This window comes from Roseateles sp. FW301-B2 (genome assembly GCF_058788955.1).
In genome coordinates this window covers 1-45,945 of the sequence record NZ_JBYTBE010000041.1, presented here as the reverse complement: position 1 = coordinate 45,945, position 45,945 = coordinate 1, and the positions used below count along the sequence as shown (strand labels likewise).

The following is a 45,945-nucleotide window of genomic DNA, read 5'->3' as shown; positions in this document are numbered from 1 at the left end:
GACTGGGTGGGCGGGCGCTACTCGCTGTGGTCGGTGATCGGTCTGCCGATCGCGATCGCCATCGGCGCCGAGCACTTCCGCGCCATGCTGGCCGGCGCCTGGGCCATGGATGAGCATTTCCGTGCCGCGCCGCTGCGCCAGAACCTGCCGGTGCTGCTGGGCCTGCTCGACATCTGGTATCGCAACTTCCATGGTTTCACGAGCCGCAGCGTGGCGCCTTACCACCAGGGCCTGAAGCGCCTGCCCGCCTATCTGCAGCAGCTCGAGATGGAGAGCAACGGCAAGGGCGTGGACCGCGAGGGTCAGGCCTTGCCCTATGGCACCAGCCCGGTGGTCTGGGGCGAGGCCGGCACCAATGGCCAGCATGCCTACTTCCAGATGCTGCACCAGGGCACGGACGTCATCCCGGTCGAGTTCATCGCGGTGAAGACGCCCACGCATGGCCCGCAGGTGACGGGCGAGCTGGCCGAGCGTCTGGCCGACCAGCATGTCAAGCTGCTGGCCAACTGCCTGGCGCAGTCGCAGGCGCTGATGCAGGGCAAGTCGGTCGAGGAGGCGCTGCACGAGCGCGCGCCCACGGCGTCCAAGTCACTCGGCGTGCTGACGGTGGCGCGCCATCGCAGCTTCCCAGGCAACCGGCCCAGCACGACCTTGCTGCTGGAGACACTCAACCCGCGCTCGCTGGGCGCGCTGATCGCGCTCTACGAGCACCGCGTGTTCGTGAGCGGCGCGCTGTGGGGCATCAACAGCTTCGACCAATGGGGCGTCGAGTTGGGCAAGGCCCTGTGCAGCAGCCTGTTGCCGCGTCTGGGCAGCGGTGATGTGGCGGGCCTGGATGCCTCGACCGCGGGGCTGCTGCAGAAGTTGCGCGCATGAACATCGTGTTCGACTTTGGCGGTGTGGTGTTCCGCTGGCACCCGCCCAGCTTCCTGGCGCGTGTCTGGCCGCATCGCGTGCCCGACCTGGCCGCTGCCGAGGCCGCTGCAGCGGCCTTCTTCGAGAACTACGGCGGCGACTGGGGCGCCTTCGACCAGGGGCTGATCGATGCGCCGACGGTGGTGCGGCGCATTGCGGCGCGCACCGGCTGGCCCGAGGCCGAGGTGGCCGCGGTGGTGGCGGCGGTGCCCGATGAATTGCAGGCCTTGCCCGGCACGGTGGCGCTGATCCAGGAACTCAAGGCCGCCGGTCATCGGCTCTTCTATCTCTCCAACATGCCCGAGCCCTATGCCGAGCACCTGGAACGCGCGCATCCGCTGTGGCAGTGGTTCGAGGGCGGCGTGTTCTCGGGGCGGGTGAAGCATTCCAAGCCGCGCGAGGAAATCTATCGCATCGCCGAGCAACGCTTCGGCGTGGCGCCGCAGAGCCTGCTGTTCCTGGACGATCACCCCGCCAACATCACGGCCGCGAAGGCGCGCGGCTGGCAGGCGCTGTTGTTCAGCAACGCCGAGGCGCTGCGGCCGGAGTTGCGCGCGCTGAAGCTGCTCTAGCCCCCGGGCTAGTGAGGGAGGTCCTGGTCCTCGGTGGGCGGCGCCGCCTGCACGCGGAAGGATTCGCTGGCCCAGGCACCCAGGTCATGCTCGCGGCAGCGCTCGCTGCAGAAGGGGCGCCAGCGGTTGCTGGGCGCAAAGACGCTGTCGCCGCCGCAGCTGGGGCAGGGCACGATGCGCGGCTTGTCGCTCTTCGGTTCCATCACGCTGCTCCTCAGGCGCACAGGGTCAGCTCGAAGCTGGCATCCTGCTGGGCGAGCTTGAGGCGGCCCTCCTCGTCCTGACGCATCAGCCGGATCGAGATCATCAGGCGGTGGCCGCTGATCTCGGGGATCAGGCCCAGGCTGGGGTCGAGGCGCATGCGTAGCAGGTGGTAGCTGCGCCCCTGGGGCAGGCTTTGCTGGAACTGGCCGGCTTGCGCCGCCACCTTGTGCGGGGCACCGGAATCGCGCAGCAGGCCCAGCAGCACCTGCAGGGCCTCGGCCAGCGGCATCAGGGACTGCGTCCATTGCATCAGATCGTTGCGGCGACGCGCCGGCAGGAACTGCTGCCAGGTGTAGTAGGCCGGCAGATCGAACTCGCAGGTGCCGCCGGGGATGCTGATGCGGCTGCGTATGCTCATCAGCCACTCGTTGGTGGTGAGGGCATGGCCGGCCTTGCCGGAGAGCTGGTTCAGATTGGCGAAGGCGCGGTCGATGCGGGCGATCACCTCGTCGAGCACGCTTTCAGCGATCGCCGGGTTGCCGCGGTAGCCGTTGAGCTGGGCCTTGTGCCGCTCCAATTCCTTGAGCAGGTCGGACTTCAGGTCGGCGCGCGAGGCCACGTCCATGATCTCGAAGATCGTGACCAGGGCGAAGTGATGGTCCAGTGCCGTTTCGCGCGAGATCAACTTCCCCAGGCGATCGAACAGATGTTCCAGACGCAGCATCGTGCGGATGCTTTCGTTGAACGGGTATTCGTATAAGACCAAGGCGGCCATTCCTCGTCGATCAGCGTTGTGGCAAGAGGCACCCATTGCGCCTCTTGGCCCGATGGGTCGATTGTTTCACAGCCAGGCGCGCGAGCCCCAAGAAAACGCTAGGGGCTAGCCCCGGCGCCAATGCGCGGCGAGGCTCAATACATGTGCACGCAGCGCTTCCGCGCTGATGCCGTCGTTGTAGAGCACCGCGTCGGCGACGGCGCGGCGGGCGGTGCGGCTGGCCTGCTGCGCGATCACCGCCAGCACCGCCTCGCGCTGCCAGCCCGAGCGCTGCATGACGCGTTCGACCTGCGTTTGCTCCTCGCAATCCACCACCAGCACGCGCTGCACGCGTGACCGCCAGCGGCCCGACTCGACTAGCAGCGGTACGTCGAAGACCAGCAACTCGGCCGCGCTGGCCTCGGCCCGGCGCGTGGTCTCGGCGCTGATCATGGGGTGGAGGATGGCTTCGAGCCGGCGCTTGGCTTGCTCATCCCGGAAGGCCAGGGCGCGCATGTGGTTACGGTCGAGTGCGCCGTCCGGGCCGGCAGCTTGGGCACCGAAGGCCTGCACGATGGCCGGCATGGCGGCACCGCCCGCCGCCGTCAAGGCGCGCGAGATGGCATCGGTGTCGATGACGTCGGCGCCCGCCTCGGCCCAGGCGCTCGCCACCGTGCTCTTGCCGCTGCCGATGCCACCGGTCAGGCCGATGCGCAACGCGCGCCCGGCCATCAGGCCCAGCCCAGCCACCCCAGCACGCGTGCCTGGCCGGCGAACAGCACCACCAGGCCGGCGCCCGCGAGGAAGGGGCCGAAGGGCACATAGCGACCCTCGCGCAGTTTGGCATTCAGCTTCATGGCGATGCCGACCGCTGCGCCGATCACCGACGCGCCCAGCACGATGGGCAGGATCATCTGCCAGCCCAGCCAGGCACCCAGCGCTGCCAGCAGCTTGAAGTCCCCGTAGCCCATGCCTTCCTTGCCGGTGGTGAGCTTGAACAGCCAGTAGACCGACCAGAGCGACAGATAACCCACCAGGGCGCCGGTCAGCGCGGCCTGCAGGGGAATGGTCCAGCCCAGCAAGGCCACCAGCAGGCCAGCCCAGAGCAGGGGCTGGTTGATGGTATCGGGCAGCAGGGTGGTGTCCCAGTCGATCGCTGCCAATGCCAGCAGGGCGGCAGCGAAGGCGCACCAGAGCAGGGTGCTGGGCTCGGGGCCGAGATGCCACGACAGTCCGGCAAACATCAGCCCGGTAAGCAGCTCGATGAAGGGGTAGCGCGCCGAGATCGGCGCGAGGCAGGCCGAGCAGCGCCCGCGCAGCATGGCGTAACCCAACAGCGGGATGTTCTCGTGCCACTTCAGTTGGTGCCCGCAGTGAGGGCAGCGCGAGCGCGGCATGGCGATGCCCAGTGCGGGGAGCTGCTCAAGCTTGGTGGCCAGTGCAGCGCTGGCCTTGGCCAGTGCGCCGGCCTCGGCCTTGCCCAGTTGCGCGCCCTGCAGCAGCGCCTCCTCATCGCTCAATTGAGCGGCCGCGTCAGTGAGCCATTGGCGCTCCATCATGCGGGGCAGGCGGTGCACCACGACGTTGAGAAAGCTGCCGATGCACAGGCCCAGCACGCCCAGGACCCAGGGTGACAGCAGCCATTGGAGTTCCGTTGTTGCCGCCATTCCTCAGACCACCTGACCCAGCTTGAAGATGGGCAGATACATCGCGACCACGATGCCGCCAATGACCGTGCCGAGAAACACGATGATGAATGGTTCCATCAGGCTGGAGAGCGCCTTCACGGCCTCGTCCACCTCGTCCTCGTAGAACTCCGCCGCCTTGCTCAGCATGTGATCCAGCGAGCCCGATTCCTCGCCGATGGCAGCCATTTGCAGCACCATGCTCGGGAAGATCCCGGTGGTCTGCATCGAGGTGGTGAGCGCCGAGCCGGTGGACACGTCGCGCTGGATCTTCTCGGTGGCCTCGACGAACACCGCATTGCCCGAGGCGCCTCCCACCGAATCCAGCGCCTCGACCAGCGGAACGCCGGCGGCGAACATGGTTGCCAACGTGCGCGTCCAGCGTGCGATGGCGGACTTGTAAAGCAGATCCCCGAACACGGGGATCTTGAGCAGCAGTCGATCCATGGTCTTCTGCATCTTCTCGGAGCGTTTCCACGATTGGATGAAGAAGTAGATGCCGCCACCAAGCCCGCCAAAGACGGCCCACCAATACGCCACGAAGAACTCCGACATGGCAATCACCACGAGGGTCGGTCCAGGCAGGTCGGCACCGAAGGACTTGAAGACGTCCTTGAACGCCGGCACCACAAAGATCATGATCACGGCGGTGACCACAAAGGCCACCACCATCACTGCGATCGGGTAGGTCAGCGCCGACTTGATCTTGTTCTTCAGCGCGACGGTCTTTTCCTGGTAAATCGCCAGGCGATCGAGCAGGGCTTCCAGGATGCCGCCGGTTTCGCCCGCTTCCACCAGATTGCAGTACAGGGCGTCGAAGTACATCGGATGCTTGCGAAACGAGGCGGACAGGCTGGTACCGGTCTCCACGTCCTGCTTGATGTCGGTGAGCAAGCGCGTCAGTTTGGGGTTGGGGCTGCCCCGCGCCACGATCTCGAAAGACTGCAGCAGCGGCACGCCAGCGCGCATCATGGTGGCGAGCTGGCGCGTGAATACGGCGATGTCCTTCTGCTTGATATTGCTGCCGCCCGCGGTACGGCGCTTCTTGACCTTGCTGACCAGAATGCCTTGACGACGTAGGGTGGCGCTGACCATGGCCTCGCCCCCGGCGCGCAACTCGCCGCGCACGACCTTGCCGTTCCTGTCTTTGCCTTCCCACTCGTAGATGGCCTCATTGGCCGGCTTGGCGCTGGAATTGGTCGCCATAACACCTCCTGGGATTGCACCCACAGTTTTTGTCGGGGCCCGATGGGCCCTTATTCATTGGTCGCCGCCAACACCTCTTCGAGCGTCGTGACGCCGGCACGCACCTTCACGAGGCCGGACTGGCGCAGGTCGCGCACGCCCTCGGATTGCGCCTGCGCGGCGATGTCCATGGAGGTGCCTTCCGAGAGAATGATGCGCTGAATGGCCTCGGTGATGGGCATCACCTGGTAGAGGCCGACGCGGCCGCGGTAGCCGTTGTTGCAACTCGAGCAGCCCACCGCGCGATAGGGCTTCCAGCTGCCATCCAGATCGGTCTCGGCATAGCCGGCACGCAGCAGTGCCTCGCGCGGAAACTCCGCCAAGGTCTTGCAGTTCTCGCACAAGCGCCTGGCCAGACGCTGTGCGGTGATGAGCAGCACGCTGGAGGCGATGTTGAAGGGTGCCACACCCATATTGAGCAAGCGTGTGAGCGTGGTCGGCGCGTCGTTGGTGTGCAGGGTGGACATCACCATGTGGCCCGTTTGCGCCGCCTTGATGGCAATGTCGGCGGTCTCGAGATCGCGGATCTCACCCACCATGATGATGTCGGGATCCTGGCGCAAGAAGGACTTCAGCGCTGCGGCGAAGGTCAGTCCGGCCTTATCGTTCACGTTCACCTGGTTGATGCCGGGCAGGTTGATTTCGGCAGGATCTTCGACCGTCGAGATGTTCACGCCCGGTTGGTTCAGGATGTTTAGGCAGGTGTAGAGCGAGACCGTCTTGCCCGAACCCGTCGGGCCGGTGACCAGCACCATGCCATAGGGGCGCGAGATGCAGGCCAGCAGCCGATCCTTCTCGATCTTCTCGTAACCCAGCGCCTCGATACCCAACTTGGCCGAGGACGGATCCAGAATCCGGATCACGATCTTCTCGCCGAACAAGGTGGGCAGCGTGCTGATGCGGAAGTCGATCGCCTTGGCGCCGAACTTCAGCTTCATGCGCCCGTCTTGCGGCACGCGGCGCTCGGCAATGTCCAGCCTCGACAGCACCTTGATGCGCGAGGCCAGCTTGTCCTTGATCGCAATGGGCGGCTGCGTGATCTCGCGCAATTCACCGTCCACGCGGAACCGCACCCGGTAGTGGTACTCGTAGGGCTCGAAGTGCAAGTCCGAGGCGCGCAGATTGATGGCATCCACCAGCATCTTCTGCAGGAAGCGCACCACCGGTGCGTCCTCCACGTCGGCCATGTCCTGCGCTTCTTGCTGCGTCGGCCCTTCCTCTTCGGCAATGTCGAAGTCGAAATCCCCGCCGGCAATGCTCTCCAGGGCCTCCGCGGCGCTGGTCGCCGAGCCTTGCAGAATCTTGGTGATCTTGTCGTACTCGACGATCACCCACTCGGGCGACAGCTGGGTGGCGAACTTGATGCGTTCGACGACTTCGGGCTCGGTCGGGTCGGCACCGCCGATGAAAAGGCGGTTGCCGCGGCGGCCGAGCACGAGAACCTGGTATTGCTGAGCCAGCTTGTTGTCGATGATGTTCTGCGGCAGGCGCTGGGCATCTACCGCGTTCAAGTCCATCAGTGGCACAGCCAGCGCCGTCGCCAGCGTATGCGCCAAGTCGGCCGAGGAGATCGCGCCCGACGCGATCACGGCGCTCACGAAGCTGGTCTTCTTCTCCTTGGATTGCCGTACCAGATCCTCTGCGGCCTTGGCCTGCAGCTTGCCCACGTGCACCAACACGCGAGCAACGCCCGAGAGGGCGGAATGGGGCGGGTCAGCCAGGGTTGTATCCACGTGCCGTGATTCGCTGTGCTCGGTAGTCGGAGGCGAGAGGCGCACCGGGTGCGCGCTTACTCAGCAATGGCCACACTGTATACCCACCATGCAAGGGGGCAATCGGTGGAAATGTGTGTAAGCGCACGGAATGCGCGCACGGCCTTTGCCAGTGATGCTGATTTGCATCATGGCGCCAAGGCTGGGAATGGAAATTGAGAAGATCTGGTCGGGGTGAGAGGATTCGAACCTCCGGCCTCTACGTCCCGAACGTAGCGCTCTACCAGGCTAAGCTACACCCCGATTTGTTCCGACTGCTCCGCTGCTGCGGAGTGTCGTCACTGTCTTCTTGATCGCTCAGAACGAGCGGTCGATTGACTGAACGGCGAATTCTAGCAGAGCTTCTCGCCATTTGTTAAGTGGTAATGCATTTAAGCATTGTTGCGCGAGTGCTGCCTCGGCACGCGCCGCGTCGCGCGTGGCGTCAAGGGCGCCGGTGCGTCGCACGATGGCCACGATGTCGGCCAGGCGTGCGACCTCGCCCTGCTCGATGGCATGGCGTATCAGATCACGTTCCTCGGCACTGCTGCGGTTCATGGCGATCAGCAGCGGCAGCGTGGGTTTGCCTTCACGCAGGTCGTCGCCAATGTTTTTGCCCAGCGCCTGGGTGTCGCCCTCGTAGTCGAGTACGTCGTCGATGAGCTGGAAGGCAGTGCCGAGTGCACGGCCATAGCCGGCGCATGCGTCTTCGATCTCCGGCGTGCTGTTGGCCAGCACGGCGCCCAAGCGCGCACTTGCTTCGAACAGCTTGGCGGTCTTGAAGCGGATGACGCGCAGATAACTCTCGACACTGATGTCCGGGTCGTGCATGTTCATCAATTGCAGGACCTCGCCCTCGGCGATCACATTGGTCGCGTCTGCGAGCACCTCCAGCACGCGCAGGCTGTTGGCCGAGACCATCATCTGGAAGGCGCGCGAATACAGGAAGTCCCCCACCAGCACGCTGGCGGCATTGCCGAACAGGGCGTTGGCCGTCTGCTTGCCGCGCCGCAACGACGACTCGTCGACGACGTCGTCGTGCAGCAGGGTCGCGGTGTGGATGAACTCCACCACGGCGGCAAGTTCAAAGCGCTCGTGCTGGGTATAGCCAAGCGCGTTGGCGAATAGCAGTACCAGCTTTGGCCGCATGCGCTTGCCGCCGGCATGCACGATGTAGCCGGCAATCTGATTGATCAGGGCGACATCGGAGGTGAGGCGGCGCGCAATCACGGCATCCACCTCGCGCATTTCCGCGTTCAGCGCGGCCAGAACCTCAGCAACAGGGGACGAGGCAGACAGGTCTTGCACTCTCAGCTCACTTTGGGGCGAAGCTGTCATTATAGGAAGCTCGTGGGAGGCCCAAGTTCGCTGCGGCCGCGCGGCGCGGCGCGCCTCAGACAAGCCGGTAATGCCGCTTGATTCAGGGTTAACGCTTGTGCTACACTCGCGGGCTCTGCGCTCAGGTCATGGGCGTAGTCAAGGCTTGCCGTCAATCATTGGCGGCGAGTGGTTTCACTGAAAGGGCTGATATGTACGCGGTCATAAAAACCGGCGGCAAGCAATACAAAGTTGCTGCTGGCGAAAAGATCAAGGTAGAACAGATTGCTGCGGATGTTGGCCAAGAGATTGTGATCGACCAGGTTCTGGCCGTCGGAAACGGCGCTGAACTCAAGGTTGGCACTCCCTTGGTTGCTGGCGCAAGCGTCAAGGCCACTGTTGTGGCACAGGGCAAGCACGACAAGGTGCGCATCTTCAAGCTGCGTCGTCGCAAGCACTACAAGAAGAGCCAGGGCCATCGCCAAACGTATACCGAGCTGGAAATCAGCGCGGTGAATGGCTAATCCGGCTTTCGCCAACAGTTCAAGGAGTTAATCCATGGCACAGAAAAAGGGCGGCGGTTCCACACGAAACGGCCGCGATTCCAAACCGAAGATGCTGGGTGTGAAGGTCTATGGCGGCCAGACCATCTCTGCAGGTTCCATCATCGTGCGTCAGCGCGGTACCAAGTTCCACGCCGGCACGAACGTCGGCATGGGCAAGGACCACACGCTGTTCGCGCTGATCGACGGTCAGGTCTCGTTCGCCGTCAAGGGCGAAAAGAGCCGTTCGACGGTCATCGTCACGCCGGTCTAAGTTTTTCGGACCAGCGGTCGCGGTGGGGTGGCAGCAGCCGGCCACACCGTGCAGCAACAGCCCCGGCTCAGTCCGGGGCTTTTGTTTTTCTACGGCTGCATCGAGTCGGGCTCTTTGAGGGGCCTGGCTTACCATAGCCCCGCCCGGGCTCAAGGGATCTGACATGAAGTTCGTAGACGAAGCCACTATCGATGTTGTGGCCGGCAATGGTGGTGCCGGCTGTGCGAGCTTTCGCCGCGAGAAGTTCATTCCCTTTGGCGGACCGGACGGTGGCGACGGTGGTCGGGGTGGCAGCGTGTTTGCCGTTGGCGACCTGAACCTCAATACCCTGATCGATTACCGCTACGCGCGCCGCCACGAGGCGCGCAATGGCGAGGCGGGGCGAGGCTCCGATCAGTACGGCGCCGCGGCCGACGACATCGTGCTGCGCATGCCGGTGGGCACCATCATCAAGGACCTCGAGACCGATACGGTGATCGCCGAGTTGCTGGAGCCGGGCGAGAAGATTCTCATTGCCAAGGGCGGTGACGGTGGCTTTGGCAATCTGCACTTCAAGAGCAGCACGAACCGTGCGCCGCGCCAGAAGACGCCCGGTTGGCCCGGCGAAGCCAAGAAGCTCAAGCTTGAGCTGCGCGTGCTGGCCGATGTGGGGTTGCTGGGCCAGCCCAATGCCGGCAAGTCGACGCTGATCTCGGCGGTCTCCAACGCCCGGCCCAAGATTGCCGACTACCCGTTCACGACCCTGCACCCCAACCTCGGCGTCGTGCGTGTCGGGCCCGAGAAGAGTTTTGTGGTGGCCGATATCCCCGGCCTGATCGAGGGCGCCGCCGAAGGTGCCGGCCTGGGTCACCAATTCCTGCGCCACCTGCAGCGCACGCGACTGCTGCTGCATGTGGTCGACCTGGCACCGTTCGATCCGGCCGTGGATCCGGTGGCCGAGGCCAAGGCCATCGTGGGCGAGTTGAAGAAGTACGACCAGGCCCTGTACGACAAGCCGCGCTGGCTGGTGCTCAACAAGCTGGACATGGTGCCGGCGGAGGAGCGTGCCGCGCGCGTGAAGGACTTCGTCAAGCGCTACAAGTGGAAGGGTCCGGTGTTTGAAATCTCCGCCCTGACGCGCGAAGGCTGCCAGCCCTTGATCCATGCGATCTATGAGCATGTGGCCGAGGCCCAGCGCGTGCATGTGGAAGTCGACCCGCGCTTCACGCCTGTGGAGGGCGGCGAGCAGGAGCAGGCATGAGCCAGGGGCCGCTGAAGAATGCGCGCCGCATCGTCGTCAAGGTAGGTTCCAGCCTGGTGACGAACGAGGGGCGCGGCGTCGATGCCGAGGCGATCGGCAACTGGTGCCGTCAACTCGCTGCCTTGGCGGCGCAGGGGCGTGAGCTGGTGATGGTGTCCAGCGGTGCGATTGCCGAAGGCATGAAGCGCCTGGGCTGGGTGACGCGGCCCAAGGAAGTGCATGAACTGCAGGCGGCCGCGGCCGTCGGCCAGATGGGCTTGGCGCAGATGTACGAGAGCAAGCTGCGCGAGCAGGGCATGGGCAGTGCGCAGGTGCTGCTCACGCATGCCGACCTGGCCGATCGCGAACGCTATCTGAATGCGCGTTCCACCCTGCTGACGCTGCTGCAGCACCGTGTGCTGCCGGTCATCAACGAGAACGACACCGTCGTCAACGACGAAATCAAGTTCGGCGACAACGACACCCTGGGTGCGCTGGTCGCCAACCTGGTGGAGGCCGATGCCCTGGTGATCCTGACCGATCAGCGCGGCCTGTACTCTGCCGATCCACGTAAGGATCCGGCCGCGCGCTTCATCGATGAAGCGATTGCCGGCACGCCCGAGCTGGAGCAGATGGCCGGTGGTGCCGGCTCCAGCATTGGCCGCGGCGGCATGATCACCAAGATCCTGGCCGCCAAGCGTGCCGCTGGCAGTGGCGCCAACACCGTGATCGCCTGGGGGCGTGAGCCGGATGTGCTGTTGCGGCTGGCCGCGGGCGAAGCCATCGGCACGGCGCTGCTGGCCAGCACGCAAAAGCTCGCGGCGCGCAAGCAATGGATGGTTGACCATCTGCAGATGCGCGGCGCCGTGCTCGTCGATGCTGGCGCCGCCGCCAAGCTGCGCGACGAGGGCAAGAGCCTCTTGCCGATCGGCGTCTACGAGGTGCAGGGCGAATTCCATCGCGGCGATGTGATCGCCGTGAGGGATGCCAGCGGCGCCGAGCTGGCGCGTGGGCTCACCAACTATTCAAGTGCCGAGGCGCGCCTGATTGCGCGTAAGCCCTCGTTCGAGATCGAGGGCGTGCTCGGCTATGCGGCCGAGCCCGAACTCATCCACCGCGACAACCTGGTGCTGCGCTAAGCCGGATCTTTGGGCGTCTCGCCGGCGTCCTCGGGGGCGTGCTGCTCATGCTCACCGGCAGCGTCATGCGGCCCGCGCCCGCCTTCGCCGCGATGCTGCGGGCGCATGCCGGCGCGCAGGTAGCGGTTGTGGTGGTTCATGCGTGGCAGGAAGCGCGCCAGCTCGGTCAGCGCCATCTGGTAGACGCCGCGCTTGAACTCGATCACCGCCTCCAGCGGAACCCAGTACTCGTTCCAGCGCCAGGCATCGAACTCGGGGTGGTCGGTGGCGCGCAGATTCATGTCGCTGTCGCGGCCCATCAACTGCAGCAGAAACCAGATCTGCTTTTGCCCGCGGTAATGTCCGCGCGCGTCGCGCCGTATGAAGTGCTCGGGCACTTCGTAGCGCAGCCAGTCGCGTGTGCGCGCAATGATGCGCACATGCTCGGCCCTCAGCCCCACCTCTTCATGGAGCTCTCTGAACATCGCCTGCTCGGGCGTTTCGCCATGCTTGATGCCCCCTTGCGGGAACTGCCAGGAATGGGTGCGGATGCGCTTACCCCAGAACACTTCGTTCCTGTGGTTGAGCAGGATGATGCCGACGTTGGGCCGGAAGCCTTCACGGTCGAGCATAATCAACCTCAAATCTATAGTTGGTTTGATTATTGCATTGGGCCCACGGTCCTGCATGATCCTCGCTTACCCTCAGACCCCCGTGCGTTCAGACCTGACCCTGGATGCGCCCACACCTCAGTCCCGTTCCGATGAAAGCCTCCCAGTTCTTCATTTCCACGCTCAAAGAAGCGCCCGCCGATGCCGAGGTGGTGAGCCACAAGCTGATGATGCGCGCCGGCATGATCAAGCGCCTGGGGGCCGGTATCTACAACTACATGCCCATGGGGCTGCGTGTGATCCGCAAGGTCGAGGCCATCATCCGCGAGGAGATGAACCGCGCCGGCGCGGTGGAGCTGCTGATGCCGGTGGTGCAGCCGGCCGAGCTGTGGCAGGAGACCGGGCGTTTCGACAAGATGGGCCCCGAGCTGCTGCGCGTGAAGGATCGCCATGACCGCGACTTCATCATCCAGCCGACTTCCGAAGAGGTGATCACCGATATCGCCCGGCAGGAACTGCGCAGCTACAAGCAGCTGCCCAAGAATTTCTATCACATCCAGACCAAGTTCCGTGACGAGCGCCGGCCGCGCTTCGGCATCATGCGCGGCCGCGAGTTCACCATGAAGGACGCTTACTCCTTCGATCGCGATGTCGCCTCCGCCGGGCGCAGCTACGAGAACATGTACGGCGCCTACTGCAAGATCTTCGATCGCCTCGGCCTGCAGTACCGCGCCGTCGCCGCCGATACCGGCGCCATTGGCGGTGATCGTTCCCACGAATTCCAGGTGATCGCCGATACCGGCGAAGACGCCATCGTCTACTGCCCGAGCAGCGATTTCGCCGCCAACATCGAGCTGGCCGAGGCCGTGGCCCTGCTGGACGCGCGCGGCACGGCCGCACAGGCGCTGGTGAAGACGCCGACCCCGGGCAAGGCCACTTGCGAGGACGTGGCGGCGCTGCTGGGCCTGCCGCTGACGCAGACCGTCAAGTCCCTGGTGCTCGCCACCGACGAGCTCGATGAGCAGGGCGTCATCGTCAAGTCCACCGTCTGGCTGCTGCTGGTGCGTGGCGATCACGAGCTCAACGAGGTCAAGGCGGGCAAGGTCGAAGGGCTGAAGGGAGGCTTCCGCTTCGCCAGCGTGGCCGAGATCGACGACCACTTCGGCTGCAAGCCGGGCTATCTGGGCCCGATCGGTCTGAAGAAGCCGGTCAAGATCGTGGCCGACCGCACCGTGGCCCAGATGTCGGACTTCGTCTGTGGCGCCAATGAGGCCGACTTCCACTACACCGGTGCCAACTGGGCGCGTGACCTGCCCGAGCCCGACCTGGTGGCCGACATCCGCAACGTCGTGGTGGGCGATCCCTCGCCGGACGGCAAGGGCGTGCTGGCGATCCAGCGTGGTATCGAGGTGGGCCATGTGTTCTATCTGGGCACCAAGTACTCAGCCGCGATGAACGCCAATTTCCTGGACGAGAACGGCAAGCCCCAGCCGATGGAGATGGGCTGCTACGGCATCGGCGTGACCCGCATCCTGGGCGCCGCCATCGAGCAGAACCACGATGCGCGCGGCATCATCTGGCCGGATGCGATCGCGCCCTTCACCGTGGTGCTGTGCCCGATCGGCATGGACCGCAGCGAGGAAGTGAAGCTGGCGGCCGAGCGCCTGCACGACGAGTTGCAAGCCCTTGGCGTCGATGTGCTGCTGGATGATCGCGGCGAGCGCCCCGGTGCCATGTTTGCCGACTGGGAGCTGGTGGGCGTGCCGCATCGCGTGGTGCTGTCCGATCGTGGCCTCAAGGAAGGCCAGGTCGAGTACCAGGGCCGCCGTGACGCCGAGGCTACCAAGCTGGCGCTGGCCGAGGTGCTGGCCCATCTGAAGGGCAAGCTCAAGCTTTGAAGCGTCGCGGCCTGTTCTTCGCAGCGCTGGCGGGGCTGGCGCTGCCCGGTCGTGGCTGGGCCGGCGCACAGATCGAGGAGCCGCTGCAGGACCAGGTGCGCTCGGCGCTCTCCTCGGCGATCGCCAACAGCGCGCCGCCCAAGCCACGCTTCGATTCCACCGATACCCGTCTGGCCTATCTGCGCTGGCTGGGCGTGATGAGCGAGCGCCTGAAGAGCCGCAAGAGCGAGGCGCTCACCCGCATCGAGTTCCTTGAGACCGTCTGGTACGAGGCCAAGCGGGCCGGGCTGGAGCCCGCCCTGGTGCTGGGCCTGGTGGAAGTGGAAAGCGGTTTCCGCAAATACGCCATCAGCGTGGCCGGCGCGCGCGGCTATATGCAGGTGATGCCCTTCTGGGCCAAGTCCATCGGCGATGGCCAGGCCTCCAGGCTGTTCCATATGCAGACCAATCTGCGCTTTGGCTGCGTGATCCTGCGCCACTACCTGGACCGCGAACAGGGCGATATGTTCCTCGCCCTGGGCCGCTACAACGGCAGCCGCGGCCGGCCCGAATATCCGAATGCGGTGTTCGCCAACCGGCGCAAATGGCTGCTGCCGGAGGAGCGCTGATCAGCGCAGGCCCTGCCAGCTCTTGGGCGTGGCGCCCACCAGGCCGGCCAGTTCCAGCACCCGCTCGGCACTCTCGTTGACCATCTCGGCGATGCTTTGCGGGTGGTGATAGAAGGCCGGCAGGGGCGGAAAGATGATGCCGCCCATCTCGGTGACCGCCGTCATATTGCGCAGATGCGCCAGGTTGAAGGGTGTCTCGCGCACCATCAGGATGAGGCGGCGGCGTTCCTTCAGGGTGACGTCGGCCGCGCGCGTCAGCAGGTTGTCGCCAAAGCCATGCGCGATGGCGGCCAGGCTCTTCATCGAGCAGGGCGCCACCACCATGGCGGTGCTGGCAAAGCTGCCGCTGGCCACACAGGCGCCCACATCGCCGGGCGCGTAAGCCGCATCCGCTTCGCGCTCCAGCGCGTCGCGGCTCAGCCCCAGCTCATGATGGGCATTCAGCACCCCGGCCGGGGTGAGTATCAGATGGGTCTCCGCGCCCAGCTCGCGCGCGCGCTGCAGCAGCCGCAAGCCATAGGCCGCGCCGGTGGCGCCCGTGATGCCGACAACCAGGCGTTGCCGCATGCCTCAGGCCTGCTGGCCCAGCATCTGCTGCAGCTCGCCGGCCTCGTACATCTCCATCATGATGTCCGATCCGCCCACGAACTCGCCGTTCACGTACAGCTGCGGAATGGTGGGCCAGCTGGCGTAGTCCTTGATACCCTGGCGCACTTCCTCGTCTTCCAGCACGTTGAAGGTCTTCAGGTCATTGACGCCGCAGGCCTTGAGGATCTGGATGGCGCGGCCGGAGAAGCCGCACATCGGAAACTGGGCCGTGCCCTTCATGAACAGCACCACGCGGTTGCTCTTCACCAGGCTGTCAATGCGTTGTTGAACGTCGCTCATGTCGTCTAGTCCTTGCAGGGTTGGAGGGCGCTGCGGCCGCGGATAAAAAAACAATGGCCGCGCATGGCGGCCATTATCGGCGAGGGGCAATGCCCGGACGCGCGGCGTGGGCGGATGCTGGCTCAATAGCTGTATGACAGGCCCAGCTGCAGCACCGGCTTGTAGCGCATGTCGCGCAGCAGATCTTCCACCGCCTGGGCGCTGCTCTGGCCCAGACGGAAGCCGCCATAGCCGCCACCCACCAGCCCCAGGTCGGCACTGAAACCCCAGCCGCCACGCAAGGAGTGCCCTGTATAGCCGATGCCTAGATAGGACAGCGAGGCGCTCGGATCGCCGCGCTCGGCGCCCGACAGCATGCTGACGCTGCGTTGCCCCAACGCGAAATTCTGGCTCTGCAGCGCGGCGCTCTGACCCAGTGCCAGGCCCGAACTGCTTTGTGAGAGCGACAGTGGCCCCATCAGCAGACCGCCGGTGGCGCGCAGGCCGCCCTGGATGCCATGGCCGAGGCCCGAACCGGTGAGGTAGTAGTCGCCCAGCAGATTGGCGCTCAGCAGGCGCGAGCCGCCGCTGCGCAGCGGTTCGGCCAGCAGGCCGATGTTGACGTCCTGGCTGCTCAACTGGATGCGGGCCTGCCAGCGTCCCAGGCCCTGGGGCTCCAGCTTGAGCCCGTTGTCGGCCCAGGCGCTGTGGGCGGCACACAGTCCCGCAACAGCCATCAAGAGCCCCGCCAGATGAGTGCGTGAAACTCGAGCTATGACCCGCATGACGATCTCCCGGTGCGTGGAGGAGGGTGCGCATTGCGTGCGCCCTCGGAGCTTGATGCTACGCCCCGGCCCGGCCCTTGTGCAGCGCAAATTGCACGGTGTTGGGCTTTCTGTTGCGGGCTTGCCCAGGCGCGGTCTCAGCCCGGCCAGCGGCCCCCGCTGGCACGTTGCTGCTCACCCAGGTCGCGCCGGCAATCGACGTCGGCAAACCCGGCCGCCTGTAGCGCGGCCGCGACGGCCGGGGCCTGGTCGTAGCCATGCTCCAGCAGCAGATGGCCACCCGGTCGCAGATGCCTCGGTGCGCCCTGGGCCAGGCGGGCCAGGTCGGCCAGGCCATCGCCACCCGGTGTCAGCGCCGCCAGCGGCTCGTGCCGCAGCGCCCGCAGATGCGGGTCATCGCCGGCGATATAGGGCGGGTTGCTGACGATCAGGTCGAAGCGCTGCCCGGCGAAGGGCTCCCACCAACTGCCCAAATGGAACTGCACGGCCAGCCCCAGCTGCTGCGCATTCGCCGCCGCGACGGCCAGGGCCGCGGGGCTGCGGTCCGAGGCATGCAGCTCGGCGCGGGGGCAGCGGTGCTTGATGGCCAGCGCGATCGCGCCACTGCCGGTGCCCAGGTCCAGCACCCGCGGGGTGGCCAGGCTGCTGGCCTGCAGCAGCTCCAATGCCCAGTCCACCAGCAGCTCGGTGTCGGGGCGCGGCACCAGCGTGGCGGGGCTGACCTGCAGGCGCAGGCCATGGAATTCCTTTTCGCCCGCCAGATAGGCCAGCGGCACGTCATCGAGGCGCTGCGCCAGCCAATCCGCAAAGCGTGCGCTCAAGGCCGGCGGCACGGTCGCGTCGTCATGGGCGATCAGCCAGGAGCGATCGCGCTGCAGCAGCTGCGCCAGCAGCAGCTGGGCTTCCAGGCGCTCCAGGCCGGCCGCGCGGGCCTGCGCCAGGGCCTCGGCGACGGTCATGCCCGGCCTTCCAAGGTGGCCAGCTGCTCGGCGGCCTGGGCCTGTTGCAGGCCCTGCACCACGTCGCCCAGATCTCCGTCCATGATGGCGCCCAGCTTGTAGAGCGTCAGGTTGATGCGGTGGTCGGTGAGCCGGCCCTGCGGAAAGTTGTAGGTGCGGATGCGGTCGCTGCGGTCGCCGCTGCCGATCAGGCTCTTGCGCGTGGCGGCCTCCTTGGCGGCGCGCTCGTTCTTGTCCTTGTCGCGCAGGCGGGCGGCCAGCACGGCCATGGCCTTGGCCTTGTTGCGGTGCTGGCTGCGGTCGTCCTGACATTCGGCCACCAGGCCGGTGGGCAGGTGGGTGATGCGGATCGCGCTGTCAGTCTTGTTGACGTGCTGGCCGCCGGCGCCGCTGGCGCGGAAGGTGTCGATGCGCAGCTCGGCCGGGTTGAGCTGGATTTCCTCGGCCTCGTCGGGTTCCGGCATCACCGCCACGGTGCAGGCGCTGGTATGGATGCGCCCCTGCGACTCGGTGGCCGGCACGCGTTGCACGCGATGCCCGCCCGATTCGAACTTGAGCCGGCCGTAGACCGAGGGGCCTTCGATGCGCAGCACCAGTTCCTTGTAGCCACCCAGATCGGATTCATTGGCCGAGAGGATTTCGGTGCGCCAGCCCTGGCTCTCCGCGAAGCGCATGTACATGCGCGCGAGATCGCCCGCGAACAGCGCCGATTCATCGCCACCGGCGCCGGCGCGGATTTCCAGAAAGGCCGGACGCTCGTCATCCGGATCGCGCGGCAGCAGGGACAGCTGGAGTTCTTCGTGCAGGCGCGCGATATCGGCCTCGGCGCCGCCGATTTCCTCGCGCGCCATCTCGGCCATCTCGGGGTCGGACAGCAGTTCGCGTGCGGCGATCAGGTCGCGCTCGCGCTGCAGATAGGTCTGGTAGCGCGTCACCAGGTCCGAGACTTCGGACTGTTCCTTGGTGAGGGCGCGGTAGCGCTTCATGTCGGCGGCGATAGAGCCGTCGGCCAGGGTGGAATCGAGTTCGTGCAGTCGGAAGCCAAGGCGTTCGAACTGCTGGCGCAGGGAGTCTTTCATGGGAGCGTCAGGGGGGCTGGAGCACGATGGCCGCGCCCAGCATGCGGGCGCGGGGTTGCGGGCTGGTGCAGCGCCGCTAATGCTCGGCCGGGTCGCGGGTGCTCTTGCGCAGGAACAGGCGCGAGACGGTATGCGCCAGGGCCACGCGCTGTTCGCCGTCGGCGGCGTGCAACTCGGCCAAGGTGCCATGCAGCATCTTCTGGGTGAGGCCGCGCGAGAGTGCTTCCAGCACCGCCTCGACGTCCTCGCCGCGCGCCAGCAGCTTGCGGGCGCGCTGGATCTCGAGGGCGCGCCAGTCATCGGTCTGGGCATTCAGGGCCTGGATCAGCGGCACGGTGTGGCGCTGGCCCAGCCAGTGCACAAAGCTCTGCACGCCGTTCTCGATGATGGCCTCGGCCTGTTCGACGGCGGCTTGGCGCTTTTCGCCGGCAGATTGCACCAGCTGCGCCAGATCGTCGACGGTGTAGAGATACACGTCGTCCAACTGGGCAACTTCCTGCTCGATGTCGCGCGGCACGGCCAGATCGACCATGAACATGGGCTTGCGCTTGCGCTTCTTCAGCGCCCGCTCCACCGCGCCCAGGCCGATCAGCGGCAGGCTGCTGGCGGTGCAGGAAATCACCGCATCGAACTCATGCAGGCGGTCGGGCAGGTCCGACAAGCGCATCGCCTCGGCACCCAGATGGCCGGCCAGCTTCTCGCCGCGCTCCAGCGTGCGGTTCGCCACCGCCATGGCCTTGGGGTTCTTTGCCGCGAAATGGGTGGCCACCAGTTCGATCATTTCGCCGGCGCCCACGTAGAGCACCTTGATCGCGCTGAGATCCTCGAACAGCTGGGCTGCCAGGCGCACCGAGGCGGCCGCCATGCTGATGGAGTGGGCGCCGATCTCGGTGGAGCTGCGCACTTCCTTGGCCACCGAGAAGCTGCGCTGAAACAGCTGGTGCAAGGTGGTGCCCAGGGTGCCGGCCTGGTCGGCCTCGCGCACCGCCTGCTTCATCTGGCCCAGGATCTGCGGCTCGCCCAGCACCATTGAATCCAGGCCGCTGGCCACGCGGAAGGCGTGGCGCGCCGCGGCGCTGCCCTCCATCACATAGGCATGGTCCATCAGCGCCGAACTGCCCACGCCGCCCACCTCGGCCAGCCAGGCCACCGTGGGTTGCACCAGGGCCGGGCTGCCGGCCACATAGAGCTCGGTGCGGTTGCAGGTCGAGAGCATGGCCGCCTCGGGCGTGGCCTTGCGGGGGGCATGGGCCTGCACCTGGTCGCGGAAACCGAGCAGGGTGGGCGCCAATTGCTCCAGCGAGAACGCGAAACGTCCGCGCAGGTCCAGGGGCGCGGAGTTGTGGTTCAGGCCGAGAGCGAAGACCGTCATGGGGCGATTATAAAATTTGAGCCGAATCTTTGCGGGCGGCCGGGGCCGGCTTTCCGCTCTCGAACTTGATGCGCATCAAGTTTGCCTGTTTTTCAGAACCGTTGGGCACACCGTGAACCTCGTCGACGCCCTCGGGCACCTGGTCAATCTGTTCGCGCCCGCCTGGGGCGTGGCCGCCCTGATGGCGCTGGCGATCAAGCTCGTCTGGCGGCGCGAGCATCATGCCCTGGCCTGGCGCCGCCTGCTGCTGTGGGGTGGCTTGGGCGGTAGCCTGGCGGTGCTGGTGGCGCTGGCCTGGCTGGCACGCGACGGCACTATGCTGGGCTACGGCCTGACGCTGCTGGGTGTGGTGTTGCCTCAATGGTGGCTGACGCTCAAGCCTGGATCCAGGCGTTAGGGGCCGCGCCCAATTCGGCCTGCAGGGGCACCTCGGCGCGCAGCGAATGCGCGAAGGCCTGGCTGATCTGCACATCGATCAGCTGATTCATCAGGCGCGGGTGACCCTTGAAGTTGACGATGCGGTTGCACTCGGTGCGCCCCATCAGTTCGCTGGCGTCCTTGCGGGCGTTGCCCGAAACCAGAATGCGTTGCGTCGTGCCCACCATGCGCTGGCTGATCGCCAGCGTGTTGGCCTCGATCACGGCCTGCAACTCCTGCAGGCGCCTGACCTTGGTCTCATACGGCGTGCTGTCCTCCAGGTTCGCCGCCGGTGTGCCCGGGCGGGGGCTGAAGATGAAGCTGAAGGAGGCGTCGAAGCCCACGTCGTCGACCAGCTTCATCAGCTTGGCATGGTCGTCCTCGGTCTCGCCCGGGAAGCCGACGATGAAGTCGCTGGCGATGCGGATGTCGGGCCGGATGGCGCGCAGCTTGCGGATCGTGCTCTTGAACTCCAGCGCCGTGTAGCCGCGCTTCATCGCCATCAGGATGCGGTCGCTGCCATGTTGCACCGGCAGATGCAGATGGTTCACCAGCTGAGGCACCTTTCCATAGGCCTCGATGAGGCGCTGGCTGAATTCATTCGGATGGCTGGTGGTGAAGCGCAGGCGCTCGATGCCGGGGATCTCGGCGCAGTACTCGAGCAGCAGGGCCAGGTCGGCGTATTCGCCGGTGTCCCCCATCTTGCCCCGGTAGGCGTTGACGTTCTGCCCCAGCAGATTGAATTCCTTCACGCCCTGGTCGGCGAGGCCGGCGATCTCGGTCAGCACGTCCTCGAAGGGGCGCGACATTTCCTCGCCGCGGGTGTAGGGCACCACGCAGTACGAGCAGTACTTGGAGCAGCCCTCCATGATGGAGACGAAGGCGCTGCCGCCATCGACCTTGGCGGGCGGCAGATTGTCGAACTTCTCGATCTCGGGGAAGCTGATGTCCACCTGCGGGCGCGCCTGCTCACGGCGTGCGGCCAGCATGGCGGGCAGGCGGTGCAGGGTCTGCGGGCCGAACACCACGTCCACATAGGGCGCGCGCTCGATGATGGCCGCGCCTTCCTGGCTGGCCACGCAACCGCCCACGCCGATCATCACGCCCTTGGCCTTCAGATGCTTGACGCGGCCCAGGTCAGAGAACACCTTCTCCTGTGCCTTCTCGCGCACCGAGCAGGTGTTGAAGAGGATCAGGTCGGCCTGTTCAACGTCGTTGGTGGGCTCGTAGCCTTCGGCGGCGCCCATCACATCGGCCATCTTGTCCGAGTCGTACTCGTTCATCTGGCAGCCAAAGGTCTTGATGAATACTTTTTTCGTCGTGCTCATGGCATTGCTCCGACCGGGCGGGGCGACGCGCGCGCCCGCCGGGCCTGGTGAATCAGTGGCGGATCAGGGCTTGGACCAGACCTGCGCGGCGCGGTCAAACTGCCAGCTGGCAGCCTCTTGGGGCGTGCGGGGCCAGGTCTTGTTGGCCAGCTCGGCCTCGTTGAGGACCCACAGGTCCATCAGCAGGCCCGAGATGTCCACGGTGTAATGCACCACCAGCTTTTGCCCGACCAGGGCGGCCGACATCTGCAGCAGGTTCTCGGTGCCGCGGATGCGGCTGCCGGGTGCCAAGCGCGCTGGCTGGCCGTTCAGCAGCACGTCGGGCGGCTGCAGCACCGTCAGCTCGCCGCGCAAGGCTTGGGCGGGAAACTGGCGATGGACTTGCGCATGAGCCGAGAGGCTCATCGTTGCGGCCGCCAGGGCGGCAAGTACACAGCGGTACATGGTATGTGTCCAGTGGCTGCGGAGGTCAGCAATGCTAACCAGAAAAGACAACGGCCCGGGAAACTTTGCTTTTGAAGGCGGGTTCCTCGGGCCGTCTGTGCCCGACCGTGAGGTCGGGTGTCGGTGTTTTGGTGGCGCTTCAGGGATTCGAACCCCGGACCTGCGGATTATGATTCCGTCGCTCTAACCGGCTGAGCTAAAGCGCCTCAAGCCCGCCATTGTAGCCAGGTTTTCGAGGACAATGCAAGCACTCGCGCAAGGGTCACAAAAAATATCTGTTCGCGCCGGGTTCCAGCTCGTCCAAGAGCGCACCGAAAGCAGCATTCATGTTCAGTTTCTTCAAGAAGAAGTTTGGCGCCACACCCGCTCAGGAGCCGGTTCCGGTGCCAGTGCCGCCGGCGAGTTCCGCGGCACCCGACCTGGTGGCGCCAGCCGCTGCGCCGCAATCCGACCCGCCGGTCGTGGCCGAAGCCGCGCCGCGCAAGAGCTGGCTGGAGAAACTCAAGCAGGGGCTGCGCAAGACGGGCTCCAGCATCGCCCAGGTCTTTACCGGCACGCAGATCGACGACGCGCTGTATGAGGAACTGGAGGCGGCGCTGCTGATGGCCGATGCGGGCGTGAAGGCCACCGAGTTCCTGCTCGAGGACCTGAAGCGGCGCGTCAAGGAGGCCAAGGCCACCGAGCCCTCGGCCGTGCGCGGCTTGCTGATCGAGTCGCTGACCGAGCTGCTCAAGCCGCTGGAAAAGGCGCTCAGCGTTGGCGAGCATCAGCCCACCGTGGTGATGGTGGTGGGTGTGAATGGCGCCGGCAAGACCACCAGCATCGGCAAGCTGACGCGCCATCTGGCGGACGCCGAACAGAAGGTGCTGCTGGCCGCGGCCGACACCTTCCGCGCCGCGGCGCGCGAGCAACTCTCGGTATGGGCCGATCGCACGCGGGTGGAGATCGTCAGCCAGGAGGGGGGCGATCCGTCGGCGGTGACCTTCGATGCGGTGGTGGCCGGCCGCGCGCGTGGCTGCGATGTGGTGATTGCCGACACCGCCGGCCGCCTGCCCACCCAGCTGCATCTGATGGAAGAGCTGAAGAAGATACGCCGCGTGATCGGCAAGGCCCAGGCCGAGGCACCGCACGAGGTGCTGCTGGTGGTGGATGGCAATACCGGCCAGAACGCGCTGACCCAGGTGAAGGCCTTCGACGATGCGCTGGGCCTCACCGGCCTGATCGTCACCAAGCTCGACGGCACGGCCAAGGGCGGGGTGCTGGCGGCGATTGCGCGCGAGCGGCCCATCCCCGTGTACTTCATCGGCGTGGGCGAGAAGCTGGAAGACCTGCAGACCTTCAGCGCGCGCGAGTTCGCGCAGGCGCTGCTGGAGTGAGGCCGGCGGGGCTCAGCCCATGCCGCCCATGCCCTTGAGCCCCTTCATCCCGCCCATCTTCTTCATCATCTTCATCAGGCCGCCGCCGCTCATCTTCTTCATCATGCCCTGCATCTGGTCGAACTGATTCAGCAGGCGGTTGACGTCCTGGATCTGTACGCCGGCGCCGGCGGCGATGCGGCGCTTGCGGCTGGCCTTGCTCTTACCGTCCATCAATAGGGCGGGTTGGCGGCGCTCCTTGGCCGTCATGGCATTCAGGATGCCTTCCATGCGCTTCATGTCGCGCTCGGCGCGGTCCATGTCGGCCTGACCCGCCTTGGCAGCCATTTGCGTGGGCAGCTTGTCCATCAGGCTGGAGAGGCCGCCCATCTTCTTCATCGACGAGATCTGCGCGAGGAAGTCGTTGAGGTCGAAACCGCTGCCGCTCTTGAGCTTGCCGGCCAGCTTCTCGGCCGCCGCCAGGTCCACGCCCTTGCTGACCTCTTCCACCAGGGCCACGATGTCGCCCATGCCCAGCACGCGGCCGGCATGGCGCTCGCCGTCGAACACCTCCAGGCCGTCGATTTTTTCGGATACGCCGGCAAACTTGATCGGTGCGCCGGTGACCTGACGCACCGAGAGTGCGGCCCCGCCGCGCGAGTCGCCGTCCAGCTTGGTGAGGATCACGCCGGTGAGCGGCAAGGCCTCCTTGAAGGCCCTGGCGGTGTTGATCGCATCCTGACCCTGCATGGCGTCCACCACGAACAGGGTCTCGACCGGATTCAGCGTGGCGTGCAGCTCCTTGATCTCGGCCATCAAGGCCTCGTCGATCGCCAGGCGGCCGGCGGTGTCGACCAGCAGCACGTCGAAGTAATGCTTCTTGGCGTAGTCCAGCGCCGCCAGCGCGATCTCGCGCGGCTTCTGGTCGGGCGAGGAGGCAAACCATTCGCCTCCGGCCTGGGCGGTGACGGTCTTGAGCTGCTCGATGGCGGCGGGGCGGTAGACGTCGGCCGAGACCGTCAGCACCTTTTTCTTGCGCTTCTCGATCAGGTGCTTGGTGAGCTTGGCGGTGGTGGTGGTCTTGCCCGCCCCCTGCAGGCCGGCCATCAGGATCACCGCCGGCGGCTGGGCCGCCAGGTTGATGTCGCTGACGCCCTCGCCCATGGTGGCGGCAAGCTCCTTGTGCACGATGCCCACCAGGGCCTGGCCGGGGGAGAGCGAGCCCACCACCTCGGCGCCCAGGGCTTTTTCCTTCACCCGCGCGATGAAGTCGCGCACCACCGGCAGGGCCACGTCGGCCTCCAGCAGGGCCATGCGCACTTCGCGCAGCATGTCCTGCACATTGCTTTCGGTGATGCGGGCCTGGCCGCGCATCGTTTTCACGAGCAGGCTCAGGCGGTCGGTCAGGGTGGATGCCATGGGGGGAGGCGCCACCGGGAAGGTGGTCGCGCATAAGTACACTGTGGCGATGATTTTATCGTTCGCCACTCCAGAGTCCGTGAGCGCCTGGCTTGCGGGGCTCAGTTTGCTCTGCGCGGCCGGCTATACGGCCGCGGCTTTCACCGCCGAAACGCGCCAGCAGGGCCTGCGCGGCATGCTGGTGGCGGTGTGGGCGGTGCACCTGCTGGCGCTGCTGCTGGACATCGCCGGCATCGGCCTGCCGCAGCCCGGCGCGCGCTTCGGCTTTGCGCCGGCGCTGTCGATGACGCTGTGGCTGGTGCTGGGCGTCTATCTGGTGGAGAGCCGCTTCGTGCCGCTGCCGGGGGCGCGCCGCGTGCTGTCGGCGCTGGGGGCGGCCGTGGTGCTGCTGGCCTGGGCGTTTCCGGGCGAGAGCCGGCCGCTGGCCGCCTCGCCCTGGGCGCCGCTGCATTGGGTGATGGGGCTTGCCTCGTACGGCTTGTTCGGTGTGGCCGTGCTGCATGCCGCGATGCTGAATCGCGCGGAGCGAGAGATGCGTTCGCGCAAGGGCCAGGGCGTGGTGGCGCTGGGCATGCCCTTGCTGAGGCTCGAGCGCCTGACCTTCCAGTTCGTGGGCGCGGGCGTGACCGTGCTGTCGCTGGCCCTGCTGCTGGGCTGGTGGTTCACGCCGCATTGGCGCTGGGACCACAAGAATCTGCTGTCCGTGCTGGGCTGGCTGGTGCTGACCGGCCTGCTCACCGGCCGCCATGTGTTCGGCTGGCGCGGCCGGCGCGCCACGCGCTGGCTCTACTTCGGCGCCGCGCTGCTGCTGCTGTCCTATGCCGGCTCGCGCTTTGTGCTTGAGGTGGTGCTGCAGCGGGGAGTGGTCTGAATGTTGAAATTCCTGGTCCTGATCGCCTTGCTGGCGCTGCTGTTCTACATGCTGGGCCTGAAGCGCGCGCGGCCGCCGCAAGCCGGGCGGCGCGATGAAGCGCCTGCGCCGTCGCCGGCCCAGCCCCAGGCGATGGTGAGCTGCGCCGAGTGCGGCCTGCATCTGCCGCAGCAGGACGCCTTGCCCGGCCGCGGCGGGCAGTTCTGCAGTGCCGCGCACAGGGCGGCCTTCGAGGCGCGCAACCCGCCTCCGGCATGAGGCAAGACCTGCCCCCGGCCGATCGTCGCGGCACCGAACGCCGCCGTGCCGAGCGCCGGCGCAGCCAGCGTCGCGGCCCCGATGCCGGGGCGGACGCGCAGGCCTCGTGGTTCGGCCCCAGCCAGGGCGATACCGATTGGGGCGGGCTGGCCCATGAGGCGCCGGACGGCGCGGCCGGCGATTCGCAGTTCTTTTTCCAGCCGGCGCGCCACCTGCATGGCGATGCGAGCGGCGATGCCTTCCAGCGCCTGTATCGCGCCTTCCTCGGCGCGCGCGCGGCGCTGGGGCTGGCGCTTGCCGCGACGCAGCTGATGGCGCGCGCCTTCGGCACGCTGGCGCCCGATTGGCTGCTGGGCCTGTCGGTGGGTTATGCGGCGCAGGCGCTGGGGCTCTGGCTGTGGTCGAACTTCGTGCAGGCCGGCGCAGCGCGCCAGCTGGCGCGGCTGACGGGCTGGCAATGGCTGCTCAGCATCGGCTTTGACCTGGCCCTGTTCGGCGCCTTGCACATGCTGGACGCGGGCAGCGGCCTCAGTTTTGCCGCGCTCTTCATCATGCCGGTGCTGATGGCCGGCGTGCTGACACCACGGCTGTTTGCGCTCGCCACCGCGGCGCTGGCGACCCTGGTGCTGCTGGGGGCGGCGCTGTGGTCGCTGGCGCATGGCGTGGATGCCGGCCTGCGCCTGACCCAGGCCGGCCTGGTGGGCAGCGGCTTCTTCGTCGTCAGCCTGCTCGCCAGCGAGCTGGCCAGCCGGCTGGCGCGCGAGGAGCAATCGGCGCGCGGCAGCATGGAGCTGGCGCGCCAGCAGGCCGAGCTGAACCGGCTCGTGATCGACGAGATGCAGGAGGGCGTGCTGGTGGTGGACCGGCGCGGCCGCGTGCGTGCCGCCAACCCGGCCGCGCGGGCGCTGCTGTCGGACGGCGGCATGGTGCGCACCGCGCCGTTCCAGCTGCGCGGCGTGCTCGCCTGGGCCCCGCTGGTGGCGGCGGTGGAGCGCGCTTTTGCGGAGGGCGTCTGGCCGGAGGCCGGGCGGGACGTGCAGCTGGAATTCCATGTCGCGCTGCAGCGCAGTCTGCGCGTGCGCATGCGCTTCACGCGCCGGCGCGAGTCCGATGCCAGCGAGGACCTCTGCGTGCTCTTTGTCGAGGACAACCGCAATGTGCAGGCGCGCAGCCGCCAGGAGAAGCTGGCCGCGATGGGGCGCGTGTCGGCGGGCATCGCCCATGAGATCCGCAACCCGCTGGCGGCGATCGCCCAGGCCAATGCCCTGCTGGCCGAGGACGGCCTCGACGCGCGCAGCGCGCAGCTCACCGGCATGGTGGCTTCCAATGTGCAACGCCTCAAGCGCATCGTCGACGATGTCATGGAGGTGGCCCCCGGCGTGGTGCCCGAGCCGATGCCGGTGAATGCCAGCGAGCTGGTGGCGCAGGTCTGTCAGGACTGGGCGCGCACCAACGGCCTCGAGCTGGCGCCGCGCAGCGAGTTGCTGCGCGTGGAACTGGCCGAGCATGCCATCCAGGTCAGCTTCGAGCCCGAGCATCTGCGCCGCATCCTCGTCAATCTGCTGGACAACGGCCTGCGCCACGCGCATGAGCTGCCGGGGGCGGTGCAGGTGAGCCTGCGCGCGCAGTCCGAGCAATGGGCGGTGTTGTCGGTGCTGAGCCTGGGCGATGCCATTCCGCCGGATGTGGAGCGGCATCTGTTCGAACCCTTCTTCTCCACCCGCAGCCGCGGCTCCGGGCTGGGCCTCTATATCTGCCGCGAGCTGTGCGAGCGCTATGGCGGGCGCATCGAGTACGCCCGGCGGATCGAGCTGGAGCCGCCCGGCAATGAGTTCTCCGTCATACTCAAGCGCGTGGCCGCCCACGCCGTCCCGACATGAGCACAGCAGCACCCGCATTCAGCCTTCTGGTCGTCGACGATGAGCCCGATCTGCGCACGCTTTACGAGCTGACCCTGCTGCGCGAGGGTTATGAGCTGGAGACCGCGGGCAGCGTCGAAGACGGCCTGGCGCGCTTGAAGGCCAGGCGCTACAGCGCCGTCATCACCGATATGCGCCTGCCCGATGGCAGCGGCCTGGACATCCTGCGCTGGCTGGAGCAGCAGGGCCGCCAGGAGAAGACGCTGGTGATCACCGCCTATGGCTCGGCCGAGAACGCGGTGGAGGCGCTCAAGGCCGGCGCCTACGACTACCTCACCAAGCCGGTGGACCTGCGCCAGTTCCGCATGGTGGTGGCCTCGGCACTGGGGCGCATGCCGGCCAGCCTGCCCTCGGTCGTGCCCTCGCAGCTGCCCTCCGAGGCGGCCACCCAGGAACCGACCCTGCCGACGCCGCGCGCGCCGGCGCCGCTGCCGCGCAAGGCGGCGCCCAGCGCCCAGGCGCTGGCCGACACGCGCGCGGCCACCGCCCTGGACCGTTTGGTGGGCGACTCGCTGGCGATGCAGCAGGTGCGCGCGCTGATCGAGAAGGTGGCGCGCAGCATGGCGCCGGTGCTGCTGCATGGCGAGTCGGGCACCGGCAAGGAGCTGGTGGCGCGCGCCATCCACGATGTCAGCGCGCGTTCGGCCCAGCCCTTCATTGCGGTGAACTGCGGCGCCATTCCCGAGCAATTGCTGGAGGCCGAGTTCTTCGGCTATCGCAAGGGCGCCTTCACCGGCGCCAGCGAAGACCGCGAGGGCTTCTTCCAGGCGGCCAATGGCGGCACCCTGTTCCTGGATGAAATCGGCGACCTGCCGCTGGCCATGCAGTCCAAGCTGCTGCGTGCGTTGCAGGAGCGCTCGGTGCGGCCGGTGGGGGCGGTGGTGGAGGCGCCGGTGAATGTGCGCCTGCTCAGCGCCACCCACAAGGATCTGGCGCTGGAGGTGGGGGCGGGACGCTTCCGGCAGGACTTGTATTACCGACTGAACGTGATCCAGATCCGCGTGCCGCCGCTGCGCGAGCGCATCGAGGATCTGCGCCCCATCAGCGAGCGCGTGCTGACGCGCATTGCTCAGGATGCCGGGGTGACGCCGGTGCCGGTGCTCACCGCGGCGGCGCTGGCGCAGTTGGCGCGCTATGCCTTCCCGGGCAATGTGCGCGAACTCGAGAACCTGCTGCATCGCGCCCTGGCGCTCTCGGGCGGCGAGCGCATCGACGCCGACGACCTCGGCCTGCCCGAGTCGCTGCTGGACGATGCCGAGTTCACGCCCAGCGAGCTGGGCGGCCTGCCCGGCGAGGCGAACGCCGTGGTGGCGCCCGGCGGTGCCGAGCAGCCCTTGCCCAGCGATCTGGCGGCCTATCTGGACGAAGTGGAGCGCGGCATCCTGATACGGGCGCTGGAGCAGCACCGCAACAACCGCACCGCTGCCGGCGCCAGTATGGGCTTGTCGCTGCGCCAGATGCGTTACCGCATGGCGCGTCTGCACATCACCGTGGGTGAGAGCGATGGCAGCGAGGGGCTCTGAGTCCGGCGCGCCGGGGTGGCCAGATGGGTGGTGTGAAGGCTGGTGGCAGGCGGCCGCGCGTCTGGACTCGCCCAACTTCGGCGCGCGCCCCGAGGGCATGCCCATCGATCTGCTGGTCTTGCACAGCATCAGCCTGCCGCCGGGCGAGTATGGCGGCGATGCGATCGAGCGCCTGTTCACCAACCGGCTCGACTTCGATGCCCACCCGTATTACCAGACCATACGCGGCCTGCAGGTCTCGGCGCATTTCCTGATACGCCGCGATGGCGCGCTGCTGCAGTTCGTCTCCTGCGACCAGCGTGCCTGGCATGCCGGCGCCTCCAGCTATTGCGGGCGCGAGAACTGCAATGACTACTCCATCGGCATCGAGCTCGAAGGCCTGGAGGGCGAGCGCTTCGAGGCGGCGCAGTACGAGGCCCTGCAGGCGCTGCTCGCGGGCCTGCGCCGTGCCTACCCGATTCGCAGCGTGGTCGGGCATGAGCATGTGGCGCCGGGCCGCAAAAAAGACCCCGGCCCGGGCTTCGACTGGGCCCGGCTGCGCAGCAGCGTGGCGAGTGCCGGTCTTGAGCTGCCGATGATCTAGGGGTCTGCACCAAGGCTGGGCCGGCAGCGGGATTTCCGGCCCGCGATGAAGCGCCGCCGACGCGGTCCGCGCCGGCCCTGCGAGATCTCGCCGCGACGCTTATTTGGCGCGGCCTCGCGGCCGATTTGGCGCTGCAGGCCCGGCAAACAAAGGCCCCTGCGCGCGCAGCCCCGATGCCATCGGGCCTGGCGCTGGGCCGCAGCCACGCAGCAGCCCTTGGATGGCGGCGGGCGAGCCTTTCGCTAGCGTGTCAGGTCTTGCCCGTCAACGGGGTTCGCACGCTATTGGTAGTGCTTGAAGAGGCCTGGACCCCCAGATATAGTGTCTCTTCATGCTATCCTTCTGACTTGGGAAATCACTGACATGCCCGTCGCAGCCGCTGCCGTCAGCCCTCGAACCTTGGTGTCTGCCAAGCGTTCAGGCGATCAGGCAATGCGTGGATGGGCCCGGAATGGCGCCGCTCACTGCGGCGCTTTTTTGTCGGTGATCACCCGGTCAGCACCATCGCATGCGCCGGAACGCGCAGACCTCGTCTTGCGTTCCGTGGAGTGCCGCTTTGACCGGGCGCCTCCCAAACCATTTGAAGCCTGAAGCCCGACCGCCCGGTGGCGCGTCGTGGTTTTGCCCATTTCAGATTCGAACGAGACCAGACGAGGAAAGAAAAGCATGCAAACCGTTGTTGCCAGCACGCCTGCCGAGCACGCGCACACCGCCTCCGTGGGCGGCGGCGCACCCAAGCAATCGGCCCATTCGGCCTATGCGGCCTACCAGATCATCCGCCGCAATGGCGCGGTGGTCTCGTTCGAGCCTAGCAAGATCGCCATCGCCCTGATGAAGGCCTTCCTGGCCGTGCATGGCACGACGGGTGCGGCCTCGGCCAGCGTGCGCGAGACGGTGGACGGCCTGACCGAGGCGGTGGTGCGCGCACTGCTGCGCTCGCGCCCCAGCGGCGGCACCTTCCATATCGAGGACGTGCAGGACCATGTGGAGCTGGGCCTGATGCGCGGCGGCCACCATGAAGTGGCGCGCGCCTATGTGCTGTACCGCGAGCGCCGTTCGCAAGAGCGCCTGCGCCAGGGCGAGGTGGCGGCGCCGGTGGCCGAGGCCCAGCTGACGGTGATCGACGGCGGCGTGCGTGTGCCGCTGGACCTGGCGCGCCTGCAGGGCCTGATCGTGTCGGCCTGCGCCAATCTGGGCGCCGACGTGAAGCCCGATCCCATCCTGGCCGAGACCAAGCGCAACCTCTACGACGGCGTGCCCATCGACGAGGTCTACAAGGCCGCCATCCTGGCCGCCCGCACCCTGATCGAGAAGGACCCCGGCTACACGCGCGCCACCGCGCGCCTGCTGATGCACACCATCCGCCGCGAGATCCTCGGCGAAGAGGTCACGCATGAGCAGATGCAGGCCCGCTATGTCGACTACTTCCCCGGCTATATCAAGAAGGGCGTGCAGGCCGAGCTGCTGGACGAGCGCCTGCAGCAGTACGACCTGGTCAAGCTGGGCGCGGCCCTGAAGGCCGAGCGCGACCTGCAGTTCGATTACCTGGGTCTGCAGACCCTGTTCGATCGCTACTTCCTGCACAGCGATGGCAAGCGCATCGAGATGCCGCAGGCCTTCTTCATGCGCGTGGCGATGGGCCTGGCGCTCAACGAGATCGACCGCGAAGCGCGCGCCATCGAGTTCTACGAGGTGCTCTCGAGCTTCGACTTCATGAGCTCGACGCCCACGCTGTTCAACTCCGGCACGCGCCGCTCGCAGCTCTCCAGCTGCTACCTGACCACCGTGGCAGACGATCTGGACGGCATCTACGAGGCGCTGAAGGAAAACGCGCTGCTCTCCAAGTTCGCCGGCGGCCTGGGCAATGACTGGACCCCGGTGCGCGCGCTCGGCTCGCACATCAAGGGCACGAACGGCAAGAGCCAGGGCGTGGTGCCCTTCCTCAAGGTGGTGAACGACACCGCGGTGGCGGTGAACCAGGGCGGCAAGCGCAAGGGCGCCGTCTGCGCCTATCTGGAAAGCTGGCACCTGGACATCGAAGAGTTCCTGGAGCTGCGCAAGAACACCGGCGACGATCGCCGCCGCACCCACGACATGAACACCGCGAACTGGATCCCCGATCTGTTTATGCGCCGTGTCATGGATGGTGGCGACTGGACGCTGTTCAGCCCCTCGACCTGCCCCGACCTGCACGACCTGTTCGGCAAGGCCTTCGAGGAAGCCTATGTGGCCTACGAGGCCAAGGCCGACCGCGGCGAGATCAAGCTCTTCAAGCGCATGCCCGCCAAGGACCTGTGGCGCAAGATGCTCTCGATGCTGTTCGAGACCGGCCATCCCTGGATCACCTTCAAAGACGCCTGCAACGTGCGCTCGCCGCAGCAGCATGTGGGCGTGGTGCACTCGTCCAACCTCTGCACCGAGATCACGCTCAACACCAACGACAACGAGATCGCGGTCTGCAACCTCGGTTCGGTGAACCTGGTGCAGCACCTGAAGGACGGTCAGATCGACCACGACAAGCTGAAGAAGACGATTGCCACGGCCATGCGCATGCTGGACAACGTCATCGACATCAACTACTACGCCGTCAAGAAGGCGCGCGACTCGAACCTGCGCCACCGCCCGGTGGGTCTGGGCATCATGGGCTTCCAGGACGCGCTGTATGCGCTGCGCACGCCCTACGCCTCCGAGGCAGCCGTCGAATTCGCCGACCGCTCGATGGAAGCCGTCTGCTACTACGCCTACTGGGCCTCGACTCAGCTGGCCGAAGAGCGCGGCCGCTACTCCTCGTACCGCGGCTCGCTGTGGGATCGCGGCATCCTGCCGATCGACTCGCTGAACCTGCTGGCCGAGGCGCGCGGCGGCTATGTGGAAGTGGACCGCAGCAGCAGCATGGACTGGGATGCCCTGCGTGCGCGCATCGCCGCGCATGGCATGCGCAACAGCAATTGCGTGGCGATCGCCCCCACGGCCACCATCTCCAACATCATCGGCGTGGATGCCTCGATCGAGCCCTGCTTCGGCAACCTCTCGGTCAAGTCCAACCTCAGCGGCGAGTTCACCGTCATCAACGAATCGCTGGTGCGCGACCTGAAGAAGCTGGGTCTGTGGGACGACGTGATGGTGATGGACCTGAAGCACTTCGATGGTTCGCTGCGCCGCATCGACCGCGTGCCCGAAGAGCTCAAGGCCCTTTACGCCACCGCGTTCGAAGTCGAGACGCAGTGGTTGGTGGAAGCCGCGGCGCGCCGCCAGAAGTGGATCGACCAGGCGCAGTCGCTCAACATCTACATGGCCGGTGCCTCGGGCAAGAAGCTCGATGAGACCTACAAGCTCGCCTGGTTGCGCGGCCTGAAGACGACCTACTACCTGCGCACCATGAGCGCCTCGTCGGCCGAGAAGAGCACGGTCACGAAGTCGGGTCAGTTGAACTCGGTGTCGAACGCTGGCGGCATGAATGCAGCACCCGCAGTGGCCGCGCCGGCACCGCAGGCAGCACCTGTTGTCAGCGCGGATGCAACGCCCGCCACCGACATCAAGTTCTGCTCGATCGACGATCCGGGCTGCGAGGCTTGCCAGTAATTGAAGTGCTTGCCGCGATCGCCGAGAGGTGGTCGCGGCAAATCATGAACGCCCGCGATGCGAGTGTTCATCGATGCAAACGGCGATCGGTTGTTTTTCGAATGCATCGATGAACGCTTGAACAGCAGCACTGCAGAGCGCGCTCAGGCTGCGCAAATTCGATGCAGGCCAGCAACAGCGAAGACGCTGCGCTGTCAAGAAGTCCTTGGTGTTTGAACACAACACTCTGATAATTCACGACGATAGGAAGGCCACCATGTTGGTTTGGGAAGAAGAACTGAAGCCCACGCAAAGCGCGACTGTTAGCGCCCACACAAACGCAGCGACGAGCACTCCGCCGGTCGCGCGTGCCGAAGCCTCCGCGCAGCATTCTTCCGCCGCCTCTTCGCATGACGCCGCCAGCACGCGCCGCGTCAACGCCGCCGACAAGCGCATCATCAATGGCCAGACCGATGTGAATCAGCTGGTGCCGTTCAAGTACAAGTGGGCCTGGGAGAAGTACCTCGCCACCTGCGCGAACCACTGGATGCCGCAAGAGGTCAACATGTCGCGCGACATCGCGCTGTGGAAGGACCCGGCCGGTTTGAGCGAAGACGAGCGCCGCATCATCAAGCGCAATCTCGGCTTCTTCGTCACCGCCGATTCGCTGGCCGCCAACAACATCGTGTTGGGCACCTACCGCCACATCACCGCGCCCGAGGCCCGCCAGTTCCTGCTGCGCCAGGCCTTCGAGGAAGCGATCCACACGCACGCCTACCAGTACATCGTCGAGTCCCTGGGCCTGGACGAGAGCGAGATCTTCAACGCGTATCACGAAGTGCAGTCGATCCGGGACAAGGACGAGTTCCTGATCCCCTTCATCGACGCCATCATGGATCCGCACTTCGTCACCGGCACGCCGCAGAACGACCAGACCCTGCTGAAGAGCCTGATCGTGTTCGCCTGCCTGATGGAAGGCCTGTTCTTCTACGTCGGCTTCACGCAGATCCTGGCCATGGGTCGCCAGAACAAGATGACGGGCGCGGCCGAGCAGTACCAGTACATCCTGCGCGACGAGTCCATGCACTGCAACTTCGGCATCGACCTGATCAACCAGATCAAGTTGGAGAACCCGCATCTGTGGACGGCGGAGTTCAAGGCCGAGATCAAGGCCCTGTTCTTGAAGGCGGTGGAGCTGGAGTACCGCTATGCCGAGGACACCATGCCGCGCGGCGTGCTCGGCCTGAATGCATCGATGTTCAAGGGCTATCTGCGCTATATCGCGAACCGTCGCGCCACGCAGATCGGCCTCGAGGAGCTCTTCCCGAACGAGGAAAACCCGTTCCCCTGGATGAGCGAAATGATCGACCTGAAGAAGGAACGCAACTTCTTCGAAACCCGCGTCATCGAATACCAGTCCGGTGGCGCGCTGAGTTGGGACTGACAGGGCACCCGTGGGTACGGCGCCGAACAGTCCTTTGTTGAAAGCTCATCAATGAGATCAAGCTTTGCAAGCCCTCAACCGACCGACATAGAAGCGGCGGTGTGGGCTTGTGCCCCCATTCATCGTACTGAGGCGCTCCTCCTGGGCGACTCTCAGGCGGTGAATAACTGCACTGCGGCGGACCGGTCCGTGGCGGGCAGTGACTTTTCCACTTGATCAAGGAGAAACGAAATGGCAACTGCAAAGAAGGCGCCGGCCAAGAAGGCCGCTCCCGCGAAGAAGGCTGCTCCGGCTAAGAAGGCCGCAGCTCCGGCAAAGAAGGCCGCTCCGGCCAAGAAGGCTGCCGCACCTAAGAAGGCTGCTGCGCCTGTCAAGAAGGCTGCTGCACCGAAGAAGGCTGCTGCTCCTGCCAAGAAGGCCGCTGCACCGAAGAAGGCTGCCGCTCCTGCCAAGAAGGCCGCTGCACCCAAGAAGGCTGCCGCTCCTGCCAAGAAGGCCGCTGCGCCCAAGAAGCCGCCCGTCAAGGCTGCTGCAAAGGCCAAGCCGGCTGCCAAGGCTGCTGCAAAGCCCGCCGCCAAGCCGGCTGCGAAGAAGCCTGCCGCCAAGAAGGCTGCTGCTGCCCCTGCTCCTGCTGCCAAGCCTGCCGCTGCTCCCGCAGCCAAGACCGCACTGAGCCCGCAAGCTGCCTGGCCCTTCCCGACCGGCAACAAGCCCTGAGCTTGAACGCATGGGCCCCACGACGGGGCCTTGTGTATGAAACCCGGCCCCGGCCGGGTTTTTTTATGGGTGGAAGATTTCCACCGTATAGCCGGTGACGCGTTGCTTGCCGGTGCTGAGCACCAGTTGCAGCCCCTGCTCGGCACCGGCCGCCAGGCTGTTCTTGCCAAGGTTGAACTCTGCCGGCGAGAGTGCGCGGCGCGCCACGATGGCGCCGTTGGCGTCGGTGAGGGTCAGGTCCACCCAGGGCAGGGCGAGTTCCCAGCCGCTCTTGTTGCGCAGGCTCAGGCTCAGCTTGTAGTGATTGCCCGAGGCCGCGAGCGTCAGCGCGCTGCTTTCCACGCTGATCGCGTCGATACGCTTCCAGGGCTTGATCTCGCAGCCGAGCTGGGCGCAGGCGGCCCGCAGCTGGGGCAGGGCCTGCGGATAGATGGCGGCCGCGGCATCGCGGAAATGCCAGAGCACCTGGGCCGTCAGGCCCAGCGCCAGCAAGCTGATGCCCAGGGCCAGCGCCAGGCGCACCGGGCGGCGCTGCCAACGGGCCTGCCCTTCGGCGCGCTTGAGAAAGCTCGGCACCGGCGCCGCGGCCGGCGGCGCTGCATCGGCGGCGCTGCTGGCCGCGGCGGCCAGGCCGGGCGCCAGCACCACGTCCTGGTCGTCGGCCGGCGGCAGCAGGGGCTCGGGCGCTGGCGGCAGGCCGCGCGGCTCGGGCAGGGGGGCTTCGGGCTCCGGCTCTTCGGCCGGCTCGGGCTCCCAGTAGGGTTCGCGTCGGTCCGCGGCCGCGGCCGGCTCCTGCGCATCCCGTATCAGCTGGGGGTCAGGGCTTGCCTCGGCGGGCGCAGCGTCGGCGGCCGGTTCGGCGGCCGGTCTGCGCGCATCCGCGGGGATGACCCAGGTGGCCTGCTCGGCCGGTGCCGGGGCCTGCTCCAGCGGGGTGTGGCCGGTGGGCTCGGGCACCTGCGCCTGCGGCGGCCAGGGTGGCGGCGCCTCGCGGTCCATGTCGAAGAGCTGCTCGCGGGCGTCGAACACCTCGGCACAGCGGCCGCAACGCACCCAGCCATCGGAGACACGCAACTGATCCTGCACCACCCGGAAGATGGTGCCGCAAGCGGTACAACGGGTGGCCAGGCTCATGCGCGGATCATGCCATTACTTCACCGAGCCTCTCAGACCTGGCGCTGCGCCGTCATCAGGATCCAGCCCTCTTCGCTGTCGCTCACCTCGAGCTTGGCCCAGGGCGCATAGGCGGCCTTGAGCTCATCGGCCTGACGCTCCAGGATACCGGCCAGCACCAGGTGCGCGCCGGGGGCCAGGTGCGCGCAGAGCAGGGGCGCGAGCAGCTTCAGCGGCGAGGCCAGGATGTTGGCCAGCACCAGCGGGTACTCGCCCTTGGCGGCATCGGGCAGGGCGGCGTGCAACTGCACGTGGTTGGCTTCGGCATTGGCCAGCGATGCGGTGATGGCCGCCGGATCGATGTCCACCGCGTCGATCTGCTTGGCACCGTGCAGGGCCGCACCGATGGCGAGGATGCCCGAGCCGCAGCCGTAGTCCAGCACGCGGTCCCAGGGAGGCGCCAGGTGGGCATGCTGCGCAATCCAGCGCAGGCACATGCGCGTGGTCGGGTGCGTGCCGGTGCCGAAGGCCAGGCCCGGATCCAGGCGCATCACCTTGGTGGCCTGGGCCGGCGCCTCATGCCAGGAGGGCACGATCCAGAACTCGGGCGTGATCTCCACCGGCGCGAACTGCGATTGCGTCAGGCGCACCCAGTCCTGCTCGGCCACCGCCTGGATGGTCTGCACATGCACATCGGCAGCCCAGTCCTGCGCCAGCACCAGGGTGGCGGCCTCGGTGGCCTCGGCCTCGGTGGCGAACAGGGCCTTCACCACCGAGCGCTCCCAGCCGCCCTTGGGCGCGGGCATGCCGGGTTCGCCGAACAGGGCCTGTTCGGCGGGCGTGTCGGCATCGGCGTCTTCCACCGAGACGGCCAGCGAGTCGATCTCCATCAGCGCGTCGCTGACGACCTCGACATCGTCCTCGCGGCAGACCAGGATCAGTTCGTGCAGGGTGGCGGACATCAGCGCTTGTGCTGGGACATCCAGCCTTCCAGGTAATGGATGGAGGTGCCGCCCTCGATGAACTTGGCGTCCACCATCAGCTCGCGGTGCAGCGGGATATTGGTCTGTATGCCTTCCACCACCGTCTCCGACAGCGCGATGCGCATGCGCGCCAGCGCCTGCTCGCGTGTGTCGCCATGGGCAATGATCTTGCCGATCATGGAGTCGTAGTTGGGCGGCACGAAGTAGTTCGTGTAGGCGTGCGAATCCACGCGGATGCCGGGGCCGCCGGGCGGGTGCCACATCGTGATGCGGCCGGGCGAGGGCACGAACTTGACCGGGTCCTCCGCATTGATGCGGCACTCGATCGCGTGGCCGCGCATGGTGATGTTGCGCTGGGTGAAGGGCAGCTTCTCGCCGGCGGCGATGCGAATCTGCATCTGCACGATGTCGATGCCGGTGACCATCTCGGTGACCGGATGCTCCACCTGCACGCGCGTGTTCATCTCGATGAAGTAGAACTCGCCGTTCTCGTAGAGGAACTCGAAGGTGCCGGCACCGCGGTAGCCCATCTTGCGGCAGGCGGCCGAGCAGCGGTCGCCGATCTTCTCGATGACGCGGCGCGGGATGCCCGGTGCCGGCGCTTCCTCGATGATCTTCTGGTGGCGGCGCTGCATCGAGCAGTCGCGCTCGCCCAGCCAGACGGCGCTCTTGTGGCTGTCGGCGAGGATCTGGATTTCCACATGGCGCGGGTTCTCGAGGAACTTCTCCATATAGACCTCGGGATTGCCGAAGGCGGCGCCCGCTTCGCTGCGTGTCATCTGCACCGCGTTCACCAGCGCCGCCTCGGTGTGCACCACGCGCATGCCGCGGCCACCACCACCGCCGGCCGCCTTGATGATGACCGGATAGCCCACCGAGCGGGCGATGCGGATGATTTCCTTGGGGTCGTCGGGCAGGGCGCCTTCCGAGCCGGGCACGCAGGGCACGCCGGCGCGGATCATGGCCTGCTTGGCCGAGACCTTGTCGCCCATCATGCGGATGTTTTCCGAGGTCGGGCCAATGAAGGTGAAGCCGCTGCGCTCGACGCGCTCGGCAAAGTCGGCGTTCTCGGAGAGGAAGCCGTAGCCGGGGTGGATGGCCTCGGCATCGGTGACCTCGGCGGTGGCGATGATGGCCGGCATGCTCAGATAACTCTGGGCTGAAGCGGCCGGGCCTATGCAGACGGCCTCGTCGGCCAGCTTCACATACTTGGCGTCGCGGTCGGCCTCGGAATACACCACCACCGATTTCACCCCCAGCTCGCGGCAGGCGCGCTGGATCCGGAGCGCAATCTCGCCCCGGTTCGCAATCAATATCTTCTTGAACATGGCCGGGCCTTACTCGATCACGAACAGGGCTTGACCGAATTCCACGGGTTGGCCGTTCTCGACCAGGATCTTGGTGATGGTGCCGCTCTTGTCGGCGTCGATCTCGTTCATGATCTTCATCGCCTCGATGATGCAGATCGGCTCGCCTTCCTTGATCTGCTGGCCCACCTCGGCAAAGGACTTGGCGTTCGGGCTGGAGGCGCGGTAGAAGGTGCCCACCATCGGCGACTTCACCACATGGCCGGTCTCGGCCGCGGGGGCGGGCGCGGCCACGGGCGCTGCGGCCACCGGGGCGGCAGCAGCCGCCGGCGCGGCGGCAACGGGCATGGCCTGGGCCATCGGCACCATCACCGTGCCGTCGGACTTGACGATGCGCACCTTGCCATCGGCTTCGGTGATTTCAAGTTCAGAAATGTTCGACTCGGACACCAGGTCGATCAGGGTCTTGAGCTTGCGCAGATCCATAAGGCTTACCTCCAACGGGAAGATTGATTGTTGTGCTTCTAATGCCGGCCAGGCTGGCGGCTGGCTCGATCTCAGCCCGCCGGACTGAGCTTGGCCAGCGCGTACTGCAAGGCCAGCTGATAGCCCTGGGCGCCCAGTCCGCAGATCACGCCATCGGCCAGATCTGAGAAATAACTGTGCTGCCTGAAGGCCTCGCGCTTGTGGATATTGGACAGATGCACTTCCACAAACGGCAGCGCCACCGCCGCCAGGGCGTCGCGCAGGGCGACACTGGTGTGGGTATAGGCGGCCGGATTGATGATGATGAAGCGGCATCCGTCCTGCGCCGCCGCCTGGATGCGGTCCACCAAGGCACCCTCGTGGTTGCTTTGGAAGGATTCCAGCGTGATTCCGGCTTTTGCTGCTGTCTCGACGAGATCAGTATCGATTTGCGGCAAAGTTCGCGCGCCATAGATCCCAGGCTCCCGCGTTCCGAGGAGATTGAGATTGGGGCCGTGAATCACGAGAATCTGCATCAGCGACGTGCGTAGCGGTTTAGAGCCTGGACACTAGAAGCTTGAAAGGCTGAACTTTAAGCGTTTTAGGACCAGATCCCGCCAACTAGCCAAAAATAATCTGCTTGACCAGTTTGGCGCTTTGCGGCTGACTTTCGGCAGGCCGGTGGGGCTCGCGCTAGCTAAGGCCGCGCGCCATCTGGCGCAATTCGTCCAGCTGGGTGGCGCCCAGCTTGCGCCACACCGGCTCGCCCTGCGCGTTGAAGGCCACCGAGAAGGGCAGGCCGCCCTGCGTGTTACCAAGTGTGCGTGCCAGATCGGTGCCGGTCAATCCGGCCAGGGCATTGGGGAAGTTGAGCGGCAGCTTGCTCAGGAATTCCGCCACCGGCTTGGCGGAGTCGACCGCCAGCCCCAGCACCTGCCAGTTTCCATGCTCGCCTGCGAAGCGATTGATCTCCGGCAGCTCCTTGACGCAGGGCGCGCACCAGGTGGCCCAGAAGTTCAACAGCAGGGGCTTGCCGCGCAGGCTGGCGCTGGCCAGGCCCTGGCCGTCCAGGGTCTCGAAGCGGGCGGTCCAGAAGGCGGATGCGGCGTCCGAGAGCGCCGGCTCGCCGCCGCGCTGGCGCAGCGCCGCGACGGCGCCCAGCAAGGCCGCGCCGGCACCAGCGGCGCCCAGCAACAGGGTTTGGCGGCGCTTCATTCGGCTTGCTCCAGCATCAGTTTGCGCAAAGCGGCCAGGTCGCCGCGTTCGCTGCGGCCGCGCGTGTCGCGCTTGAGGGCGCCGCGCTGGTCGTCATAGTCCAGGATGGTCATGGCAATGGTCACGCTCTCCTGCAGCGCGCGGCAGGGTGCGGCAAAGCTCAGCACCTGCACCGCCTCGCCGCGCGGCCCGGTGGTCTCGCCGGTCTCGTAGTCCACGCTCATATTGATGAGCGCAATCTCGGCGGCCTTGCTGTCGTCGCAATAGAGCTGCAGGTGGATGTTGTTGAGCCGGGTGGCGGTGCCACGCCAGACCGCGCCGCACAGATGCGGGCGGAACTCGCCCAGGCGTTCCATCCATTGCGCCGCCAGCTCGCGCAGGGCCAGCAGCTCCTGCGGCTGGGTGTCGGCGCAGAACAGCGCCAGGTAGTCGCGCACCTCGTCTTCCAGCTCGTCGTTGCTGGGCAGGGGGGCATGCTTGCCCAGGCCCAGCTGCTTGACGGCGCGACGCTTGGCGGGGCCGTACTCCAGGCCTTCTTCCACCACCAGGCGGGCGGCGGTGGCGGCGATCTCGGCGCTGACGGGATGTTGTTCCATGCTCATTCGGGTAGGGCCACGGCCGGCATGCGGGCCTCGATGGTCGCCGATCTGGCGATCACATAGGGGCTGGAGGGGCGTTTCTCGAAGCGCTTGGGCGCCGGCAGCATCACCGCCAGGCGCGCCGCCTGCCAGGCGCTGAGCTGGCCGGCATCGACACGGAAGTAGTGGCGTGCCGCCGCCTGGGCACCGAACACGCCCTCGCCCCATTCGACATTGTTCAGGTAGATCTCGAGGATGCGCTGCTTGCCCAGCAGGGCCTCCAGCAGCAGGGTCAGCACGAACTCCTGGCCCTTGCGCAGCAGATGGCGTTCACCGCTGAGGAAGAGGTTCTTGGCGAGCTGCTGGGTGATGGTGGAGCCGCCCACCACCTTGGGTGCGGGCTTGGCCGCCAGGCGTGCCGGGGCGCGGCTGCCCAGCTTGGCCAGGCGCGCTTCCTCGCGCTGGTTCTTCTCCCAGGCCTTCTCCAGCGCATCCCAGTCGACGCCGCCATGCTCGCTGAAGCCGGCATCCTCGCTAGCGATCACCGCGCGCTTGAGCTGTTTGGAGATGCGCGCATCGTCCACCCATTGCTGGCTCCACAGGATCTGGTGCTTCTCCACCGCCAGCCGCCAGGCTTCGGAGCGCTGGAAGCTGGTGGATTCGGGCGCCAGCACGTTCATCAAGGCGATGCGCGCGGCGAAATAGAGCTGCAAGGCCAGCACCGCCATGGCCAGCAGCAGCAACAGGCGTAGCAGCGACCTCATGCGCCGTTCACTTGCTTGCCAGCTGCGCGCGCAGCGCGGCCAGCACCGGCGCGGTCTCGGGCCGCACGCCGCGCCACAGCGCAAAGGCCTCGGCCGCCTGCTCGACCAGCATGCCCAGGCCGTCGCGCCCCTCGGCGCCCTGCGCTTCGGCCCAGTTCAGGAAGGGTCGGGCCGCCGCGCCATACATCATGTCCACCGCCAGGCCGCCGCTGCGCAAGACCTGACCCTGGACCGGCACGCCCGCGCCGGCCAGGCTGGCGCTGGTGCCGTTGACGAGGATGTCGAAGCCGCCGCTGCAGCCGTCCAGGGTGGTGGCGGCGAGCCGCACGCCATGTTCGGCGGCCCAGGCCTGGTGCGAGGCCACCAGGGCGGCGGCCTTGTCCAGCGTGCGGTTGGCCAGCACCAGCTCCGCCGGCCGACCGGCGATCAGGCTGCCCAGCACCCCCGCCGATGCACCGCCGGCGCCCAGCAGCAGCATGCGCCGGCCCGCCAGCGGGCGGCCGGCATTGCCTTCGATGTCGCGCGCCAGGCCCAGGCCATCGGTGTTGTCGCCCCACCAGCCCTGGCTGTCGAAGCGCAGGGTGTTGACGGCGCCGGCCAGCGCGGCGCGCGGGCTGTGCCGGCGCGCCAGCGCGAAGGCCTCGAACTTGAAGGGCACGGTGACGTTGCAGCCGCGCCCGCCCACGGCCGCGAAGGCCTCCACCGTGGGCCCGAAGGCGTCCAGCGGGCACAGCAGGCGCTCATAGACCAGCGCCTGCCCGGTCTGGGCCGCGAAGGCGGCGTGGATGAAGGGCGATTGGCTGTGGGCGACGGGATTGCCGGCCACGGCATAACGGTCGGGGCTGCTCATGGTTGTGCACTGAGGCTGGTTTCCAGCCCGTCCTCGCGGGTGAACTTGAAACGTGAGGTGATCACCAGCACCTCGGCGCCCTGGCGCATCGCGGCCGTGAAGGGGCCGAAGGGGCCGGCGGCGCGGGCGATGGCAATGGCGCGCCGATCCAGCACCGCATTGCCCGAGCCCTGCACGATGTCGGTCTCGACCACCTTGCCCTTGAAATCCACGTGGATGTTCATGGTCAGCTCGCCATACAGCTTGCGGCCCTTGTACTGCGGGAAGTCGCGCGTGCCGCGCTCCTCGATGCGGCGGCGCAGCGCGTCGTAGTACTGGGCATAGACCACCTCGCGCGTGGCCGGGCTGATGTAGCGCTTGCGCGGGCGTGCGTTTTCCTCGTTCACGCGCTTCTCGATCTCGGCCAGCAGCTGCACCAGCTGGCGGCGCTTCTCGGCCTGCTCGTGCGCCTCGGGCGTGCCCTTGTCGCGCTGCGGGTCGGGCGGCGGTAGCAGGGCCAGCTCGCGGCGCACCTGGGCCAGCAGCTGCTGCTGCACCTCCTGCAGCTTGGCGATCTGGGTGTGCGACAGCTCGGTGCTCTCGCCCTGCTCGGTGCGCGGCGAGGGCGCCAGGGGCGAGGTGGCGCGGCCCACCGTGCCTTCACCGCCACCGGTCAGGCTGGCCTGGGCCAGCGCCTGCGCCTTGGTTGGGGTCTCCTTGCTCTTGGCATTGACCAGCACCACCTCGAGCGGCGTGTCCTCGAACAGGCGGTTGAAGCGCTCCGGATCGACGATGCGCAGCATCAGCAGGCCCGCATGCAGGCCCACGGAGATCAGCAGCGCAAGGTGCAGGGTGGAGAGCTTGCGCACGGCTCAGGTCGGTGCGGCCTCGGCCTTGGTGTCCGCCGGCTCGTCCGCGCTTACATCGGCGTTCATGTCGATCGCCAGCGTCAGCGGGCCGCTGGCCTCGGTCTCGTCATCCTCGGGCAGTTCGACATCCTCGTCGGGCGCCTGGGCCTCGTCCAGGCCCTCGACCAGGCTGGCATGCACATCCAGCGTCATCTCGTCGCAACCGGTGATGCGCACGCGCACATGGCTGCCGCGCGCCAGGCCTTCGCAGCCCAGCGCCTTGAACACCAGCGGCAGGGTGTCGGCGCGCACCAACCCATCCTTCATCACCGAGGCGGTGAGTTCGGTGATGGCGTTCTGCTGCAGATAGCGCAGCGTCCAGTAGCGCTCGATGCCCGACTGGAAACCGTTGTAGGCGGTATAGGCCGCGTCGAAGCCCGAGATGATGGAGAACAGCTGCGCGTCCTTGGGCTTGAAGGGCGCGGCCAGCGCGGCGGTGCGGCCGTGGCGGGCGCAGGCAATGATCTGCCACTGGTTCACCAGGTCCACATAGCGGCGCAGCGGCGAGGTGGCCCAGGTGTATTGCGCCACGCCCATGCCGGCGTGCGGCAGCGCCTTGGTGCCCATGCGCACCTTCACGCCGGGCGCCAGGCTGGCCTGGCTGCGGTAGATGCCGGGCAGGCCCAGCTCGTTCAGCCAGCCGCCCCAGCTGCTGTTGGCCAGGATCATCGCCTCGGCCACGATCAGGTCCAGCGGCGCACCGCGCACGCGCGTGCCTATGCTCACCAGTTCGCCGCCCTCGGGTTCGCTCAGGCCGCCGCTGTCGAGGCGGAAGTTGTAGTCGGGGCGGTTGAAGTTCTCGGGCTTGCCGCGCACCACCTCGCGCTGCGCCTTCAGCGCCTGTGCCAGGCGGAAGGCAAAGGCGAGCTCGGCGGCATGCGCGTAATCGGCCGGCGCGGCGCCGGTCAGCGTGGCCTCGGTGATCACTGCGTCCAACTTGTCGTGGCGCAGATTGGAGACGATGGCGACGCGCTCCAGCCGCGTCTCGCTGCCCTGGATGGCCAGCGTGGCCTCGTCCAGCGTCACATACAGCGACACCGCCGGGCAATCGCGCCCCTCGATCAGCGTGTAGGCCTGCACCACCTCGTCGGGCAGCATGGTGAGCTTCCAGCCCGGCATGTAGACGGTCGAGAGGCGTTCGCGCGCCACCTTGTCCACCGCAGAGTCCGGCTGTATCGCCAGGCCCGGCGCGGCGATGTGGATGCCGAACACCACCGTGCCCGTGCCCAGGCCCTGCACCGAGAGCGCATCGTCGATCTCGGTGGTGGCCGAGTCGTCGATCGAGAAGGCGCGGGCGCTGGAAAGCGGCAGCTCGTCCTTGATCTCGGGTGCCGTGAGGGCCGGGAAACCGGTGCCCTTGGGGAAGTTCTCGAACAGGAAGCGCTTCCAGTGGAACTGGTAGGCGCTCGTGATCGCGCCGGCGCCCTTGAGCAGGTCCAGCGGCGCTTTCTGCGCGCGCTTGGTGGCCTCGACCACGGCCTTGTACTCGGGGCCGTTCTTGTCGGGCTTGAAGAGGATCTTGTAGATCTGCTCGCGGATCGCATCGGGGCAGCGGCCGGCGGCCAGCTCCTCGGCCCAGGCCTCGATCTGCAGGGCCTGCTGGCGCTTGCGCTCCAGGCCCAGCAGGGCCGCCTTGACGATCTCCTCGGGCGCCTTCTTGAACTGGCCACGGCCCATGCGGCGGAAGTAATGCGGCGCTTCGAACAGGCGGAACAGCGCGGCGGCCTGGTGCGTGACCCCCGCCTTGGCATCGAAATAGTCGCGCGCCAGGTCCGCAAACGCGAACTCGCCCTCGGGGGCGAATTCCCAGGCCAGATCCAGGTCGATCTCCTGGGCCAGGCGCTGGCCTTCGGCGAGCAGCTCGGCCGGCGCGGGTTTGTCGAACTTGAGCAGCACATTGGCCGCCTTCACTTTGACGCGCTTGCCCGAATCGAGCTCGATCTGCATCGAGGACTCGGCTTCGGACATCACACGGCCGGCGAGGAATTTTCCGGCTTCATCGAACAGGGCAAACATATGGGCGGCATTGTCGCTGATCGGCCGGGGCCGCCGGAGCGCTTCGGTAAGAGCGTGTTTGCGATCCCCTCATGGCGCCCGTTGCCCCGCAAAGGCAGGGGATGCAAGGCGCAAACCGCAGCCGGGTTGGACACCCGGCGAGGATTTGCAACG

General features: G+C 66.8%; 46 protein-coding genes and 2 tRNA genes. 18 read left to right on the top strand and 30 right to left on the bottom strand.

The features are described 5' to 3' along the window. Together AC3WQY_RS21510 and AC3WQY_RS21505 are read left to right on the top strand one after the other, a co-directional pair. A partial coding sequence (locus tag AC3WQY_RS21510) for a phosphoglucose isomerase-related protein (protein WP_492710613.1) occupies positions 1–876 on the top strand: 876 nt, incomplete at its 5' end. Then, positions 873–1,487, top strand: a complete 615-nt coding sequence (locus AC3WQY_RS21505) for an HAD family hydrolase (protein WP_492710611.1) — start codon at positions 873–875, stop codon at positions 1,485–1,487. The genes AC3WQY_RS21510 and AC3WQY_RS21505, both read left to right, overlap by 4 nt. An 8-nt stretch (positions 1,488–1,495) precedes the next feature. On the opposite strand, the gene AC3WQY_RS21500 is transcribed toward AC3WQY_RS21505, so the two are convergent. The 8 genes from AC3WQY_RS21500 to AC3WQY_RS21465 form a co-directional block, all read right to left on the bottom strand. Next, complete coding sequence (locus AC3WQY_RS21500; RefSeq protein WP_285230918.1) at positions 1,496–1,690, bottom strand: DNA gyrase inhibitor YacG; 195 nt, start codon at positions 1,688–1,690, stop codon at positions 1,496–1,498. An 11-nt stretch (positions 1,691–1,701) separates the two neighbouring features. Beyond that, a complete protein-coding gene (zapD, locus tag AC3WQY_RS21495; protein WP_492710609.1) occupies positions 1,702–2,457 on the bottom strand; it encodes a cell division protein ZapD in 756 nt (251 codons plus the stop codon). 114 nt (positions 2,458–2,571) lie between these two features. Next, the gene (coaE, locus tag AC3WQY_RS21490) at positions 2,572–3,177 is read right to left on the bottom strand and encodes a dephospho-CoA kinase (protein ID WP_492710607.1); all 606 of its coding nucleotides are present in this window, start codon (positions 3,175–3,177) and stop codon (positions 2,572–2,574) included. Next, entirely contained in the window at positions 3,177–4,112 is a 936-nt protein-coding gene (locus tag AC3WQY_RS21485; protein WP_492710606.1) for a prepilin peptidase, read from the bottom strand. The genes coaE and AC3WQY_RS21485 overlap by 1 nt, the downstream gene beginning before the upstream one ends. 3 nt (positions 4,113–4,115) lie before the next feature. Further along, positions 4,116–5,336 (bottom strand): type II secretion system F family protein, encoded by a 1,221-nt coding sequence (locus tag AC3WQY_RS21480; protein ID WP_492710619.1) that lies wholly within the window; start codon positions 5,334–5,336, stop codon positions 4,116–4,118. Positions 5,337–5,386: 50 nt separating this feature from the next. After that, positions 5,387–7,054: a type IV-A pilus assembly ATPase PilB gene (pilB, locus tag AC3WQY_RS21475; protein ID WP_492710605.1), complete on the bottom strand. Its 1,668-nt coding sequence runs from the start codon at positions 7,052–7,054 to the stop codon at positions 5,387–5,389. A 259-nt stretch (positions 7,055–7,313) separates the two neighbouring features. Continuing rightward, a tRNA-Pro gene (locus AC3WQY_RS21470) sits at positions 7,314–7,390 on the bottom strand. A 54-nt stretch (positions 7,391–7,444) separates the two neighbouring features. After that, positions 7,445–8,374: a polyprenyl synthetase family protein gene (locus AC3WQY_RS21465; protein ID WP_492710617.1), complete on the bottom strand. Its 930-nt coding sequence runs from the start codon at positions 8,372–8,374 to the stop codon at positions 7,445–7,447. 281 nt (positions 8,375–8,655) lie between these two features. On the opposite strand from AC3WQY_RS21465, the gene rplU reads away from it, so the two are divergent. The 4 genes from rplU to proB all read left to right on the top strand — a co-directional run bounded on the left by rplU (position 8,656) and on the right by proB (position 11,617). Continuing rightward, complete coding sequence (gene rplU, locus AC3WQY_RS21460; protein ID WP_195797624.1) at positions 8,656–8,967, top strand: 50S ribosomal protein L21; 312 nt, start codon at positions 8,656–8,658, stop codon at positions 8,965–8,967. 34 nt (positions 8,968–9,001) lie between these two features. Then, positions 9,002–9,259, top strand: coding sequence for a 50S ribosomal protein L27 (rpmA, locus tag AC3WQY_RS21455; protein ID WP_339600865.1), 258 nt, complete (start codon positions 9,002–9,004; stop codon positions 9,257–9,259). 163 nt (positions 9,260–9,422) lie between these two features. Continuing rightward, a complete protein-coding gene (gene cgtA, locus AC3WQY_RS21450; protein WP_492710603.1) occupies positions 9,423–10,499 on the top strand; it encodes an Obg family GTPase CgtA in 1,077 nt (358 codons plus the stop codon). Then, the gene (gene proB, locus AC3WQY_RS21445) at positions 10,496–11,617 is read left to right on the top strand and encodes a glutamate 5-kinase (RefSeq protein ID WP_285230926.1); all 1,122 of its coding nucleotides are present in this window, start codon (positions 10,496–10,498) and stop codon (positions 11,615–11,617) included. Before cgtA ends, proB begins: the two co-directional genes overlap by 4 nt. Here proB and AC3WQY_RS21440 read toward each other — a convergent pair. After that, positions 11,614–12,228: an RNA pyrophosphohydrolase gene (locus AC3WQY_RS21440; RefSeq protein ID WP_285230927.1), complete on the bottom strand. Its 615-nt coding sequence runs from the start codon at positions 12,226–12,228 to the stop codon at positions 11,614–11,616. The genes proB and AC3WQY_RS21440 overlap by 4 nt on opposite strands. A gap of 131 nt (positions 12,229–12,359) precedes the next feature. Between AC3WQY_RS21440 and AC3WQY_RS21435 the strand changes: the two genes are divergently transcribed. Beyond that, complete coding sequence (locus tag AC3WQY_RS21435; RefSeq protein WP_285230928.1) at positions 12,360–14,105, top strand: proline--tRNA ligase; 1,746 nt, start codon at positions 12,360–12,362, stop codon at positions 14,103–14,105. Continuing rightward, positions 14,102–14,713 carry a lytic transglycosylase domain-containing protein gene (locus tag AC3WQY_RS21430; protein WP_425334601.1) on the top strand — a complete coding sequence of 204 codons (612 nt, stop codon included), beginning with the start codon at positions 14,102–14,104 and terminating at the stop codon, positions 14,711–14,713. Before AC3WQY_RS21435 ends, AC3WQY_RS21430 begins: the two co-directional genes overlap by 4 nt. On the opposite strand, the gene AC3WQY_RS21425 is transcribed toward AC3WQY_RS21430, so the two are convergent. The 6 genes from AC3WQY_RS21425 to hemA all read right to left on the bottom strand — a co-directional run bounded on the left by AC3WQY_RS21425 (position 14,714) and on the right by hemA (position 19,775). Beyond that, entirely contained in the window at positions 14,714–15,280 is a 567-nt protein-coding gene (locus AC3WQY_RS21425; protein ID WP_285230929.1) for a UbiX family flavin prenyltransferase, read from the bottom strand. Positions 15,281–15,283: 3 nt separating this feature from the next. Next, positions 15,284–15,601 (bottom strand): Grx4 family monothiol glutaredoxin, encoded by a 318-nt coding sequence (grxD, locus tag AC3WQY_RS21420; RefSeq protein WP_285230930.1) that lies wholly within the window; start codon positions 15,599–15,601, stop codon positions 15,284–15,286. Between the two features lie 122 nt (positions 15,602–15,723). Further along, complete coding sequence (locus AC3WQY_RS21415) at positions 15,724–16,317, bottom strand: hypothetical protein (RefSeq protein ID WP_492710601.1); 594 nt, start codon at positions 16,315–16,317, stop codon at positions 15,724–15,726. Between the two features lie 185 nt (positions 16,318–16,502). Next, positions 16,503–17,324 carry a peptide chain release factor N(5)-glutamine methyltransferase gene (gene prmC, locus AC3WQY_RS21410; RefSeq protein WP_492710600.1) on the bottom strand — a complete coding sequence of 274 codons (822 nt, stop codon included), beginning with the start codon at positions 17,322–17,324 and terminating at the stop codon, positions 16,503–16,505. Continuing rightward, a complete protein-coding gene (gene prfA, locus AC3WQY_RS21405; RefSeq protein WP_492710598.1) occupies positions 17,321–18,403 on the bottom strand; it encodes a peptide chain release factor 1 in 1,083 nt (360 codons plus the stop codon). The genes prmC and prfA overlap by 4 nt, the downstream gene beginning before the upstream one ends. Positions 18,404–18,479: 76 nt before the next feature. Further along, on the bottom strand, positions 18,480–19,775 hold the full coding sequence (gene hemA / locus AC3WQY_RS21400; RefSeq protein ID WP_492710596.1) for a glutamyl-tRNA reductase: 1,296 nt from the start codon (positions 19,773–19,775) through the stop codon (positions 18,480–18,482). 112 nt (positions 19,776–19,887) lie between these two features. On the opposite strand from hemA, the gene AC3WQY_RS21395 reads away from it, so the two are divergent. After that, positions 19,888–20,172, top strand: coding sequence for a hypothetical protein (locus tag AC3WQY_RS21395; RefSeq protein ID WP_492710595.1), 285 nt, complete (start codon positions 19,888–19,890; stop codon positions 20,170–20,172). On the opposite strand, the gene miaB is transcribed toward AC3WQY_RS21395, so the two are convergent. From miaB to AC3WQY_RS21380, 3 genes are all read right to left on the bottom strand, one after another. After that, complete coding sequence (gene miaB / locus AC3WQY_RS21390; protein ID WP_492710593.1) at positions 20,150–21,520, bottom strand: tRNA (N6-isopentenyl adenosine(37)-C2)-methylthiotransferase MiaB; 1,371 nt, start codon at positions 21,518–21,520, stop codon at positions 20,150–20,152. The genes AC3WQY_RS21395 and miaB overlap by 23 nt on opposite strands. A gap of 63 nt (positions 21,521–21,583) precedes the next feature. After that, positions 21,584–21,964: a hypothetical protein gene (locus tag AC3WQY_RS21385; protein ID WP_492710591.1), complete on the bottom strand. Its 381-nt coding sequence runs from the start codon at positions 21,962–21,964 to the stop codon at positions 21,584–21,586. Between the two features lie 129 nt (positions 21,965–22,093). Continuing rightward, positions 22,094–22,170, bottom strand: a tRNA-Met gene (locus AC3WQY_RS21380). A gap of 120 nt (positions 22,171–22,290) precedes the next feature. Between AC3WQY_RS21380 and ftsY the strand changes: the two genes are divergently transcribed. Continuing rightward, positions 22,291–23,340: a signal recognition particle-docking protein FtsY gene (gene ftsY / locus AC3WQY_RS21375; RefSeq protein ID WP_492710590.1), complete on the top strand. Its 1,050-nt coding sequence runs from the start codon at positions 22,291–22,293 to the stop codon at positions 23,338–23,340. 12 nt (positions 23,341–23,352) lie between these two features. On the opposite strand, the gene ffh is transcribed toward ftsY, so the two are convergent. Next, positions 23,353–24,738 carry a signal recognition particle protein gene (gene ffh / locus AC3WQY_RS21370; RefSeq protein ID WP_285230939.1) on the bottom strand — a complete coding sequence of 462 codons (1,386 nt, stop codon included), beginning with the start codon at positions 24,736–24,738 and terminating at the stop codon, positions 23,353–23,355. A gap of 79 nt (positions 24,739–24,817) precedes the next feature. Between ffh and AC3WQY_RS21365 the strand changes: the two genes are divergently transcribed. From AC3WQY_RS21365 to AC3WQY_RS21330, 8 genes are all read left to right on the top strand, one after another. Next, complete coding sequence (locus tag AC3WQY_RS21365; RefSeq protein ID WP_285230940.1) at positions 24,818–25,609, top strand: cytochrome C assembly family protein; 792 nt, start codon at positions 24,818–24,820, stop codon at positions 25,607–25,609. Then, positions 25,610–25,867 carry a PP0621 family protein gene (locus AC3WQY_RS21360; protein ID WP_285230941.1) on the top strand — a complete coding sequence of 86 codons (258 nt, stop codon included), beginning with the start codon at positions 25,610–25,612 and terminating at the stop codon, positions 25,865–25,867. Further along, entirely contained in the window at positions 25,864–27,747 is a 1,884-nt protein-coding gene (locus AC3WQY_RS21355; RefSeq protein ID WP_492710587.1) for a sensor histidine kinase, read from the top strand. Before AC3WQY_RS21360 ends, AC3WQY_RS21355 begins: the two co-directional genes overlap by 4 nt. Beyond that, a complete protein-coding gene (locus AC3WQY_RS21350; RefSeq protein ID WP_492710585.1) occupies positions 27,744–29,309 on the top strand; it encodes a sigma-54-dependent transcriptional regulator in 1,566 nt (521 codons plus the stop codon). Before AC3WQY_RS21355 ends, AC3WQY_RS21350 begins: the two co-directional genes overlap by 4 nt. Next, positions 29,290–29,892, top strand: coding sequence for a 1,6-anhydro-N-acetylmuramyl-L-alanine amidase AmpD (gene ampD, locus AC3WQY_RS21345; RefSeq protein WP_492710583.1), 603 nt, complete (start codon positions 29,290–29,292; stop codon positions 29,890–29,892). The genes AC3WQY_RS21350 and ampD overlap by 20 nt, the downstream gene beginning before the upstream one ends. Positions 29,893–30,558: 666 nt before the next feature. Next, on the top strand, positions 30,559–33,474 hold the full coding sequence (locus AC3WQY_RS21340) for a ribonucleoside-diphosphate reductase subunit alpha (RefSeq protein WP_492710581.1): 2,916 nt from the start codon (positions 30,559–30,561) through the stop codon (positions 33,472–33,474). 256 nt (positions 33,475–33,730) lie between these two features. Further along, complete coding sequence (locus tag AC3WQY_RS21335) at positions 33,731–34,897, top strand: ribonucleotide-diphosphate reductase subunit beta (protein ID WP_285230946.1); 1,167 nt, start codon at positions 33,731–33,733, stop codon at positions 34,895–34,897. Between the two features lie 231 nt (positions 34,898–35,128). Beyond that, positions 35,129–35,614 carry a histone gene (locus AC3WQY_RS21330; protein WP_492710580.1) on the top strand — a complete coding sequence of 162 codons (486 nt, stop codon included), beginning with the start codon at positions 35,129–35,131 and terminating at the stop codon, positions 35,612–35,614. Between the two features lie 63 nt (positions 35,615–35,677). On the opposite strand, the gene AC3WQY_RS21325 is transcribed toward AC3WQY_RS21330, so the two are convergent. The 11 genes from AC3WQY_RS21325 to AC3WQY_RS21275 form a co-directional block, all read right to left on the bottom strand. After that, positions 35,678–36,748, bottom strand: coding sequence for a zinc-ribbon and DUF3426 domain-containing protein (locus AC3WQY_RS21325; RefSeq protein WP_492710579.1), 1,071 nt, complete (start codon positions 36,746–36,748; stop codon positions 35,678–35,680). Between the two features lie 32 nt (positions 36,749–36,780). Then, entirely contained in the window at positions 36,781–37,677 is an 897-nt protein-coding gene (gene prmA / locus AC3WQY_RS21320) for a 50S ribosomal protein L11 methyltransferase (RefSeq protein ID WP_492710615.1), read from the bottom strand. Between the two features lie 11 nt (positions 37,678–37,688). Further along, positions 37,689–39,038, bottom strand: coding sequence for an acetyl-CoA carboxylase biotin carboxylase subunit (accC, locus tag AC3WQY_RS21315; RefSeq protein WP_285230950.1), 1,350 nt, complete (start codon positions 39,036–39,038; stop codon positions 37,689–37,691). 9 nt (positions 39,039–39,047) lie between these two features. Beyond that, positions 39,048–39,503 carry an acetyl-CoA carboxylase biotin carboxyl carrier protein gene (gene accB / locus AC3WQY_RS21310; protein WP_492710577.1) on the bottom strand — a complete coding sequence of 152 codons (456 nt, stop codon included), beginning with the start codon at positions 39,501–39,503 and terminating at the stop codon, positions 39,048–39,050. 71 nt (positions 39,504–39,574) lie between these two features. Next, positions 39,575–40,018 carry a type II 3-dehydroquinate dehydratase gene (gene aroQ, locus AC3WQY_RS21305; RefSeq protein ID WP_492710575.1) on the bottom strand — a complete coding sequence of 148 codons (444 nt, stop codon included), beginning with the start codon at positions 40,016–40,018 and terminating at the stop codon, positions 39,575–39,577. Positions 40,019–40,175: 157 nt separating this feature from the next. After that, on the bottom strand, positions 40,176–40,697 hold the full coding sequence (locus AC3WQY_RS21300; protein WP_492710574.1) for a TlpA family protein disulfide reductase: 522 nt from the start codon (positions 40,695–40,697) through the stop codon (positions 40,176–40,178). Next, the gene (locus tag AC3WQY_RS21295) at positions 40,694–41,293 is read right to left on the bottom strand and encodes a hypothetical protein (RefSeq protein WP_492710573.1); all 600 of its coding nucleotides are present in this window, start codon (positions 41,291–41,293) and stop codon (positions 40,694–40,696) included. Before AC3WQY_RS21295 ends, AC3WQY_RS21300 begins: the two co-directional genes overlap by 4 nt. Positions 41,294–41,295: 2 nt before the next feature. Next, a complete protein-coding gene (gene mtgA / locus AC3WQY_RS21290) occupies positions 41,296–42,039 on the bottom strand; it encodes a monofunctional biosynthetic peptidoglycan transglycosylase (protein ID WP_492710572.1) in 744 nt (247 codons plus the stop codon). A 7-nt stretch (positions 42,040–42,046) separates the two neighbouring features. Then, on the bottom strand, positions 42,047–42,889 hold the full coding sequence (gene aroE, locus AC3WQY_RS21285) for a shikimate dehydrogenase (RefSeq protein WP_492710570.1): 843 nt from the start codon (positions 42,887–42,889) through the stop codon (positions 42,047–42,049). Next, the gene (locus AC3WQY_RS21280; RefSeq protein ID WP_492710568.1) at positions 42,886–43,737 is read right to left on the bottom strand and encodes a TonB family protein; all 852 of its coding nucleotides are present in this window, start codon (positions 43,735–43,737) and stop codon (positions 42,886–42,888) included. Before AC3WQY_RS21280 ends, aroE begins: the two co-directional genes overlap by 4 nt. 3 nt (positions 43,738–43,740) lie before the next feature. Continuing rightward, complete coding sequence (locus AC3WQY_RS21275) at positions 43,741–45,792, bottom strand: ribonuclease catalytic domain-containing protein (RefSeq protein WP_492710567.1); 2,052 nt, start codon at positions 45,790–45,792, stop codon at positions 43,741–43,743. Positions 45,793–45,945 lie beyond the last annotated feature (153 nt).

What these genes read in the sequence shown, in the direction of transcription:
- rpmA (WP_339600865.1), top strand. Translation starts at nt 9,002, where the DNA reads ATGGCACAGAAAAAGGGCGGCGGTTCCACACGAAACGGCCGCGATTCC.
- aroQ (WP_492710575.1), bottom strand. Translation starts at nt 40,018, where the DNA reads ATGCAGATTCTCGTGATTCACGGCCCCAATCTCAATCTCCTCGGAACG.
- ftsY (WP_492710590.1), top strand. Translation starts at nt 22,291, where the DNA reads ATGTTCAGTTTCTTCAAGAAGAAGTTTGGCGCCACACCCGCTCAGGAG.
- prfA (WP_492710598.1), bottom strand. Translation starts at nt 18,403, where the DNA reads ATGAAAGACTCCCTGCGCCAGCAGTTCGAACGCCTTGGCTTCCGACTG.
- proB (WP_285230926.1), top strand. Translation starts at nt 10,496, where the DNA reads ATGAGCCAGGGGCCGCTGAAGAATGCGCGCCGCATCGTCGTCAAGGTA.
- AC3WQY_RS21505 (WP_492710611.1), top strand. Translation starts at nt 873, where the DNA reads ATGAACATCGTGTTCGACTTTGGCGGTGTGGTGTTCCGCTGGCACCCG.
- AC3WQY_RS21300 (WP_492710574.1), bottom strand. Translation starts at nt 40,697, where the DNA reads ATGAAGCGCCGCCAAACCCTGTTGCTGGGCGCCGCTGGTGCCGGCGCG.
- accB (WP_492710577.1), bottom strand. Translation starts at nt 39,503, where the DNA reads ATGGATCTGCGCAAGCTCAAGACCCTGATCGACCTGGTGTCCGAGTCG.
- AC3WQY_RS21360 (WP_285230941.1), top strand. Translation starts at nt 25,610, where the DNA reads ATGTTGAAATTCCTGGTCCTGATCGCCTTGCTGGCGCTGCTGTTCTAC.
- rplU (WP_195797624.1), top strand. Translation starts at nt 8,656, where the DNA reads ATGTACGCGGTCATAAAAACCGGCGGCAAGCAATACAAAGTTGCTGCT.
- miaB (WP_492710593.1), bottom strand. Translation starts at nt 21,520, where the DNA reads ATGAGCACGACGAAAAAAGTATTCATCAAGACCTTTGGCTGCCAGATG.
- AC3WQY_RS21340 (WP_492710581.1), top strand. Translation starts at nt 30,559, where the DNA reads ATGCAAACCGTTGTTGCCAGCACGCCTGCCGAGCACGCGCACACCGCC.
- accC (WP_285230950.1), bottom strand. Translation starts at nt 39,038, where the DNA reads ATGTTCAAGAAGATATTGATTGCGAACCGGGGCGAGATTGCGCTCCGG.
- AC3WQY_RS21435 (WP_285230928.1), top strand. Translation starts at nt 12,360, where the DNA reads ATGAAAGCCTCCCAGTTCTTCATTTCCACGCTCAAAGAAGCGCCCGCC.
- AC3WQY_RS21440 (WP_285230927.1), bottom strand. Translation starts at nt 12,228, where the DNA reads ATGCTCGACCGTGAAGGCTTCCGGCCCAACGTCGGCATCATCCTGCTC.
- cgtA (WP_492710603.1), top strand. Translation starts at nt 9,423, where the DNA reads ATGAAGTTCGTAGACGAAGCCACTATCGATGTTGTGGCCGGCAATGGT.
- AC3WQY_RS21325 (WP_492710579.1), bottom strand. Translation starts at nt 36,748, where the DNA reads ATGAGCCTGGCCACCCGTTGTACCGCTTGCGGCACCATCTTCCGGGTG.
- AC3WQY_RS21275 (WP_492710567.1), bottom strand. Translation starts at nt 45,792, where the DNA reads ATGTTTGCCCTGTTCGATGAAGCCGGAAAATTCCTCGCCGGCCGTGTG.
- AC3WQY_RS21485 (WP_492710606.1), bottom strand. Translation starts at nt 4,112, where the DNA reads ATGGCGGCAACAACGGAACTCCAATGGCTGCTGTCACCCTGGGTCCTG.
- AC3WQY_RS21330 (WP_492710580.1), top strand. Translation starts at nt 35,129, where the DNA reads ATGGCAACTGCAAAGAAGGCGCCGGCCAAGAAGGCCGCTCCCGCGAAG.
- hemA (WP_492710596.1), bottom strand. Translation starts at nt 19,775, where the DNA reads ATGACGGTCTTCGCTCTCGGCCTGAACCACAACTCCGCGCCCCTGGAC.
- AC3WQY_RS21295 (WP_492710573.1), bottom strand. Translation starts at nt 41,293, where the DNA reads ATGGAACAACATCCCGTCAGCGCCGAGATCGCCGCCACCGCCGCCCGC.
- ampD (WP_492710583.1), top strand. Translation starts at nt 29,290, where the DNA reads ATGGCAGCGAGGGGCTCTGAGTCCGGCGCGCCGGGGTGGCCAGATGGG.
- AC3WQY_RS21465 (WP_492710617.1), bottom strand. Translation starts at nt 8,374, where the DNA reads ATGCGCGAGGTGGATGCCGTGATTGCGCGCCGCCTCACCTCCGATGTC.
- AC3WQY_RS21350 (WP_492710585.1), top strand. Translation starts at nt 27,744, where the DNA reads ATGAGCACAGCAGCACCCGCATTCAGCCTTCTGGTCGTCGACGATGAG.
- AC3WQY_RS21500 (WP_285230918.1), bottom strand. Translation starts at nt 1,690, where the DNA reads ATGGAACCGAAGAGCGACAAGCCGCGCATCGTGCCCTGCCCCAGCTGC.
- aroE (WP_492710570.1), bottom strand. Translation starts at nt 42,889, where the DNA reads ATGAGCAGCCCCGACCGTTATGCCGTGGCCGGCAATCCCGTCGCCCAC.
- grxD (WP_285230930.1), bottom strand. Translation starts at nt 15,601, where the DNA reads ATGAGCGACGTTCAACAACGCATTGACAGCCTGGTGAAGAGCAACCGC.
- AC3WQY_RS21385 (WP_492710591.1), bottom strand. Translation starts at nt 21,964, where the DNA reads ATGTACCGCTGTGTACTTGCCGCCCTGGCGGCCGCAACGATGAGCCTC.
- AC3WQY_RS21480 (WP_492710619.1), bottom strand. Translation starts at nt 5,336, where the DNA reads ATGGCGACCAATTCCAGCGCCAAGCCGGCCAATGAGGCCATCTACGAG.
- AC3WQY_RS21415 (WP_492710601.1), bottom strand. Translation starts at nt 16,317, where the DNA reads ATGGCTGTTGCGGGACTGTGTGCCGCCCACAGCGCCTGGGCCGACAAC.
- prmC (WP_492710600.1), bottom strand. Translation starts at nt 17,324, where the DNA reads ATGACCGTCGCCGAGGCCCTGGCGCAGGCCCGCGCGGCCGGCCTGGAG.
- coaE (WP_492710607.1), bottom strand. Translation starts at nt 3,177, where the DNA reads ATGGCCGGGCGCGCGTTGCGCATCGGCCTGACCGGTGGCATCGGCAGC.
- mtgA (WP_492710572.1), bottom strand. Translation starts at nt 42,039, where the DNA reads ATGAGGTCGCTGCTACGCCTGTTGCTGCTGCTGGCCATGGCGGTGCTG.
- ffh (WP_285230939.1), bottom strand. Translation starts at nt 24,738, where the DNA reads ATGGCATCCACCCTGACCGACCGCCTGAGCCTGCTCGTGAAAACGATG.
- AC3WQY_RS21355 (WP_492710587.1), top strand. Translation starts at nt 25,864, where the DNA reads ATGAGGCAAGACCTGCCCCCGGCCGATCGTCGCGGCACCGAACGCCGC.
- AC3WQY_RS21425 (WP_285230929.1), bottom strand. Translation starts at nt 15,280, where the DNA reads ATGCGGCAACGCCTGGTTGTCGGCATCACGGGCGCCACCGGCGCGGCC.
- AC3WQY_RS21335 (WP_285230946.1), top strand. Translation starts at nt 33,731, where the DNA reads ATGTTGGTTTGGGAAGAAGAACTGAAGCCCACGCAAAGCGCGACTGTT.